Origin of the sequence: Mesorhizobium sp. C268A, assembly GCF_040324475.1 — a bacterium.
Classification (GTDB): domain Bacteria; phylum Pseudomonadota; class Alphaproteobacteria; order Rhizobiales; family Rhizobiaceae; genus Mesorhizobium.
Genome location: NZ_JAMYVX010000001.1, coordinates 4,644,751 through 4,700,747, shown reverse-complemented (window position 1 = coordinate 4,700,747; position 55,997 = coordinate 4,644,751). Strand labels below are relative to the sequence as shown.

The 55,997-nt window shown below is 62.4% G+C and carries 57 protein-coding genes, 2 tRNA genes and 1 pseudogene (2 of these 60 only partly in view); 36 read left to right on the top strand and 24 right to left on the bottom strand.

Annotated elements, in window-relative coordinates; all coding sequences use genetic code 11:
* Positions 1-199, top strand: partial view of a pyridoxal phosphate-dependent aminotransferase gene (locus tag NKL06_RS22955; protein ID WP_023691749.1) — the end only. 986 nt of this gene lie to the left of the window's left edge; 199 of the gene's 1,185 nt are visible here — the last part of the coding sequence; its start codon lies off the left edge, out of view; the stop codon is at positions 197-199.
* Between the two features lie 12 nt (positions 200-211).
* Here NKL06_RS22955 and NKL06_RS22950 read toward each other — a convergent pair whose 3' ends face one another.
* On the bottom strand, positions 212-973 hold the full coding sequence (locus NKL06_RS22950; RefSeq protein WP_023683264.1) for an SDR family oxidoreductase: 762 nt from the start codon (positions 971-973) through the stop codon (positions 212-214).
* A 332-nt stretch (positions 974-1,305) separates the two neighbouring features.
* Positions 1,306-2,043 carry a tellurite resistance TerB family protein gene (locus NKL06_RS22945; RefSeq protein ID WP_023671935.1) on the bottom strand — a complete coding sequence of 246 codons (738 nt, stop codon included), beginning with the start codon at positions 2,041-2,043 and terminating at the stop codon, positions 1,306-1,308.
* Between the two features lie 203 nt (positions 2,044-2,246).
* On the opposite strand from NKL06_RS22945, the gene NKL06_RS22940 reads away from it, so the two are divergent.
* Positions 2,247-2,609, top strand: coding sequence for a YybH family protein (locus NKL06_RS22940; protein WP_023671936.1), 363 nt, complete (start codon positions 2,247-2,249; stop codon positions 2,607-2,609).
* Between the two features lie 23 nt (positions 2,610-2,632).
* Here NKL06_RS22940 and trhO read toward each other — a convergent pair whose 3' ends face one another.
* The gene (gene trhO, locus NKL06_RS22935) at positions 2,633-3,559 is read right to left on the bottom strand and encodes an oxygen-dependent tRNA uridine(34) hydroxylase TrhO (protein ID WP_023686394.1); all 927 of its coding nucleotides are present in this window, start codon (positions 3,557-3,559) and stop codon (positions 2,633-2,635) included.
* A 174-nt stretch (positions 3,560-3,733) separates the two neighbouring features.
* On the opposite strand from trhO, the gene NKL06_RS22930 reads away from it, so the two are divergent.
* Positions 3,734-4,372 (top strand): 2-dehydro-3-deoxy-phosphogluconate aldolase, encoded by a 639-nt coding sequence (locus tag NKL06_RS22930; RefSeq protein WP_023691750.1) that lies wholly within the window; start codon positions 3,734-3,736, stop codon positions 4,370-4,372.
* 138 nt (positions 4,373-4,510) lie between these two features.
* Here the strand turns inward: NKL06_RS22930 and NKL06_RS22925 are convergent.
* From NKL06_RS22925 to NKL06_RS22915, 3 genes are all read right to left on the bottom strand, one after another.
* Positions 4,511-4,584: transfer RNA gene (locus tag NKL06_RS22925), tRNA-Gln, on the bottom strand.
* 120 nt (positions 4,585-4,704) lie between these two features.
* On the bottom strand, positions 4,705-6,531 hold the full coding sequence (gene mepK, locus NKL06_RS22920; protein ID WP_023691751.1) for a peptidoglycan L,D-endopeptidase MepK: 1,827 nt from the start codon (positions 6,529-6,531) through the stop codon (positions 4,705-4,707).
* A gap of 391 nt (positions 6,532-6,922) precedes the next feature.
* Positions 6,923-8,461 (bottom strand): sigma-54-dependent transcriptional regulator, encoded by a 1,539-nt coding sequence (locus NKL06_RS22915; RefSeq protein ID WP_023691752.1) that lies wholly within the window; start codon positions 8,459-8,461, stop codon positions 6,923-6,925.
* Positions 8,462-8,606: 145 nt separating this feature from the next.
* Here NKL06_RS22915 and NKL06_RS22910 point away from each other — a divergent pair, with 145 nt between their 5' ends.
* The 13 genes from NKL06_RS22910 (at position 8,607) to NKL06_RS22850 (ending at position 22,908) form a co-directional block, all read left to right on the top strand.
* Positions 8,607-10,445: a M3 family oligoendopeptidase gene (locus NKL06_RS22910; RefSeq protein WP_023691753.1), complete on the top strand. Its 1,839-nt coding sequence runs from the start codon at positions 8,607-8,609 to the stop codon at positions 10,443-10,445.
* A gap of 412 nt (positions 10,446-10,857) precedes the next feature.
* On the top strand, positions 10,858-11,574 hold the full coding sequence (locus NKL06_RS22905; RefSeq protein WP_023691754.1) for a helix-hairpin-helix domain-containing protein: 717 nt from the start codon (positions 10,858-10,860) through the stop codon (positions 11,572-11,574).
* Positions 11,575-11,737: 163 nt separating this feature from the next.
* The gene (locus NKL06_RS22900) at positions 11,738-12,883 is read left to right on the top strand and encodes an aminodeoxychorismate synthase component I (RefSeq protein WP_023691755.1); all 1,146 of its coding nucleotides are present in this window, start codon (positions 11,738-11,740) and stop codon (positions 12,881-12,883) included.
* Entirely contained in the window at positions 12,832-13,494 is a 663-nt protein-coding gene (locus NKL06_RS22895; RefSeq protein ID WP_031207849.1) for an aminotransferase class IV family protein, read from the top strand. The genes NKL06_RS22900 and NKL06_RS22895 overlap by 52 nt, the downstream gene beginning before the upstream one ends.
* A gap of 52 nt (positions 13,495-13,546) precedes the next feature.
* Complete coding sequence (locus tag NKL06_RS22890) at positions 13,547-14,470, top strand: heme-dependent oxidative N-demethylase family protein (RefSeq protein ID WP_023691757.1); 924 nt, start codon at positions 13,547-13,549, stop codon at positions 14,468-14,470.
* A 2-nt stretch (positions 14,471-14,472) separates the two neighbouring features.
* Positions 14,473-14,850, top strand: coding sequence for a hypothetical protein (locus NKL06_RS22885; protein WP_352580945.1), 378 nt, complete (start codon positions 14,473-14,475; stop codon positions 14,848-14,850).
* A 77-nt stretch (positions 14,851-14,927) separates the two neighbouring features.
* Complete coding sequence (locus NKL06_RS22880; protein ID WP_352580943.1) at positions 14,928-15,710, top strand: hypothetical protein; 783 nt, start codon at positions 14,928-14,930, stop codon at positions 15,708-15,710.
* Positions 15,711-15,839: 129 nt separating this feature from the next.
* Positions 15,840-17,285, top strand: coding sequence for a homospermidine synthase (locus tag NKL06_RS22875; protein WP_023691759.1), 1,446 nt, complete (start codon positions 15,840-15,842; stop codon positions 17,283-17,285).
* A gap of 188 nt (positions 17,286-17,473) precedes the next feature.
* Positions 17,474-17,851, top strand: a complete 378-nt coding sequence (locus tag NKL06_RS22870; RefSeq protein ID WP_023671949.1) for an Omp10 family outer membrane lipoprotein — start codon at positions 17,474-17,476, stop codon at positions 17,849-17,851.
* A gap of 197 nt (positions 17,852-18,048) precedes the next feature.
* The gene (locus NKL06_RS22865) at positions 18,049-20,076 is read left to right on the top strand and encodes a bifunctional metallophosphatase/5'-nucleotidase (RefSeq protein WP_023691760.1); all 2,028 of its coding nucleotides are present in this window, start codon (positions 18,049-18,051) and stop codon (positions 20,074-20,076) included.
* Positions 20,077-20,232: 156 nt separating this feature from the next.
* Positions 20,233-21,297, top strand: a complete 1,065-nt coding sequence (gene hemH, locus NKL06_RS22860; protein WP_023683248.1) for a ferrochelatase — start codon at positions 20,233-20,235, stop codon at positions 21,295-21,297.
* Between the two features lie 158 nt (positions 21,298-21,455).
* Positions 21,456-22,406 (top strand): SPFH domain-containing protein, encoded by a 951-nt coding sequence (locus NKL06_RS22855; protein ID WP_023691761.1) that lies wholly within the window; start codon positions 21,456-21,458, stop codon positions 22,404-22,406.
* Positions 22,407-22,443: 37 nt separating this feature from the next.
* The gene (locus tag NKL06_RS22850) at positions 22,444-22,908 is read left to right on the top strand and encodes an NfeD family protein (protein ID WP_023671953.1); all 465 of its coding nucleotides are present in this window, start codon (positions 22,444-22,446) and stop codon (positions 22,906-22,908) included.
* Between the two features lie 88 nt (positions 22,909-22,996).
* Here NKL06_RS22850 and NKL06_RS22845 read toward each other — a convergent pair whose 3' ends face one another.
* On the bottom strand, positions 22,997-23,992 hold the full coding sequence (locus NKL06_RS22845) for a KpsF/GutQ family sugar-phosphate isomerase (protein WP_023686410.1): 996 nt from the start codon (positions 23,990-23,992) through the stop codon (positions 22,997-22,999).
* A 150-nt stretch (positions 23,993-24,142) separates the two neighbouring features.
* On the opposite strand from NKL06_RS22845, the gene NKL06_RS22840 reads away from it, so the two are divergent.
* Positions 24,143-25,918, top strand: a complete 1,776-nt coding sequence (locus NKL06_RS22840; protein ID WP_031207847.1) for an outer membrane beta-barrel protein — start codon at positions 24,143-24,145, stop codon at positions 25,916-25,918.
* Here NKL06_RS22840 and galU read toward each other — a convergent pair whose 3' ends face one another.
* Positions 25,919-26,824, bottom strand: a complete 906-nt coding sequence (galU, locus tag NKL06_RS22835; protein ID WP_023671956.1) for a UTP--glucose-1-phosphate uridylyltransferase GalU — start codon at positions 26,822-26,824, stop codon at positions 25,919-25,921.
* A gap of 207 nt (positions 26,825-27,031) precedes the next feature.
* Here galU and NKL06_RS22830 point away from each other — a divergent pair, with 207 nt between their 5' ends.
* Positions 27,032-28,255, top strand: coding sequence for a lytic murein transglycosylase (locus NKL06_RS22830; protein WP_023691763.1), 1,224 nt, complete (start codon positions 27,032-27,034; stop codon positions 28,253-28,255).
* A gap of 104 nt (positions 28,256-28,359) precedes the next feature.
* Positions 28,360-29,564: pseudogene (locus NKL06_RS22825) on the top strand (SGNH/GDSL hydrolase family protein).
* Here NKL06_RS22825 and NKL06_RS22820 read toward each other — a convergent pair.
* Together NKL06_RS22820 and gltB are read right to left on the bottom strand one after the other, a co-directional pair.
* The gene (locus NKL06_RS22820; protein ID WP_023671207.1) at positions 29,561-31,015 is read right to left on the bottom strand and encodes a glutamate synthase subunit beta; all 1,455 of its coding nucleotides are present in this window, start codon (positions 31,013-31,015) and stop codon (positions 29,561-29,563) included. The pseudogene NKL06_RS22825 and the gene NKL06_RS22820 overlap by 4 nt on opposite strands.
* 140 nt (positions 31,016-31,155) lie before the next feature.
* Positions 31,156-35,907 (bottom strand): glutamate synthase large subunit, encoded by a 4,752-nt coding sequence (gene gltB, locus NKL06_RS22815; RefSeq protein ID WP_023691765.1) that lies wholly within the window; start codon positions 35,905-35,907, stop codon positions 31,156-31,158.
* Positions 35,908-36,415: 508 nt separating this feature from the next.
* Between gltB and NKL06_RS22810 the strand changes: the two genes are divergently transcribed.
* Together NKL06_RS22810 and NKL06_RS22805 are read left to right on the top strand one after the other, a co-directional pair.
* Complete coding sequence (locus NKL06_RS22810; RefSeq protein WP_023691766.1) at positions 36,416-37,465, top strand: threonine aldolase family protein; 1,050 nt, start codon at positions 36,416-36,418, stop codon at positions 37,463-37,465.
* Between the two features lie 18 nt (positions 37,466-37,483).
* On the top strand, positions 37,484-38,380 hold the full coding sequence (locus tag NKL06_RS22805) for an MBL fold metallo-hydrolase (protein ID WP_023691767.1): 897 nt from the start codon (positions 37,484-37,486) through the stop codon (positions 38,378-38,380).
* Here the strand turns inward: NKL06_RS22805 and NKL06_RS22800 are convergent.
* Both NKL06_RS22800 and NKL06_RS22795 read right to left on the bottom strand, forming a co-directional pair.
* A complete protein-coding gene (locus NKL06_RS22800) occupies positions 38,377-39,141 on the bottom strand; it encodes a sulfite exporter TauE/SafE family protein (RefSeq protein ID WP_023691768.1) in 765 nt (254 codons plus the stop codon). The two genes, NKL06_RS22805 and NKL06_RS22800, sit on opposite strands and share 4 nt — an antisense overlap.
* Before the next feature lie 156 nt (positions 39,142-39,297).
* A complete protein-coding gene (locus NKL06_RS22795; RefSeq protein ID WP_023671202.1) occupies positions 39,298-39,765 on the bottom strand; it encodes an Hsp20 family protein in 468 nt (155 codons plus the stop codon).
* A 458-nt stretch (positions 39,766-40,223) separates the two neighbouring features.
* Between NKL06_RS22795 and NKL06_RS22790 the strand changes: the two genes are divergently transcribed.
* From NKL06_RS22790 to NKL06_RS22775, 4 genes are all read left to right on the top strand, one after another.
* Entirely contained in the window at positions 40,224-41,183 is a 960-nt protein-coding gene (locus NKL06_RS22790) for an alpha/beta fold hydrolase (protein WP_023691769.1), read from the top strand.
* A gap of 161 nt (positions 41,184-41,344) precedes the next feature.
* A complete protein-coding gene (locus NKL06_RS22785; RefSeq protein ID WP_023683236.1) occupies positions 41,345-41,515 on the top strand; it encodes a hypothetical protein in 171 nt (56 codons plus the stop codon).
* Between the two features lie 3 nt (positions 41,516-41,518).
* Positions 41,519-41,758, top strand: coding sequence for a DUF1127 domain-containing protein (locus NKL06_RS22780; protein WP_023686421.1), 240 nt, complete (start codon positions 41,519-41,521; stop codon positions 41,756-41,758).
* A gap of 126 nt (positions 41,759-41,884) precedes the next feature.
* Positions 41,885-42,715, top strand: a complete 831-nt coding sequence (locus NKL06_RS22775; RefSeq protein ID WP_023691770.1) for a helix-turn-helix transcriptional regulator — start codon at positions 41,885-41,887, stop codon at positions 42,713-42,715.
* 12 nt (positions 42,716-42,727) lie between these two features.
* Here NKL06_RS22775 and hisN read toward each other — a convergent pair whose 3' ends face one another.
* Positions 42,728-43,501, bottom strand: coding sequence for a histidinol-phosphatase (gene hisN, locus NKL06_RS22770; RefSeq protein ID WP_023691771.1), 774 nt, complete (start codon positions 43,499-43,501; stop codon positions 42,728-42,730).
* Positions 43,502-43,838: 337 nt separating this feature from the next.
* Positions 43,839-44,780, bottom strand: a complete 942-nt coding sequence (locus NKL06_RS22765; RefSeq protein WP_023691772.1) for an N-formylglutamate amidohydrolase — start codon at positions 44,778-44,780, stop codon at positions 43,839-43,841.
* A gap of 164 nt (positions 44,781-44,944) precedes the next feature.
* On the opposite strand from NKL06_RS22765, the gene cpdR reads away from it, so the two are divergent.
* Together cpdR and NKL06_RS22755 are read left to right on the top strand one after the other, a co-directional pair.
* The gene (gene cpdR, locus NKL06_RS22760; RefSeq protein ID WP_023671195.1) at positions 44,945-45,307 is read left to right on the top strand and encodes a cell cycle two-component system response regulator CpdR; all 363 of its coding nucleotides are present in this window, start codon (positions 44,945-44,947) and stop codon (positions 45,305-45,307) included.
* Between the two features lie 116 nt (positions 45,308-45,423).
* Positions 45,424-45,498, top strand: a tRNA-Val gene (locus NKL06_RS22755).
* 61 nt (positions 45,499-45,559) lie between these two features.
* On the opposite strand, the gene NKL06_RS22750 is transcribed toward NKL06_RS22755, so the two are convergent.
* The 6 genes from NKL06_RS22750 to NKL06_RS22725 form a co-directional block, all read right to left on the bottom strand.
* Positions 45,560-45,823 (bottom strand): hypothetical protein, encoded by a 264-nt coding sequence (locus NKL06_RS22750; protein ID WP_156939130.1) that lies wholly within the window; start codon positions 45,821-45,823, stop codon positions 45,560-45,562.
* A 76-nt stretch (positions 45,824-45,899) separates the two neighbouring features.
* Entirely contained in the window at positions 45,900-47,072 is a 1,173-nt protein-coding gene (locus NKL06_RS22745; RefSeq protein ID WP_156939131.1) for a tyrosine-type recombinase/integrase, read from the bottom strand.
* A gap of 181 nt (positions 47,073-47,253) precedes the next feature.
* Positions 47,254-47,508, bottom strand: a complete 255-nt coding sequence (locus NKL06_RS22740) for a hypothetical protein (RefSeq protein WP_023691774.1) — start codon at positions 47,506-47,508, stop codon at positions 47,254-47,256.
* On the bottom strand, positions 47,505-47,864 hold the full coding sequence (locus NKL06_RS22735; RefSeq protein ID WP_023691775.1) for a hypothetical protein: 360 nt from the start codon (positions 47,862-47,864) through the stop codon (positions 47,505-47,507). The genes NKL06_RS22740 and NKL06_RS22735 overlap by 4 nt, the downstream gene beginning before the upstream one ends.
* Positions 47,861-48,280: a hypothetical protein gene (locus NKL06_RS22730; protein ID WP_156939132.1), complete on the bottom strand. Its 420-nt coding sequence runs from the start codon at positions 48,278-48,280 to the stop codon at positions 47,861-47,863. The genes NKL06_RS22735 and NKL06_RS22730 overlap by 4 nt, the downstream gene beginning before the upstream one ends.
* 67 nt (positions 48,281-48,347) lie before the next feature.
* A complete protein-coding gene (locus NKL06_RS22725; RefSeq protein WP_198027039.1) occupies positions 48,348-48,521 on the bottom strand; it encodes an Arc family DNA-binding protein in 174 nt (57 codons plus the stop codon).
* 43 nt (positions 48,522-48,564) lie between these two features.
* On the opposite strand from NKL06_RS22725, the gene NKL06_RS22720 reads away from it, so the two are divergent.
* Positions 48,565-49,275: an Arc family DNA-binding protein gene (locus tag NKL06_RS22720; RefSeq protein WP_245267084.1), complete on the top strand. Its 711-nt coding sequence runs from the start codon at positions 48,565-48,567 to the stop codon at positions 49,273-49,275.
* 8 nt (positions 49,276-49,283) lie between these two features.
* Here the strand turns inward: NKL06_RS22720 and NKL06_RS22715 are convergent, their stop codons facing one another.
* The 3 genes from NKL06_RS22715 to NKL06_RS22705 all read right to left on the bottom strand — a co-directional run bounded on the left by NKL06_RS22715 (position 49,284) and on the right by NKL06_RS22705 (position 50,642).
* Positions 49,284-49,604, bottom strand: coding sequence for a hypothetical protein (locus NKL06_RS22715; RefSeq protein ID WP_023691778.1), 321 nt, complete (start codon positions 49,602-49,604; stop codon positions 49,284-49,286).
* Positions 49,604-49,954 (bottom strand): hypothetical protein, encoded by a 351-nt coding sequence (locus NKL06_RS22710; protein ID WP_156939133.1) that lies wholly within the window; start codon positions 49,952-49,954, stop codon positions 49,604-49,606. The genes NKL06_RS22715 and NKL06_RS22710 overlap by 1 nt, the downstream gene beginning before the upstream one ends.
* 70 nt (positions 49,955-50,024) lie before the next feature.
* A complete protein-coding gene (locus NKL06_RS22705) occupies positions 50,025-50,642 on the bottom strand; it encodes a S24 family peptidase (RefSeq protein ID WP_196814875.1) in 618 nt (205 codons plus the stop codon).
* Positions 50,643-50,810: 168 nt separating this feature from the next.
* Between NKL06_RS22705 and NKL06_RS22700 the strand changes: the two genes are divergently transcribed.
* A complete protein-coding gene (locus tag NKL06_RS22700) occupies positions 50,811-51,125 on the top strand; it encodes a hypothetical protein (protein ID WP_050587020.1) in 315 nt (104 codons plus the stop codon).
* A gap of 194 nt (positions 51,126-51,319) precedes the next feature.
* Here NKL06_RS22700 and NKL06_RS22695 read toward each other — a convergent pair whose 3' ends face one another.
* A complete protein-coding gene (locus tag NKL06_RS22695; RefSeq protein ID WP_210164279.1) occupies positions 51,320-51,625 on the bottom strand; it encodes a hypothetical protein in 306 nt (101 codons plus the stop codon).
* A gap of 69 nt (positions 51,626-51,694) precedes the next feature.
* Between NKL06_RS22695 and NKL06_RS22690 the strand changes: the two genes are divergently transcribed.
* The 7 genes in view from NKL06_RS22690 to NKL06_RS22660 are tightly spaced (each overlapping or abutting the next) and all read left to right on the top strand, a layout consistent with a single transcriptional unit that may run on beyond the window.
* Positions 51,695-52,003, top strand: a complete 309-nt coding sequence (locus tag NKL06_RS22690; RefSeq protein WP_210164280.1) for a hypothetical protein — start codon at positions 51,695-51,697, stop codon at positions 52,001-52,003.
* Positions 51,996-52,349 carry a hypothetical protein gene (locus tag NKL06_RS22685; protein ID WP_023691783.1) on the top strand — a complete coding sequence of 118 codons (354 nt, stop codon included), beginning with the start codon at positions 51,996-51,998 and terminating at the stop codon, positions 52,347-52,349. Before NKL06_RS22690 ends, NKL06_RS22685 begins: the two co-directional genes overlap by 8 nt.
* Positions 52,346-53,932, top strand: a complete 1,587-nt coding sequence (locus tag NKL06_RS22680) for a DEAD/DEAH box helicase (protein WP_084567694.1) — start codon at positions 52,346-52,348, stop codon at positions 53,930-53,932. Before NKL06_RS22685 ends, NKL06_RS22680 begins: the two co-directional genes overlap by 4 nt.
* A complete protein-coding gene (locus NKL06_RS22675; RefSeq protein ID WP_023691785.1) occupies positions 53,929-54,858 on the top strand; it encodes a primase/helicase family protein in 930 nt (309 codons plus the stop codon). The genes NKL06_RS22680 and NKL06_RS22675 overlap by 4 nt, the downstream gene beginning before the upstream one ends.
* On the top strand, positions 54,855-55,448 hold the full coding sequence (locus tag NKL06_RS22670; protein ID WP_023691786.1) for a hypothetical protein: 594 nt from the start codon (positions 54,855-54,857) through the stop codon (positions 55,446-55,448). The genes NKL06_RS22675 and NKL06_RS22670 overlap by 4 nt, the downstream gene beginning before the upstream one ends.
* Positions 55,448-55,732, top strand: coding sequence for a hypothetical protein (locus NKL06_RS22665; protein ID WP_023691787.1), 285 nt, complete (start codon positions 55,448-55,450; stop codon positions 55,730-55,732). Before NKL06_RS22670 ends, NKL06_RS22665 begins: the two co-directional genes overlap by 1 nt.
* A protein-coding gene (locus NKL06_RS22660; RefSeq protein WP_245267085.1) for a DUF6456 domain-containing protein crosses the window boundary here: on the top strand, positions 55,699-55,997 show its beginning. Its footprint extends 334 nt past the window's final position; 299 of the gene's 633 nt are visible here — the first part of the coding sequence; the start codon lies at positions 55,699-55,701; its stop codon lies off the right edge, out of view. Before NKL06_RS22665 ends, NKL06_RS22660 begins: the two co-directional genes overlap by 34 nt.

Genomic DNA, 55,997 nt, shown 5'->3' with positions numbered 1-55,997 from the left:
TGCCTTCCCGAATGTTTCGAAGACCGGCTGGAAGGCCAAGAAGCTCGCCTCGGCACTGCTCGAGGAGGCCGGCGTGGCGCTGATCGGCGGCCCCGATTTCGGCATTCTCGGCGAAGGCTACATCAGGCTTTCCTACGCCAATTCCGAAGAGAACATCTTGCACGCGCTGGAGCGGATCGAGGCGTTTTTGAAGAAGTAGGCCTTCGGCTGTTCACCCACGCCCCACGAACGGCATCTTGGTCGCCATCACCGTCATGAACAGCACGTTGGCGTCGAGCGGCAGGCTGGCCATGTGGACGACGGCGTCGGCGACGCGCTGGACGTCCATCACCGCTTCGGCGGCGATGGTGCCATTGGCCTGCGGCACGCCGACCGTCATGGCATGCGCCATATCGGTCAGCGCGTTGCCTATGTCGATCTGGCCGCAGGCGATATCATAGGGCCGGCCGTCGAGCGCCAGCGTCTTGGTCAGCCCCGATATGGCGTGCTTGGTCGCGGTATAGGGCACCGAGCCCGGCCGCGGCGCATAGGCCGAGACCGAACCGTTGTTGATGATGCGGCCGCCCATCGGCTTTTGCTTGCGCATGACGCCGAAGGCGGCGCGGGCGCACAGGAACGATCCGGTGAGATTGACGCCGACAATATCGTTCCAAACCTCGACTGGTATCTCGTCGATCGGCGTCGACTTGTAGCTCATACCGGCATTGTTGAAGAGCAGGTCGACGCGCCCGAAGGCTGCGGCCACCGTCTCGAACAGATCATCGACTTCGCCGGCCTTGCTGATGTCGCAGGCAACCGCCAGCGCCTTGGCGTCCGTTTTCCCGGCCTCGGTAATGGCGGCATCGAGCACCGCTTTGCGGCGGCCGCAAAACACCGTGTTCCAGCCGGCCTTGAGCAGCGCCGTGGCGACGCTCTTGCCGATGCCGGTGCCGGCGCCGGTGACGATGGCGGTTTTCTCTGTGAGGACTGTCATGATTTTGCTCCTGCGCGCCGCGCATCCCCGGCACAGATCGGGGTGCATCCGAATGCACCGACCCATCGCAAATGAGGGCGATCATGGCAAGCCGGACACTAATGCATGTCGCTCAAAAGTGGCCCCGGTTCTGAGAGAACGACATGCATCCGGACAAAAACATGAAGCGCCACGCGCTTTATGTGATCGGTCCGACAAAAAGGGCGGTCATTGGCGACCGCCCCCTGATCTGAACCGGGCTTGGGAGGAGGAAAAGCCGATCCGACTAACTAAAATCATGCGCTTCCTCGGTAAACGAGAAGTTAACGCTTTTCCCGCCGCGGCTGCGTTGTCTACCAGCGCGGGTTCGGCGCCGTGCCTGACGGAACCGGCACCTTGGCCGCCGACACCGTCGCCTCGACATGATCGACGAGCGCATCCGGCAGGCCGAGCCGGCCGGCGAGCAGGTCGAGATAGCCGCGTTCGGCGCGCGTATCGGGGTCGATCGTCAGTCGGGACGCCGTGTAGAGCTCGAGCCTCTGCTCATCGGTCTTGGCGCCTGCGACCAGCGTATCGAGGTCGAGCGGGCTGTCCAGCTCGGCCATCAGAAACTTTTCCGCTTCCGTGCCGATGCCGGCCAGACTGAGCTTGCCGGCGATCTTTTGGCGTTCCGCGTCATCGACATGGCCATCGGCCTTGGCCGCCGAGATCATCGCCCGCACCAGGGTCAGCGTGAACTCGTCCTCCCCCTGTGGCGCCTGTGAAGGATGAAAGCCGGTGTCGGCGGGCGGCGGCAGCAATTCCGGCTGGCCGGCCGCCGGCGCCTGCTCGGGTGCATTGCCGGCCTTGTAATTCTGGTAGGCCTTGTAGGCGAGACCGCCGATCGCAGCCAGTCCGCCGAGCTTCACGGCCGTGCCGGTGACCTGCCGTCCCGTGCCGGTTCCAAGCAGCACCGCGGCCAGCGCACCGGCGGCCAGCGGATTGTCCTTGGCCATCTGCACAGCCTGCCCGGCCTTGTCGCGAACGGTGCCGGTTGTGCCGGGAACTTGCGAGCCGAGCAGATCGTCGAGAAGCTTCTTGGGGTCGAACATGGTGCCTCCAGAAAAGGGCCCGCGCCAACGTGGACGGGCAGGTTTTGGACGTTGCAGACGTAGGTCCCGATTGTTGACATTACAATGACGGACCGGCGCTTTGCTATCGGCGCCGGCAATGCCGCAAATCAAATTCGATGTGTCGAAACCCGCCTCGGCTTCGGTTAGTGTCGCCGCAACGTCGGCGAGGGAGGAGTTTTGCCGTGACCGATCAGCCAGACCGCGACCAAGCACGAGATCCCCAGGATCTGGAGCGCCTGCTAATTGATCGGCAATGGGCGGGAGACATTGAGGGCATGGTAGCGCTGTTCGAACCCGATGCCGTCATCGACACCGGAGCAGCCGAATTGACGCGTGGCCATGAGGCGATCCGCGCTTTGTTCGAAGCCTTTGCCGCGAGCTGGCGAAAATTCCAGCGCGGCGAGCAGCGCCCGGCGGCCATTAACGGCGACCTCGCGTTGACGTCGACCAGGCTTGCCGACGGCTCGATAACCTCAGAGGTCGCGCGCCGGCAGGCCGACGGCACATGGCTGTGGGTGATCGACCGCTATTCTGTCGTGTGGTGATCCAGTCAGGGCGTCGGCGGCACTTAACTGCCGATATGTCCCCTGCCCTGCGCCTGCGCAAGTTCGACCTGGCGCTGGCGCTCGGCATAGCGGGTGCGATCCTCATCCGAGCGTGCCTCGTAGCAATGCGGGCATGACACGCCGGTGGAAAAATGCGGCGACAGCCGGTTCTCCGGCGTCAGCGGATGCCGGCAGGCGCGGCAGAGTTCGGCCTCGCCTTCGGTCAACCCATGCGACACCGAGACCCGCTCGTCGAAGACGAAACACTCGCCCTGCCACAGGCTGTCTTCGGCCGGCACCTCTTCAAGATATCTGAGGATGCCGCCCTTGAGATGGAACACATCCTCGAAGCCGAGCGACTTCACATAGGCCGTCGCCTTTTCGCAGCGGATGCCGCCGGTGCAGAACATCGCAACCTTGCGGCCGTCGAGTTGGTCGCGGTGTTTTTCCACCCAGGCCGGGAATTCGCGAAAGCTCGACGTGCGCGGGTCCACCGCGCCCTCGAACGTCCCGATCGACACTTCGTACGCGTTGCGTGTGTCGATGACGATGGTGCCGGGGTCCGAGATCAGCGCGTTCCAGTCGGCCGGCGCGACATAGGTCCCCGCACCCGTCGCCGGGTCGAGGTCTTCGACGCCCATGGTGACGATCTCGCGCTTCAGCCGCACCTTCATGCGATGGAACGGCATTTCGGCGGCAGTGCTGTATTTGACCTCGAGATCGGCAAGACCCTCGATGGCCTCGAGATAAGCGATCAGGTCGGCTATGTCGGCTTCGCTGCCGGCGACCGTGCCGTTAATGCCCTCCTGCGCCAGAAGCAGCGTGCCCTTGATGCCGCGCCCGCAGCAGAAGGCGGCAAGCGGCGTGCGCAAGACCCGCAGCGCGTCGAAGTCGCCCAGCCTCGCAAATTTGTAGAGCGCGGCGACGCGCACGGGTTCATGGTTGGTCATCGCCAAGCCACTAGACCGTGGTCAAAGCGGATTCAAGGCAGAGCTAAAGACACTTCGTCGGTATTCGCCCGCAGGCTCGTTGGCCGACATGTGACATCGCGGCAGGCCGGGTTTCGTGGACTCGGAATCGGCCTTCTGCTAATCGGTTGAAATCACCTAGGGAGAGACAAGCCAATGCTCAGCAAGACCGAAACGCTCCTGTCGCTGCTCAATGGCCAGCCGGTCATTCCGGTGCTGAAGATCGCCAATGTCGCGGACGCCGTCCCGCTCGCCCGGGCGCTGGCCGCCGGCGGCCTGCCGGCAATCGAGATCACGTTGAGAACCGCCGATGCGCTGGAAGCGATCCGCCGCGTCGCCGGTGAGGTCGAGGGCGCCATTGTCGGCGCCGGAACAATTCTCGATGCCAAGCAGTTCGACGAGGCAGCGGCCGCTGGCTCGAAATTCATCGTCAGCCCCGGCATCACGCGAGAGTTGCTGGCGGCGGCCAAGGACAGCGACGTTCCCTTGCTGCCCGGCGCTATCACGCCCGGCGAGATCATGGCTGCCCGCGAGGCCGGCCTGCGGTTCCTGAAATTCTTCCCGGCCGAACAATCCGGCGGCATCGCCTCGCTCAAGGCCTTTGCCTCGCCGCTGGCCGACGTGAAATTCTGCCCGACCGGCGGCATCTCGGCCAAGAACGCCGCCGACTATCTCAGCCTGGCCAATGTCGTCTGCGTGGGCGGCTCGTGGGTGGCGCCGGACGAGTTGGTCAAGGCCGGCAAGTGGGATGAGATCGAGGCGCTCGCGAAGGCCGCGAGCAAGCTCGGAAAATAACCTCCGCTACTTTGTCTTTGCGCAATTCCCAAGGGAAGCGCTCCGCGCTTTCCCGGGAAAATCACAGTGTTCCCGGAATTGCACTCGGCACAAAAACCCGCCAGCTGCGCCGACCGGGTTTGCTACGCGTTGAGATTTTGGTTCCCGCTCATGGGCTCGAACCACGATTCACGCCTTCAAAGGGCGCTGTCCTACCATTAGACGAAGCGGGAATGCAGTTTGGTGGTTAGCATTCTGTGGCGATGGAAGCCAGTGCTCGATATCTCGCTAGAAGCAAAAGCCGCACGGCTTGCCCAGCGCGGCTTCGATTTCGATATTGACCGGGTCACGCCCTACTTCGTCTGGAAGCGGGCGACCGAAAGGAATTTTACGGCATTGCCGGTGAAGCGGTTGGCATCGGCCATCTGGTTGTCCGCCTGGAAGCCTGCGGTGTAGACCTCGCTCGGCGGCGTATGCACGATGTTGTAGGCATAGCGCGGCGCAGTCGTCGGGCTGGAAACGGTGGCGATGTTGTCGCCGCTGCTCAGCGCCCAGCGGGCCGCCTGCGGTTCGGCCGCCACCACCACTGCCTTCGGTCCTGGCTTCAGGTCGCGAGCCGAAGCCCTTGCTTCCTTGCGTGTCGTCTTGACGCCGGCGCCGATCACCGAGGCTGGATCGGTACCGGCGGGACGGGCAGCAATAGCACCGCGCGGCGATGCGGCATCGACACCTGACGGATCGTTGAACGCCGAGCGAGGCTCGAGCGACGCAACCTGATAGTCGTCGGTAGCACCGGCTGTATCGGCGGCGCTGGCCTGTTCGAGAACCGCCTTGACCTCGTCCGGACGCTGCGACGGCAGCACCGAGAACGCGTCGGTTGCGGTCTGCTTGTGGGCAGCCGTATCGGCCAGCGCCAGCAGAACGCCCTTGTCCTGCGGCGCAAGCTCAGCCGGCGGCGAAGAGCGGTCGGGACGCCAGGTCGGCAACGGGACGTTGACCGCGACCTGCGCCGGAGCGGCAGCTTGATCGGCTCCCTGGTCGGCATTGCTCGCATCGGCCGTGCCGAACGGCACATTGGCCGGCGCCTGCGCCGTCGCCACCGTCTGTTCGGTGGTGGCATCGGCCACGCCGAACGGCACGGTCTCAGGTTGTTGCGCGCCGACATCGGCCTTCGGCCGCGGTGCGAAAGCGGGCAGCGGCACTTCCTTGGCGGGCAGCGCGGCGATGATCGTCTCCGGCGTGTCCTGCGGCTCCGAATCGTCAGCGCTGTCGTCGGCAAGCTGCGGAATGTTGGCGCGCTTGGCGTTCTGCGGCGACACGATCGCGATGCCAGGCAGATTGCTGTTGTTGTTGCTCGAGGCAGCCAGCACCGGCTTCACGCTTCTCGGCGGCGGCGCGGCGGTAGCGACATCGGCGCTGTCGTCGGCTTCGTCTTCACCGCCACCGCCAAAGAACGCGGACAGGAAGCCACCGGATTTCTTGGTGCTGCCGCCTGCGCTGGCCATCATGATGGCAGGAGAACCGGCGCCCTTGCGCGCCTTGTAGGAGGCGAGCGCCTGGTCATAACCCGGCAACGGCCTGCCGTCGCTCGGCACATGCAGCGTCTTGCCATTGGGGAACAGGCTGACCAGTTCCTGGCGGCTGATGCCTGGCCAATGCCGCACATTGCCGACGTCCATGTGGACGAAGGGCGAACCCGACGACGGATAGTAGCCGACGCCGCCGCCCTGCATCTTCAGGCCGATGTTGCGCAGCTTTTTCAGCGGCACACCCGGAATGTAGAAGTCCATCGCCTTGCCCAGCATATGCTGGCTTTCCTTGGCGACACCGCGGCTGCGGCTGCGCAGCATCGAATTGGTCGACGGCGAGCGATAGCCGCAGACGACCTGGATATAGTCGGTGGCGCCGGCCTGCCGGTAAGCTTCCCACACCAGATCGAGCAGGCGCGGATCCATCTTGGTCGGTTCGTTGCGACGCCAGTCGCGCAGGATGATGTTGATCTTCCTGAGGCCTGCCGGATCGTAGCGGCCATTGCGCTTGTAGACGATCTCGGCCTTTTCGTGCGTGTGGAGGTGATAGAGCTTGAGCGAGCGCGTTTCAGCGCTGGCGCCGGCAGCAGTTGCGGCGAGGAAAGCGAACGCAACGATCAACGCTGCCAGCCATCTCGGCCAGACGCCCATGTGATCGCGCCGCCCGTTTCTGTGTCGTTCGACTTTGTTCAAATCAAAAGGCCTTGCAGGCTGCCGTTTGTCCCCGGATTTGTCCAAACGGATGCGTGGTTCTCACATCCGAATATCGATCCTAATGGTTAATCATCGCTTATTGAAGCCGAAATGCGGTAACACCGTGGCGATATCCCGTCAAAAATAATACACAGGATTTCTTGGTAAACTGCTGGTTTAGATCAAGATTCAGCCTTTTCGCGCTACACGATCTGTTACCGCTGGCCTTAATGCGTGAACAACGCTGTCCGCGTCAGCCATATTCCCGCCCCAACCCCCTTATGCAGCGCCGGATATGGCATGGCAAGCTGGTCCCGGCCTTGCGTTGGCAAGCTGTGGAATTCGGCGTTCAGGAGGCAAGGCGGTCGAGGCGACCGGTTTCCGGGTCGATGCCGTGTTCCTTGAGCTTGCGGTAGAGCGTCGAGCGGCCGATGCCGAGACGCCGTGCGACCTCGCTCATCTGGCCGTTATAATGGTCGATGGCGAGCTTGATCATTTCGAGTTCGACATCGGCCAGCGCACGCACATTGCCACGCTCGTCCAGCGCCCGCAGCGTGCCGAAACGCTGAAGCAGCCTCGCCGGAGGGGCGGGCTCGGCAGCTGCAGTACCGGCGTCGTCAGTCTGCGCGCCATCGCCTTGCGATCCGGTGCTCAAGGCCATGACGGGGTCCGACAAGGACGCATCGGCGTCGAGATTGACGGTGCCGTCGACCTGCGCCCGGATCTGCGGAAATTCGTCAGTCGTGAGCACATCGCCTTCGGCAAGCACCGAGGCCCTGAACACGGCGTTTTCCAGCTGCCTGATGTTTCCCGGCCAATCATAGGCCTGCAGCATGGCCAGTGCGGCATCCGAGATGCCGTGCAGGCGATTGCCCGCCGGCGCCACCTTGTCCATGAAATGCTTGACCAGATAGGGGATGTCGTCGCGGCGGTCGCGCAGCGGCGGCACGACGATCGGGTAAACGTTGAGCCGGTAGAACAGGTCCTCGCGAAACTTGCCGTCCTTGACCTGCTGCAGAAGGTTGCGGTGGGTGGCCGAGATCAGCCTGATGTCGACCCTGACGGTGGAACGGCCGCCGACCGGATCGACCTCGCCATCCTGCACGGCGCGCAACAGCTTGACCTGCACGTCGAGCGGCAGGTCGCCGATCTCGTCCAGGAACAGCGTGCCCGAATGCGCCTCGACGAACTTGCCGGTGTGCTTTTCGGTGGCGCCGGTGAACGAGCCTTTTTCGTGACCGAACAGGATCGATTCGACCAGATTGTCGGGGATGGCGCCGCAATTCACTGTGACGAACGGTTTTGTGCGGCGTTCGCCGCTGCCCTGGATGGCGCGCGCCACCAATTCCTTGCCGACGCCCGATTCGCCCTCGATCAGGATCGGGATGTTGGAGGCCGCAGCCTTCTGGCCGAGGCGGATCACCCGGTCCATCGCCGGGCTATGCGTGATCATGTCCTTGAATGTCAGGTGGCCGCCGCGACGCCGCGACGTGCGCTTGACCTCGTCCTCGACCGCCTCGACCTTGAGCGCGTTGCCGATCGCGGTCTGCAGCCGGTCGGGAGACGCCGGCTTGACGACAAAATCGAAGGCGCCGTGGCGCATCGCCGAGACCACCGTTTCGATGCCGCCCTGCGCAGTCTGCACGATGACGGGAACAGTGATGCCGCGCTCGCGCATCACCTTCAGCACGCCGATGCCGTCGAGGCCCGGCATGACAAGGTCGAGGATGACTGCCGAAATATCCCTCGCATTGGGTCCGTCAAGCGCGCTCAGACCGGCCTCGCCACCATCGGCAACGATGGCGCTGTGGCCGAATTTCGTCACCGCCGCCTCGAGCAGCCGGCGCTGCACGGGATCGTCATCGACTATAAGAATGGAACCTGTCATGACTGATTTGAGTTGCCCGCCTGGGAAATTCCCATGGATCATCTTGGCACAGGGTTCTAAACAAGGTTTCAAAAAACCCGGTGAACGAATTCCTTAGGATTTGACCGGCTTGTCCTTTCCCCTTGATTCCAGAAGGTAATTGTTGATGAGCAGGATTCTCGGTCGGCAGCTTGCGGCGGTAGCGTCCGGTCAGGGCGCGGCGGAACTCGGCGACCTGCCGGAATGGAATCTCGCCGATCTTTATTCCGGCATGGAGGCGCCCGAACTGAAGCGCGACCTTGCCAAGGCGGCGGCCGATGCCGTCGCCTTCGAGAACCGCTGGAAGGGCACGCTGGCTGCGGAGGCCGGGCGCGGCAGCGCCGGCAGGCTTGGCGAGGCGCTGACAGCCTATGAGGCGCTGGAGGAACTGATCGGCCGCATCGTCTCCTATGCCGGCCTGATCTATGCCGGCAACACCGCCGATCCGCAGCGCGCAAAGCTCTATGGCGACATCCAGGAGAAGATGACCGACGCCAGCGCGCATCTTTTGTTCTTCGCGCTGGAGCTGAACCTGATCGACGACAAGGCGCTCGAAGCAGCCCTCGCCGCCGACGCCGGCTTTGCCCATTACCGCCCCTGGGTGCTCGACCTCAGAATGGACAAGCCCTACCAGCTCGAGGACCGGGTCGAGCAGCTGTTCCATGAGAAATCGATCACCGGACGCGGTGCCTGGAACCGGCTGTTCGACGAGACGATGACCGATCTGCGCTTCGACATAGACGGCGAGGAACTGACGCTGGAGCCGGCGCTGAACCGCCTCCAGGACGCCGATGGGGAGGTCCGCCGCCGCGCCTCCGAAGCGCTGGCCGCAACCTTCCGCAAGAGCCTGCGCACCTTCACGCTGATCACCAACACGCTGGCCAAGGACAAGGAGATTTCCGACCGCTGGCGCGGCTTCGAGGACATCGCCGATTCACGCCATCTCGCCAACCGCGTCGAGCGCAGCGTGGTCGATGCGCTGGCGTCGGCCGTGCGCGAGGCCTATCCGCGCCTGTCTCATCGCTACTACGCGCTGAAGGCGCGCTGGCTCGGCATGGAGGTGATGAACCACTGGGACCGCAACGCCCCCTTGCCCGAAACGCCGCAGGCCGTGATCCCTTGGGACGACGCCAGGAACACCGTGCTGTCGGCCTATCAGCGCTTTTCCCCCGATATGGCGGAGATCGCCCGCGTCTTCTTCGACCGCAACTGGATCGACGCGCCGGTCAGGCCCGGCAAGTCGCCCGGCGCCTTCGCCCATCCGACCGTGCCTTCGGCGCACCCTTACGTGCTGCTCAACTACATGGGCAAGCCGCGCGATGTGATGACGCTGGCGCATGAACTCGGCCACGGCGTGCATCAGGTGCTGGCCGGCGGCCAGGGCGCCCTGATGGCTTCGACGCCGCTGACTTTGGCCGAGACGGCCTCAGTATTCGGCGAGATGCTGACCTTCCGTTCGCTGCTCGACCAGACCACCGACAAGCGCGAGCGCAAGGCGATGCTCGCCCAGAAGGTCGAGGACATGATCAACACGGTCGTGCGCCAGATCGCCTTCTACGAGTTCGAGCGCAAAGTGCATGCAGAGCGCAAGAACGGCGAACTGACCTCCGACAAGCTCGGCCAGTTCTGGCTCGAGGTGCAGGCAGAAAGCCTGGGGCCGGCGATCAAGCTGCGCGAGGGCTATGAGGTCTTCTGGACCTACATCCCGCACTTCGTCCACTCCCCCTTCTACGTCTACGCCTATGCCTTTGGCGACTGCCTGGTGAACTCGCTCTACGCGGTCTACCAGAACGCTGAGCATGGCTTCCAGGATAAGTATTTCGAGATGTTGCGCGCCGGCGGCACCAAGCATCACTCGGAGCTTCTCGCGCCCTTCGGCCTCGACGCCACCGACCCCGCCTTCTGGCAGATCGGGCTTGGCGTGATCGGCGGCCTGATCGACGAGTTGGAAGCGCTCGACAGTTAATGCGCGCACCCATTGGACCGATGGCGCAGAGTGGCAGGTTCAGCAGCGGCCTCGACTTTGCAGAATCGCAGAACAGTTTAGCCGGAATGCATGTGACGGCAGCTCTGTTCTTGTTCTAAATATCTGTTCTTGAATAACTCTCCGGCGAAAATTCCGTTAGCTTTCCCGAAGCCGTATGATAGCTTTCCGACTGAAGCTCAGCCGGGCGCGCGGCTTAAGGCCGGACAGCATCCCGGCCCATGGCAGCGGCCTGGCGGATGCGACAGCGACGGTTGGCAATGGGCGGAAAGCCGAACGCCGACACTCGACGACAGACCGGCTGTTCCCTGAGCCGCCGAACCACATTGGATGATCCGATCTGCCAAGGTCATGACTTGGGACGGCGGCGGACGGATCCGACTGGAGAGAGACGATGACCTTCTTTTACATTGTCCTGGCGTTCCTTGTAGGTGTGTTGGTTGGCTGGTTTATCTGGGGCCGGCTGCGCGGCGAACTCGACAGCCTGCGCGGCGATCTCGACCGCACCCGCAGCGAGCGTGACAGACTGCGTGCCGACGCCAATCGTCTGACTGGCGAACTCGACGCCTGCGGCAAGACCCGCGCCGATCTCGAACGCCGGCTGCGTGAAACATCGGCTCCATCCGCCAAGCCTTCTAGTTCGGCGCCGGCCGCGCTGGTGTCGACAGCGGCAACGGCCAAGTCCGCCCCGGCCGCGAAACCTGCCCCCGCCAAACCCGCCGCGGCCAAACCAGCTGCGGCCAAATTCGCGGCCGCAAAACCAGCGGCCAGCAAACCTGCCGCCGCCAAGGCCGCGCCCAAAGCCGCGGCTTCAAAGCCCGCCGCCGTCCCGAAGAAGACCGCCCCGGCAGCTGGGAAGGCCGACAATCTGCGTCGCCTGATCGGTATCGGCCCGGTCAACGACAAACTGCTCAAAGGCCTTGGCGTCACGACCTACGCGCAGATCGCCGGCTGGACCGCGACCGATGTCAAGCGCATCGAGGACACGCTGAATTTCGACGGCCGCATCGCCCGCGAAAAGTGGGTCGAGCAGGCCAAGCTGCTTGCCGCCGGCGACGAAAAGGAGTTCGCACGCCAATTCCCGAGCGCCGGGACCGCCAACAACAGCTGATCTGTCATCGGCAACATAACCAGAAGGCGGCGCTCTCGGGCGCCGTCTTTGTTTTTGCATTCGCCACTGTCTTTGCGCCCTGCGACGCCGCTCCCTCGATTGCACGCCGCCCGGCCTCCATATAGAGCGGTTCTGGCGTCATCGACCGCAGCACCCGAGCCCCATGCCCCTGCCCTCTGCCATTTTCCGCAACGATGAAAGCGGCCGTCAGTTGGTCTTCGACCACCCGGCCGACATCATCATTGCCTATGATGCCAAGGAATTTCTGCCGGCGCTGGTGGCCGCGCAGGCGGCGAGCGATGCCGGCAAATGGCTGGCCGGCTATTTCTCCTACGAAGCGGGCTATCTGCTCGAAGCGAAACTGGTGCCGCTGCTGCCTGAAGGCCGGCGCGCGCCACTGGTTTGTCTGGGTGTCTTCGATGCTCCGGTCGAAGAGGCCGTGCCGCGCAACGATGCGCCGGCCACCAATGGCCCCATCTTCGACGCCAGGGCCAGTTGGTCCGCTCAGGATTACGCCAGACGCTTCGCGCGCCTCCACGACCACATCCGTAAGGGCGATTGCTACCAAGGCAACCTGACCTTTCCGGTCCGTGCCCAATGGTCGGGCGATTCGCTTGGTGCCTTCGACGCACTGACAGGGCGCCAACCGGTCAAGTATGGTGCGCTGATTTCGCTCGGCGATCCCATCGTCTTGTCGCGTTCGCCCGAGCTGTTCTTCGAGATCAATGCCGAAGGCATGATCGAAACCCATCCGATGAAGGGTACCGCACCGCGCGGCGCGACCAAGGCCGAGGACGCGCGGTTGAAGTCCTTCTTGCGCAGGGACGAAAAGAACCAGGCCGAGAACCGGATGATCGTCGATCTCCTGCGCAACGACATCTCCCTGATCAGCGAGATCGGCACGCTGGAAGTGCCGGAACTGTTCCGCATCGAGAGCTACCCGACCGTCCATCAGATGGTGAGCCGTGTGCGGGCGAAGCTTCTGCCTGATCTCGGCATCCGCCAAATCTTTGGCGCGCTGTTTCCCTGTGGCTCGATTACCGGCGCACCGAAAATCCGCGCCATGGAAATCCTGCACGAGCTGGAAGAGACACCGCGCGACGTCTATTGCGGCGCCATCGGCTGGATCGCGCCTGGCGGCATGATGCGCTTTTCGGTGGCGATCCGCACCATATCGCTCTTTTCCAGTGGCGAGGCCGTTTACAATGTCGGCGGCGGCGTCGTCTTCGATTCGACGGCGCAAGAGGAGTATCAGGAGTGTCTGCTGAAGGCGCGCTTCGCGACGGGGACACCGCCGATTTCGAGCTGATCGAGACCATGCGCTGGGAGCCCGGCCAGGGCTTTCTGCGCTTCGAACGCCATCTCGCGCGCCTTTACGGCTCGGCGGAAGAACTCGGCTTTGCCTGCGATCCGCAGCGGATCGGCGAGGTGCTGGCGAATACTATCGGGGCGCAGCAGACGGCGCTGCGCACCCGGCTCGTCCTGCAGCGCAATGGCGAAGTGACCGCCTCGGTCCAGCCCTATGAGCCGTTCGCCGCCGACAAGGTCTGGCGGCTGCAGCTGGCACGGGTGCGGCTCTCCTCCACCGACACGCTGCTGCGCCACAAGACCGGCCGGCGACAGATCTACACCCACGCCCGCTCCGAATATCTGATCACCCAGGCCGACGAAGTGTTGCTCGCAAATGAGCGCAGCGAAATCTGCGAAGGCACCATCACCAACGTCTTCGCCGATTTCGGTGATGGCATGCTGATGACACCCAGGCTCGACTGCGGCCTGCTGCCTGGCGTATTGCGCGCCGAGCTGCTGGACGAAGGCCGCGCCCAGGAGGCGATCTACAGCTATGACGAGTTGAAATCCGCCAAAACACTGTTCGTCGGCAATTCTCTGCGCGGCTTGATCCCGGCAACATTGGCCTGATACGAAGCGGCTGCGAGAATAACAGCCGGCATTGGACACTTTCTAGCGAAGCATGAATTCTCGTCAGCCCACGCACACCCCCTATGATGGCTCCTCAAAGCTCTTCACCATCGGGCTGAAGCCGCTCGAGCTCGACAAGTGGATCGAGGTCGACCGGTATCTCTTCGATCATCTCGCCGAAAAGCGCCGGCTCTATGCCGAAATTCCCGACAAGGTGTTTGTCGAGGAAGACGGCACGCGCGACGCCCAGCGCGAAGTGCGCGGCCTCATCGAAGCACATCTGCTGTCGACATTTCCCGGGATGTACCGGCGCACCAATGCCGGGGTTGAGGTCATTGGCGCCAAAGCCGACTCTGACGCCACCTTCCCCGATGCCCCGCTGGCCGCAGCGTCGCTGCTCGTCCAGGAAGACCTGATCCTGATGCGCCGTGACGACACGGGCTGGCGACTCGCCGCCGGCTCGCTGTGCTTCCCGTCATCCTGGTCGCTGGTCGAGAAATTCGGCCGGCCGCTGCAGCAGATCCACGCACCGGTGCCCGGCTTCGGTCCGGGCACCAGGCCGGCCGAGCTCATCAACCGCATGTTCGACGGCCTGCAGGGTCAGGCTGTCGAACGCTTCAACTGGTCGATCCAGGCCGGCGACGCGCTCTATCATCCGCTCTCCAATGTCGAGCGCATCGACCGTGCCACCAACCGCCCCTCGCGATTTCCCGACGGCGACGTCAACGCCCACGCCTTCATCCGCGTCGAGCGCCAGACGCTGCGCAAACTGCCTCTGTCGCGCGACATCCTGTTCACCATCCGCATCCATCTCGACCCGCTGAAAGTGCTGGCGCGGCATCCCGACCGGGCAACGCTTGCCGCCTCTTTCGCGGCGCAATTGCAGGCGCTGGATGAGGCTCAACTCGACTATAAGGGGATGACATCAGACCGTGACCGGCTGGTGCAACGCCTGCAAACCATGGCTCAGGAGTGACGATGATCCGACATGTTCTGAAGCTAGCCGTCCTGCTCGGTGCATTGCTGGCGTTGCCGGCAACAGCGCATGCGGAACCGGTGACCTATGCGGGGAAGCTCGGCAACATCGACATCGTCGTCGAGTTTACCGGTGATCCGGCGACGGCTGGAGAGGCACTGGCGGGCCGCTATTTCTACCGCTCCAAGGGCGTCGATATTCCTCTGCAGGCGAAGTCGAGCAAGGGCGCCACCTTTCAATTGGCCGAGGAAGAAGCCTGCGATGCCAAGAAGTGCGGCGACGGCCAGGCTCCACCCATCGGCGCCGTCTGGCGATTGAGTTCCGCCGACAATGGCAAGACGCTGGAAGGCACCTGGACGGCCAAAAGACCCTGCCGCTGAAGCTGACAAGGATCGCCAGCCGTGCCCAGACGGAGACGCCGGCGACGACGCCACGCGATCTTTATGATTTCACCGACATGACATTCTCGGGTGACGATGCGCCGATCACCATGGCGGCATCGCCCTACGACTATCTCAAGCTGGATTTCGCGCCCGAGGCAGACGCCAAGGAAGGTTGGCCGGATGCAGCCTACAACTATGTCACCGATCCACGCACCAAATTCGCCAGGCCGCGCATCGTCGATCTCGCCGGCGGCGCGCCGATCGAAGCCGCCAATGCCTTGCTGCAGAACCGCCATTGGCATGACAGCCTCAGCGCCTTGACCTGCGCGGCGCTGCAATACGCCGGCTTCCACGATGGACCACCGATGGAGGGCATGGATGACGATTCGCTTGGCGGCTACGAAGACACGACGTCCAAAGTGACGTCATTGACGCCGAAGCTGATGAGCTGGTCGGAATCCGGCAGCCTCTATTGCGGCGGTGCGCATCCGAACAACTATTCCGACGCCTATGTCATGGACGTGCGCCGTGGCGCCTTGCTTACCCTTCAGGACATGTTTTCCGATACGGGCGACGGCAAGCCAGGCCCCTCGCTGGCCGCCTTCGTCAGGGAAAACCGCAAGAAGCCAAGCGACCAGACCGAGGTGGATTACGAGGCCGAATGCGGCATCGACGATTTGATCAGCGACTATCTAGGCGCCAGCCTGAAGCGCGATGGCGACAGGCAGGTTCTGGTCTTCGGGCTGCAAGGTTTGCCCAACGTCATCCAGGCTTGCGGCGACGATCTCGTTGAAATGCCGGTCTCCGAAGCACAAGCGCTGTTCACACCGGAATTCGCGAAACTGCTCGAACCGTAGGCGCGCATCTGCGCCGTCGGGAACTAACCTTATCCCTGCTTTTCGCTTTATTGTGACAATGATCTATGGTTTGTCGCGCGGCGGTCGAACGGCCGTTTTGGCGCGTTGCTTGAAGGAGTGCTCGATAAAATGGCGAATGAAAACTGGCCCGTTTACGGTGAAATCACCGGCCCTGTCGTGATGATCGGCTTTGGTTCGATCGGACGGGGAACGCTGCCTCTGATCGAGCGCCATTTCAAATTCGACAAGTCGCGCATGACGGTCATCGACCCGCTCGACACCGACCGCAAGCTGCTCGACGAGCGCGGCATCGCCTTCGTGCAGGAGCACGTGACCGAGAAAAACTACAAGAAACTGCTGACGCCGCTTTTGACCAATGGTGGCGGCCAGGGCTTTTGCATCAATCTGTCGGTCGATACCGGCTCGGTCGACCTGATGCGGCTCTGCCGCAAGCTCGGCGTGCTCTACATCGACACCGTCGTCGAGCCGTGGCTCGGCTTCTATTTCGACGCCAAGGCCGACAATGCCAGCCGCACCAACTACGCGCTGCGCGAAGCCTTGATCAAGGAGAAGCACGACAAGCCCGGCGGCGCTACCGCGGTTTCGACCTGTGGCGCCAATCCGGGCATGGTCTCGTGGTTCGTCAAGCAGGCGCTGCTGAACCTTGCCGGCGACCTCGGCCTCGAGTTTTCCGAACCCGCGCAGGACGACCGTGACGGCTGGGCGAAGCTGATGAAGAAGGCCGGCGTCAAGGGCATCCACATCGCCGAGCGCGACACCCAGCGCACCAAGAAGCCGAAGCCGATGAACGTGTTCTGGAACACCTGGTCGGTCGAAGGTTTCATCTCGGAAGGGCTGCAGCCGGCCGAGCTCGGCTGGGGCACGCATGAGAGATGGATGCCGAAGAACGGCAAGGAGCACAAGCATGGCTCCAAGGCTGCGATCTATCTCGAACAGCCCGGCGCCAACACCCGCGTGCGCTCCTGGTGCCCGACGCCGGGCGCGCAATACGGTTTCCTGGTGACGCATAATGAGGCGATCTCGATCGCCGACTTCTTCACCGTGCGCGGTAAGAAGGGCAAGGTCCAATACCGCCCGACCTGCCACTATGCCTATCACCCCTGCAACGACGCCGTGTTGTCACTCCACGAAATGTTCGGCGCTGCCGGCAAGCCGCAGCCGGTCCACCATGTGCTCGACGAAAACGAGCTGGTCGACGGCGTCGACGAGCTTGGCGTGCTGCTCTACGGCCATGCCAAGAACGCCTACTGGTACGGTTCGCAGCTGTCGCTGGCCGAAGCCCGCAAGCTGGCGCCCTACCAGAACGCTACCGGCATGCAGGTCACCTCGGCCGTGCTCGCCGGCATGGTCTGGGCGCTGGAAAACCCGGAAGCCGGCATCGTCGAGGCCGACGAGATGGACTACAAGCGCTGCCTGGAAGTGCAGTCCCAGTATCTCGGACCGGTCAAGGGCTACTACACCGACTGGACGCCGCTCGATAACCGTCCGGGCCTGTTTCCCGAAGACCTCGACAAAAGCGACCCGTGGCAATTCCGCAACATCCTCGTTCGATAGCGGTTCCATACCCCTGCCTCACTGCCTTGCAATCGCCCGGAAATCGGGCGATTGAAGGGATGCGGACGAGAGCAGTGTGCATCCATTTGGACGCACGAGGGACGGCTCTGGAAACTTGAGGCCACGCACATCGTGTTCCCCAAAACGTCGTTTGACGATTGGGCCGATGCGTCAGGAGAGGATTTGATATGACGATTGCGCGCAAAATTCTTTCTGCGGGCGCGGCGGGCGTTCTTGCGACGATGCTTGCCGCCTGCACCACCGGCGGCTCCGACGGGCCACCGATCTCATCGCAGGCGCGAGGCGTCGAAGGCTCATGGCTGAACGCCGAAGGCAAGGCGGTCTCGACATTGAACGGCGGCGTCTTCACCACCGTTTCGGCGGAGACCGGTGAGAAATTCGCTGACGGCAGCTACACCAAGACCGGCGCCACCTCGGTCGAGATCAACGGAACCTCGCTGATCCGGCAGCAGCCAATCGCTTTCAACTGCCTGCTGGTGTCCATAAACCAGCTGAATTGCACCAGCTCCGCCGGGCAGAACTTCGTGCTGACCAGGCGCGGCTGAACCTTTCCCATGCGGCTTTGCGGATGGCGGCGCCGCGATGCCGCCGCCTCTTTTATGCCGGCAAACCGATGCCGGTTATCCGCCCTGATTCTTCTTGCATCGCCACAACCGCGATGTGAACATACCCGAAATGCTGGCTGTTATCCTGCAGTCGGGCAAGAGCGTTAAACGCCTTTGATCATATCCGGGAGACGAAGATGAAGAAGCTCGCCGCCATTGCCGCCCTCTCTGCCTCGACACTCGGCCTGTCGGCCGCACCATCCTTTGCCGACTACACGTTGAACATCCTGCATTTCAACGATTGGCACAGCCGCATCGAAGGCAACAACAAATACGAGTCGACCTGCTCGGCCGAGGAAGAGACCAAGGGTGAGTGCATCGGCGGCGCCGGCCGGCTGGTCACCGCGATCGCACAGGAGCGCAAGAAGCTCGAAGGCCAGAACGTGCTGCTGCTCAATGCCGGCGACAGCTTTCAGGGATCGCTGTTCTACATCACCTACAAGGGCACGGCGGAGGAGGAATTCCTCAATCAGATCAAGCCCGACGCGGTGACGCTCGGCAACCACGAATTCGACGATGGCGAGAGCGCGCTGGTGCCTTATCTCGACAAGGCGAAGTTCCCGATCGTCAGCGCCAATGTCGTGCCCAACGACAAGTCCGGCGCCGCAGGCAAGATCAAGCCGTCGATTGTGCTTGAGGTCGGCGGCCAGAAGATCGGCATTGTCGGCGCCGTGACCAACGACACGCCGGAACTCGCCTCTCCCGGCCCCAACATCACCATCGCCGACGACGTCAAGTCGATCACCGCCGAGGTCGAGAAGCTGAAGGCGCAAGGCGTCAACAAGATCATTGCCGTCACCCATATCGGCTACAGGCGCGAGCGCGATGTCATCGCCAAGATCCCGGGCATCGATGTGGTGGTCGGCGGCCACAGCCATTCGCTTCTGTCCAACACCGACCCGAAGGCTGAAGGCCCCTACCCGACGATGGTCGACAACCCCGACGGCTCCAAGGTGCCTGTGGTGCAGGCCGCGTCCTATTCGAAATATCTCGGCGAATTCAAGGTCGTGTTCGACGACAATGGCAACGTCAAGGAAGCCAGCGGCGACCCGATCTTCCTCGACAAGTCGATCACTCCCGATCCGGCCGTTCTTGCCCGCATCAAGGAGCTTGGCGCGCCGATCGAGGCGCTGAAGAACAAGGAAGTGGCCGAGACCACCGAGGCCATCGACGGCAGCCGCGAAAGCTGCCGCACCAAGGAATGCGCGATGGGCAACCTCGTCTCCGACGCCATCCTCGACCGCGTCAAGGGACAGGGCGTCGAGATCGTCGTCTCGAATGGCGGCGGCCTGCGTGCTTCGATCGACAAGGGCACCGTCACCATGGGCGAGGTGCTGACCGTGCTGCCGTTCCAGAACACGCTGGCGACCTTCCAGATTTCCGGCAAGGATCTGGTTGCCGGGCTGGAAAACGGCGTCAGCCAGGTCGAGGACGGCGGCGGCCGCTTCCCGCAGGTGGCAGGTCTCAAATACTCCTTCGACAAGTCGGTCGCGCCCAATGCCGGCCGAGTCAAGTCGGTCGAGGTGATGCAGAACGGTGCCTGGGCGCCGATCAATCCGGACAAGGACTATCTGGTCGCCACCAACAATTACGTCCGCCAGGGCGGCGACGGCTACAAGGTCTTCGCCGAGAAGGCCAAGAACGCCTATGATTACGGCCCGGGCCTCGAACAGGTGGTCGCCGACTATCTCGCCGCGCACCGGCCCTATACGCCCAAGCTCGACGGCCGCATCACCGAGGTTGCCGCAACCGTAGCGGCTGCCCCGGCCGCCGAGCCGGCAAAACCAGCCGAACCGGCACCTGCTCCAGCGGAACCGGCAAAACCGGCCGAGGCTGCACCGGCGGAGCCGGCGATGCCCGCATTGCCGGCAGGCTCCGGCGACATCACCACCACGCCGCCGACTGTCCCGGCGGAAACCGCCCCGGCAACGCCGGCTCCGGCCGAACCGGCAAAACCGGCCGAAGCCGCACCTGCTCCGGCAAAGCCGGCTGACGCCGCCCCGGCCGAAGCCAGCCATGTCATCGTCGCTGGCGATACCTATTGGGATCTCGCCAAAAAGGCCTATGGCGACGGCGCCAAGTGGAAGGTGATCTCCGAGGCCAACAAAGGCTACGAACCACGCCGGCTTCCTGTCGGCGCGACCTTGACCATTCCGGCGAAGTAACCTCGCTTCGCACTTGCGACCAGCAAAACGCGTCCGGGTAACCGGACGGGTTTTTGGCTTTCAAGGTAAGGTGCGGCCAGACGCAGCATTGAAAACTCGCGCCGCATCGCTAGTTTCGCCCGACATCGTCGGTTTTCGCGGTGTCGGGAGACCTTCATGACGCTTTCCACGCCTGTCGACCCCAAAGCCGCGAAAGCGCTCGACCCGCTACCGGCCGGACATCCGCCGGTAAAGGCAGGCAAGATCGGCGTCATGTTGGTCAATCTCGGCACGCCGGACGGCACCGATTTCAAGCCGATGTGGCGCTATCTCCGCGAATTCCTGTCCGATCCGCGGGTCATCGAGCTCAACAAGGCGATCTGGTATCCGATCCTCTACGGCTTGGTGCTGACCACGAGACCGAACAAGTCCGGCGCCAATTACGCCAGGATATGGAACCGCGAGAGGAACGAGTCGCCGCTGCGCACCTACACCCGGGCGCAGGGCGAAAAGCTGGCCGCAGCGCTCATCGACCTACCCGATGTCGTGGTCGACTGGGCGATGCGCTACGGCAACCCCTCGACCGCGAGCGTCGCGCAAAGGCTGGTCGAGCAAGGCTGCGACCGCATCCTGTCGTTCCCACTCTACCCGCAATACTCCGCGACCACCACCGCGACCGCCAACGACCAGCTGTTTCGCGCCTTGATGAAGATGCGCCGCGCGCCTGCCGTGCGCAGTGTTCCGCCCTACTATGACGAGCCGGTCTACATCGAGGCGCTCGCCCATTCGATCGAACGGCATCTGGCAACGCTAGACTTCGAGCCCGAGGTGGTCATCACCTCCTATCACGGCATCCCGAAGCCCTATTTCGAGAAGGGCGATCCCTATCACTGCCACTGCCAGAAGACGACACGGCTGTTGCGTGAACGACTGGGGTGGGATGAAAAGAAGCTGATCATCACCTTCCAGTCGCGCTTCGGCGCCCAGGAATGGCTGCAGCCCTACACCGACAAGACGGTCGAGAAACTGGCGAAGGACGGCGTGAAATCGATCGCCATCGTCAACCCAGGCTTTTCCGTCGACTGCATCGAGACGCTGGACGAAATCGGCCGCGAGGCGGCCGAGACCTTCCATCACGCCGGCGGCGAGAAATTCGCCCACATCCCGTGCCTCAACGACAGTGCAGAAGGCATGGCGGTGATCGAGGCGATGGTGCGGCGCGAGCTGTCGGGCTGGGTCTGAGGCCGCCACGTTGCGGCGATCGATCGCCGCAGTTGCGCTATTCCATGCACTAATAATCAACGATCACCTGATTGTAACATTATTGAAACACACCTAAGTGTTTGGTGAAGTCGGTTGCATGGAATCAACGCCATGGCCGGCATCTGAGGGAGATTCAAATGGACTTCAGTGGTTTCGGTATTGCGATTGGTGCGCTTGCCTTTCTGGTATTGGTGCTTCTTATCAAAGGCATCCGGACAATCCCGCAAGGCTATAATTATACGGTGGAGCGCTTTGGTCGTTACACCAAAACACTAAGCCCCGGCCTCAACCTCATCGTGCCGTTCGTCGACCGAATCGGCGCCAAGATGAACATGATGGAGCAGGTGCTCGACGTTCCGAGCCAGGAAATCATCACGCGCGACAACGCCATTGTCGGCGTCGACGGCATCGCCTTCTACCAGATCCTCAATGCGGCGCAGGCCGCCTACCAGGTCGCCGGCCTGGAGAACGCCATTCTCAATTTGACGATGACCAACATCCGTACCGTCATGGGCTCGATGGACCTCGACGAATTGCTGTCGAACCGCGACGCCATCAACGAGCGCCTGCTGCGCGTCGTCGACGAAGCGGCGCATCCGTGGGGCATCAAGATCACCCGCGTCGAGATCAAGGACATCAATCCGCCGGCCAACCTCATCGAATCGATGGGTCGTCAGATGACGGCTGAACGTAACAAGCGTGCGCAGATCCTCGCCGCCGAAGGCCTCAAGCAGTCGCAGATCCTTGAGGCCGAAGGCCGCAAGGAAGCCGCCTTCCGCGACGCCGAGGCACGCGAACGCTCGGCCGAGGCCGAAGCGCGAGCCACCCAGGTTGTATCGGAAGCCATCTCCAAGGGCGACGTGCAGGCACTCAACTACTTCGTGGCGCTCAAATACACCGAAGCGATGGGCAAGATCGGTACCGCCAACAACAGCAAGGTCGTGCTGATGCCGATGGAAGCCTCGGCGCTGATCGGCACGCTCGGCGGCATAAGCGAGATCGCCAGGGAGGTGTTCCGCAGCGAAGGCACCGCCGGCCCCGCCAGGCAGGCCGCCCGCCCTCCGGTGGTTCGCCCAGGCGAGAATTGAGGCTAGCTGAGAACTGAGATCATAGGAGCGCACTCCCATGTTCGACCGCATCATTTCCGAACTTGGTCCGTGGAACTGGATGGTTCTGGGCTTCGTCCTCCTGGTGATGGAGGTCATCGCGCCAGGAATATTCATGCTGTGGATCGGCATCGCCGCATTGGTGATCGGTGTGATTTCCCTGCTCGTCTGGGACGCAAGCTTCTGGGCCTGGGAAGTCCAGGTCCTCGCCTTCCTGGCCCTGTCGCTGGTCTCGGCCTTTGCCGGAAAGAAGCTGGTTGGTGGGCGTAATACCCCTAGCGACCAGCCGCTGCTCAACCGGCGCGGCGCGCAGTTGGTCGGCAGGATGGCAACGCTGGCCGAGCCGATCAAGGACGGTCGCGGCCGCATCAAACTCGGCGACACACTGTGGCGCGTCTCCGGTCCCGACCTGCCGGCCGGCACGCAGGTGCGCGTCGTCAGTTCGGCCGACACCGATCTGGAACTGACCGTCGAGGCAGTTTGACATTTCGAAAGCGCATGGCGCTTTCGATCCGGAAAAATCAGGCCGCGTCGCCTAGGGCTTCCCGAACGCGACGCGTCCTTTGATTTTTTCAGGCGGCGCCGATGCGCAGCAGGTCGTGCAGATGAACCAGTCCCACGAGCCGCCTGCCTTCGACCACCATCAGGCTCGTAATGGCCGAATTGTTGATAATCTGCAGCGCCGTCGCCACCAGCGTGTCCGGTGTGGCCGTCTTCGGCTTTTTCGTCATCACCTGATCGACGCTCATTTCCATGAGATTGCTGCCGATGTGACGCCTGATGTCGCCATCGGTGATGATGCCCACCAACGCGCCATCCGCCGTCGCGATCGCCACGCAGCCGAAGCCCTTGTTCGACAATTCGAGGATCGCCTCGCGCATGCCCGTGCCGGAAGACACCAGCGGCAGCCTGTCGCCGACATGCATGATCTCGTGGATCTGCGTGAGGTTGGCGCCGAGCTGGCCGCCGGGGTGGAACGTGCGGAAATGGTCGGGCGTGAAGCCGCGCGCTTCGAGCAGCGCTATGGCCAGCGCATCGCCGACCACCAGTTGCAGCAGGGTCGATGTCGTCGGCGCCAGACCGTGCGGGCAGGCTTCCGGCGCGGACGGCAGGAGCACCACCACGTCGGCCGCGCGCGCCAGCGCCGAGGCCGCGCCCGCGGTAATCGCAATCAGCGGGATCGAGAAGCGCCTGGAATAGGCGACGATGCCCATCAACTCTTTGCTCTCGCCGGACCATGACATGGCAATGATGGCATCGTCTCTGGCGATCATGCCAAGGTCGCCATGATTGGCCTCCGCCGGATGGACGAAGAAGGCAGGCGTGCCGGTCGAAGCCAGACTAGCCGCGATCTTAGTGCCGATATGGCCGCTTTTGCCGACGCCGGTGACTATGACGCGGCCATTGATGCGCGACACCATGTCGACGGCGCGGGCGAAAGGTTCGGCCAGTTCGTTCTCCAGCGCGGCGGCCAATGCCGCCACGCCGGCCTGTTCCGTGGCTACCGTTCTCAGCGCCGAGGCGACCGAAGCCTCCAAAGGCTTCTTTTCTGGGGATCCCGCATGCATGGCTGATGCGATTAGCGCTTTGCCGTTCGCCTGTCCAACAGAATTGCCGTCCAGCCATGTCGTACAGGCACACCTTCAACCCTCCGTTAACCATCCCCGTTTACGGTTCGGTAAGTATGGCGCGCTTGCGCCGCGCAAGCAGTGGTGACGATGTCGCGGGCCCAGCCTCAAGAGAAAAAAGGTCGAACGGGCAGAGCCTTTTGCGCTCTGCTTCTGGCGACGAGCGTGCTCGCTTTGCTGCGGCCAACTGCGCTTCATGCCCAGGAGACCGAGCTGCGCGGCGAGGTTTCGGAATCGGCGATCCTGTCCGACCAGCAGCGCCGGGCCAGGCAATTGAGCAAGGCCAACACGCAGGTCAAGCCCGCCCCTGCCGACACCGCCCCCACGGGAAACACGCCAACCGCTTATGTGCCGGCCAGCGATGGCGCCTTGCCTGACGACACCGACCCGTCACAGGCCGGCGCAAACAGCATTTTCGACCCGCCGGCGACCATCGACGATTCGTTCGCCGACAAGCCGCCAACTGTCCAGCCACGCCGTCCGTCGACGGCAAAGCAACGCGCCGCCGCGGATGCAGACAAGGCCAAGGACAAAACCAAGGCCGCCGACAAGAAGAAGCCTGGCAAAGCCACGGACCAGACCACCACCGCCGCGACTCCGGACGGCACTGCGGCAGGCGACGGCGATCAGGACACAGCCAACCGCCGTGTCCTCACCGTCGACGGCGTCGACCGACACCCTGGAGCCGAACGCACCGACGCCATCGAGGGCCAGAAGAAGAAGCTCGAGGACGACCCGTACGCGGCAACCGGCATCAAGGTCGGCTCGTTCCTGCTGCGGCCGACGCTCGAGCAGGGCGTTGCCGTCACGTCGAACGCCGATTCCAGCGCTGGCGGCAAGTCGGCGGTGCTGTCCGAAACGGCGCTGCGTTTCTCCGCCGCCTCCGATTGGCGCGAGAATTCGGCGGTCATCGACGGCTACGGCAATTTCCGCAACACCATTTCGGGCCAGAAGATCAATGAGGCACGCGGCCGTATCCAAGGCACGTACAATGTCGACCTCGACAACGAACTGCGCGCCATCGCCAAGCTCGGCTACGAGATTGCGCCGGAATCGGCCTCCGCGCCCGACGCCATTGCCGGCGTCAAATCGCAGCCGATCCGCCAGACGGTCGACGGCAGCCTCGGCGTCGAGAAGGACGTCGGCAAGATGCGCTTTGCGCTGACCGGCGCCGTCTCCCACGACATCTATGGCGATGCCGAACTTACCGATGGCACCTCGTTGTCGCAGAAGGACCAGGACAACACGCTCTACACCGCAACGTTGCGGACCGGCTATGAAATTTCCCCGGCTCTGACGCCCTTTGCCGAGATTGAGCTCGGCCGCCGGGTATATGACCAACGGATCGACAACAAGGGCTTCGAGCGCTCCTCGACCCGGCTTGGCGCACGCGCCGGTATCGAAGTCGACATGGGCGAGAAGCTCAAGGGTGAGTTCTCGGCCGGCTGGCTGAGGGAGGCGATCGACGACAAGAACCTGGAGGCGATTTCGGGAGCCACCATCAATGCCGACCTCAAATGGTCGCCCGAGCGCGGTACCATCATCGGCCTCACCGGGCAAACCACGGTCGAAGGCACAACGAATGCCGGTGAGAGCGGCGACATCCTCTATTCCGGCCGCCTCACCGGCGAGCGGCAGATCCGCGCCGACCTGACCGGCAACGCAGCCCTTGGGCTCGACTGGCGCAATTACACCGGCTCCGACGGCCATGACATGACGCTAAGTGCAGAGGCCGGGCTGACCTGGTGGCTGAACCGTTACGTCGGTCTCACCAGCCGCGCCCGCACCGAAAAGCTGACCAGCAATCTGCCCGGGCGCAACTACACCGCCAACAGCATCTATTTGGGGCTGAAGCTGCAGCGGTAGCTAAAAAGCAGCGCCGCGACGCTCGGACGGCTTCATCTCATCGAGCAGCGTGCGGATGACGCCGGCCATGTTCTCGTTCATGTCGCTGCGCCACAGCGCGAAGGCGACATTGGCCTCGACGAAGCCTTCCGGCGAGCCGCAATCGAAGGTGCGGCCCTGAAAGTGGTAGCCAAAGAAGGGCTGCTGCTTTTCCAGCTTCAGCATCGCGTCGGTGAGCTGGATCTCGTTGCCGGCGCCCTTTTCCTGGCTTTCGAGGATCTTGAAAATCTCGGGCTGCAGGATGTAGCGGCCGTTGATGTAGAGATTGGACGGCGCGGTGCCGGTCTTCGGCTTTTCGACCATCTCGGTGATGCGGAAGCCGTGATGCGTGTCCTCGCCGCGGCCGACAATGCCATATTTGTGGGTCTCGGCCGGATCGCATTCCTGTACGGCGATGATGTTGTTGCCCGTCTCCTCGTAGAGCTCGACCATGGCCTTCGTGCAGCTCTTCTCCGACTGCATGATCATGTCGGGCAGCAACAGCGCGAAGGGTTCATCGCCGACCAGTTCGCGGGCGCACCAGACGGCGTGGCCGAGCCCCATCGGCACCTGCTGGCGGGTGAACGAGGTCTGCCCCGGCGCCGGCTGCAGCCGCTGCAAGCGGGCCAGCTGATCGTCCTTGCCGCGCTGTGCCAGCGTATCATAGAGCTCGAACTGGATATCGAAATGGTCTTCTATGACCGCCTTGTTGCGGCCGGTGACGAAGATGAAATGTTCGATGCCGGCCTCGCGCGCCTCATCGACGACATACTGGATGACCGGCCGGTCGACGACGGTCAGCATCTCCTTGGGAATGGCCTTGGTGGCCGGGAGAAACCGTGTGCCGAGACCGGCGACCGGGAAAACTGCCTTGCGAACTCGCTTCATGCGTCAATTATCCGTTTGAGGGCGTGCCCGGCAATCCCGCCTCGCGACATTTTCGCGCCGGAATTGTGGATTATCGGGCCATTGAGGGAAACATCAACCGGTAAAGCATCCAGGTGTCTTTTCGTTCCAGGCGCCGCCTATGGTAAACCAATTGCTAACCCGGTTCGGCGATGAATGGTCTTTCCTGAGATAGAGAAAGGGGAAAATATGTCCGTTCGCAGTGCCGCAAAACTCTTTACCAGCGTGCTGACGGCGGCCAGCCTCTCGCTCGCCTTGCTGATGCCGGCCGGACCGGCCTTCGCCGATGCCGGTTTTCGGCAATGGGTCGCCGGCTTCCGCGCCACGGCCGTGGCGGGCGGCGTTTCCGGCGGGGTCTACGACCGAGCGTTCCGGGGCATCAATGAGCCCGACCCGGTGGTGCTGGAAAAGGCACGCACCCAGCCCGAATTCACCGCACCTGCCTGGGACTATTTCGACAACCGCGTCCACGACCAGTCCGTTGCCGTCGGCCAGCAGATGGCCAAAAAATGGAAGCCGTGGCTGGAACGGATCGAGGCGAGGTTCGGCGTCGACCGCTACATCCTGCTCGCCATCTGGTCGATGGAATCGAATTATGGCGAGATCCTCAAGCGCGACGACATCATGCGCAATGTCATCCGCTCGCTGGCAACCCTCGCCTATGGCGACCCGAAGCGTTCGAAATTCGCCCGCACCCAATTGGTCGCCGCGCTGAAAATCCTGCAGACCGGCGACATCGACGAAAGCCACCTGATGGGCTCCTGGGCCGGCGCCATGGGCCAGACCCAGTTCATCCCGACCAGCTACCAGCATTATGCCGTCGACATGGACGGCAACGGCAAGCGCGACATCTGGAATTCGATCCCCGATGCGTTGGCGACATCAGCCAATCTGCTGAAGAAGAATGGCTGGCAGGGCGGCAAGACCTGGGGCTACGAGGTCACCATTCCGGCGGGCAAACTGCCGGCCGGCTCGAAGACATTGGCGCAGTGGCAGGCGCTCGGCGTCGCCAGGGCCAATGGCAAGCCGTTCAAGAACGCAACCGACAAGGCGACGCTGAAAGTGCCGGACGGCCGCGGCGGACCGGCCTTCCTGATGATCAAGAACTTCTCCGTCATCAAGGCCTACAACAACGCCGACAAATATGCCCTGGCCGTCGGCCTTCTTGCCGACGAAATCGCCGGCTCTAATGGTCTGGTGCAGGACTGGAAGCGGCCTTTCACCAAACTGTCCTTCGAGGAAAGGCAGGAGTTGCAGAAGCGGCTTTCGCAGCACGGACTTTACGACGGCAAGTTCGACGGCAAGATCGGTGACGGCACAAAAACCGCCATCATGACCTATCAGGCAACGGTCGGCTTGACCCAGGACGGGTATCCGAGCATGGAAGTGCTCAAATGGCTCAGAAAGAAATAGAGCCGGCGACGGCAGCGCGCATCTGTGACGCGCAAGGGATGCCGTAGCATCGGTCTGTGCATGATCCCCTGCGAGGGCCATGCACCAAGGGATGGAGAGGGTGCTTGGTTTCGGCAACGCGTATCCGTGTGATCGTTTCCGCTTGCCGATCCTCGTTCTGGCCATCGTTGTCCTGGCGACGGGACTCGCCGGCAGTTTCCACACACCGGCTTTGGCGCAGGAACAACCGCAGAACCGCGGCTGGTCGCTGCGCGACCTTCTGTTCCCGCGCCGCAGCGAACGCATCGAGCCGCCGCTCGACGTCCGCAAGGCAAAGCCGAAGGTCAAGAAGAAGCCCCGTGCACCCATTGAACCTTCCGCTCCGATTGTCGAGAAGACACCGGATGCCCGCGTCGTTCTGGTGATCGGCGATTTCATGGCCAACGGCCTGGCCGAGGGCCTCGAAACAGCCTTTGCCGACAATGCCAACGTCAGGATCGTCGAGCGCGCCAACGGTTCTTCGGGTTTCGTGCGCGATGATGTCTACAATTGGCCCGAACAGGTCAAATCGCTGGTCGAGACCGAAAAACCCTCCGTGGTCGTCGTCATGCTCGGCTCCAACGACCGCCAGCAGATGCGCGTCAACGATGTGCGCGAGCAGCCGCGCTCCGAGAACTGGACCAAGGAATACGAACGCCGGACCGAAGCCTTGGGAAAGGCACTGGCGGCGACCAAGGTGCCTTATCTGTGGGTCGGCATGCCAGCCTTCAAGACGCCGAAGATGACCTCCGACATGCTGGCATTCAACGACATCTACCACTCGGCAGCCGAGAAGAACGGCGGCGAATTCGTCGATGTCTGGGATGGGTTCGTCGACGAGAACGGCGCCTTTGTCTCGACCGGCCCCGACATTAACGGCCAGGCCGTGCGGCTGCGCTCCGACGACGGCATCAACGTCTCGAAAGCCGGCAAGCGAAAGCTCGCCTTCTACACCGAAAAGCCGCTGGCCAAGATCCTCGGCCTGGCAGCGCCGGGAAGCGTGGTGACGGCTGCCGCGCCGGCCGGCGCCCCGGTCGAGGCGCCGTCGCTGCCCGCCGCCCCGATCGTGGTCGACCGCACCGTTCCAATGCTGCTCAACGATCCGGCGCTCGACGGCGGGACCGAGCTTCTCGGTGCGGCGGCGGCGCCGAAAGCCAATCCGGATCTGCCCGGCGAAAAACTAATCCTCGAAGGCAAGGCGCCCGAGGCCTCGCCCGGCCGCGCCGACGACTTCTCCTGGCCGCCCAAGGCCGCTGCCGCGACGGATACGACGACGGCGATCAACCGTTAACGGGGGAGTACCGTCGACCCCATCAGCGCTTCATCGATCGAGCGCGCGGCCTGGCGGCCTTCGCGGATCGCCCACACAACCAGCGACTGGCCGCGGCGCACATCTCCTGCGGCGTAGAGCTTGTCGACGCTGGTCTTGTAGTCGCGATCGTTGGCTTCGACATTGCGGGAACGGCGGCTGTCGGTGGTGATTTTCATCTCACCGTCCAGCTCTTTCGCGACGCCGGCGGCAGCCGGTCCGGCAAAGCCGATGGCGATGAAGGCGAGGTCTGCACGGATGACGAATTCGGTGCCGGCGATCGGCTTGCGCTTCTCGTCGACTTCGCAGCATTTGACGCCGGTCAGTTGGCCGTCCTCGCCGATGAATTCGAGCGTCGCCACCTGGAATTCGCGCTCCGCACCTTCGGCCTGTGAGGACGAGGTGCGCATCTTGGTCGCCCAGTAAGGCCAGACCGAAAGCTTGTCTTCCTTCTCCGGCGGCTGCGGGCGGATGTCGAGCTGGGTGACGCGCACCGCGCCCTGGCGGAAGGCGGTGCCGACGCAGTCGGACGCGGTATCGCCGCCGCCGACGACGACGACATGCTGGCCGCCGGCGATGATCGGATGCGACGGCCAGGCCACCGACTGGATCGGCTCGCCGCCGACGCGACGGTTCTGCTGCACCAGATAGGGCATGGCGTCATAGACGCCGCCGAGATCGTCGCCCGGAATGTTGGCCGGACGCGGCGATTCCGAACCGCCGCAATAGAGCACCGCATCGTATCCGGCGAGCAACTCTGCCACCGGCTTGTCGACGCCGACATTGACGCCGCAATGGAAGGTCACGCCCTCGCCCTGCATCTGCTCGATGCGGCGGTCGATATAGTGCTTCTCGATCTTGAAGTCGGGAATGCCGTAGCGCATCAGCCCGCCGGGACGGCTCTCACGCTCATAAACGCTGACCTCGTGGCCGGCGCGGCCAAGCTGCTGCGCCGCCGCCATCCCTGCCGGGCCGGAGCCGATGACAGCGACCCGCTTGCCCGTCTTCTTCTCTGGCGGATAAGGCCGGATATGGCCGGTTTCATAAGCCTTGTCGGCGATTGCCTGTTCGACAGTCTTGATGGCAACCGGAATGTCCTCGAGGTTCAGCGTGCAGGCTTCCTCGCAGGGCGCGGGGCAGATGCGGCCGGTGAACTCGGGGAAATTGTTGGTCGAATGCAGGTTGCGGATCGCATTGTCCCAGTCGCCATTGTAGACGAGGTCGTTCCAGTCCGGGATCTGGTTGTGGATCGGGCAACCGGTCGGCCCGTGGCAGAACGGGATGCCGCAATCCATGCAGCGCGCCGCCTGTTTCTCGACCTCCTTGTCCGACATCGGCAGCGTGAATTCACGAAAATGCCGGATGCGGTCGGAGGCCGGCTGGTACTTGTGCACCTGCCGGTCGATTTCGAGAAAGCCTGTTACCTTGCCCATAGTCCAGTTCCTGCTGTCCAGATGGTGCGGTTTTCGCACCCGTTAACCCCTTGAGGCAGCCGTGGCAACCTTGCATCCGAGGTCAAACTGTCGCTGAAAGTTCCGCCGGGAAGCCTGCGCCTCCCGGCAAGTCGAAAAACCTATTCCGCCGCCACGCCCATGCGCATGCGTTCCATCTCGATCAGCGCGCGGCGGTATTCGACCGGCATGATCTTGCGGAATTTCGGCCGGAAGGTCGTCCAGTCGTCGAGTATCTCGCGGCCGCGTACCGAACCGGTGAAATGGACGTGGTTCGAGATAAGCTGGTAAAGCCGTTCCTCGTCATGGGTGGTCATGTCGCCCGAGACGTCGACGCGACCCTTGTGGTCGAGGTCACCGCCATGATGCAGCAGCCTTTCCATCAGATCGTCTTCTTCCGGAACCGGCTCCAGCTCGACCATCGCCATGTTGCAGCGCGCGGCGAAATCGCCGGCCTCATCCAGAACATAGGCCACGCCGCCCGACATGCCGGCAGCGAAGTTGCGACCGGTCTGGCCGATGACGACGACGATGCCGCCGGTCATGTATTCGCAGCCATGATCGCCGACGCCTTCAACGACGGCGGCGACGCCCGAATTGCGCACCGCGAAGCGCTCGCCGGCGACACCTGCGAAATAGGCCTCGCCCTCGGTCGCGCCATAGAGGACGGTGTTGCCGACGATGATCGATTCCGCCGCGACGATCCTGGACTCCTCCGGCGGCCGGATGACGATGCGTCCGCCCGACAGGCCCTTGCCGACATAGTCGTTGGCCGCACCGACGAGATCGAACGAGATGCCGCGCGCCAGGAAGGCGCCGAACGACTGGCCGGCGGTGCCGGTCAGCTTCACCTGGATCGTGTCCTCGCGCAGGCCCTTGTGCCTGAAGCGCTTGGCGACTTCGCCCGACAGCATGGCGCCCGTGGAGCGATCGACATTGCGGATGTCGACCTCGATCTTGACCGGCTGCTTGCTTTCGAGCGCGGGCTTCGCCAGTTCGATTAGCTTGCGATCGAGTACATCGTCGATCGGGTGTTTCTGCCGTTCGGTCCAGTGCACCGCCACATGCGGCGCGTCCGGCTTGAAGAACATCTTGCCGAAATCGAGCCCACGCGCCTTCCAATGCTGGATCATCTCGCGCTTTTCCAGCAGGTCGCTGTCGCCGATGATCTGGTCGATATGGGTGTAGCCCATCTCGGCCAGCAGCCCCCTCACCTCTTCCGCAACATAGAAGAAGAAGTTGATGACATGCTCGGGCGTGCCCTTGAAACGCTTGCGCAGAACCGGGTCCTGCGTCGCGACGCCGACCGGGCAGGTGTTCAAGTGGCACTTGCGCATCATGATGCAGCCGGCCGCGATCAGCGGCGCGGTCGAGAAGCCGAACTCGTCGGCGCCGAGCAGCGCACCGATGATGACGTCGCGCCCCGTGCGCAAGCCGCCATCGACCTGCAGTGCAACGCGCGAGCGCAGCCCGTTCAGCACCAGCGTCTGGTGCGTCTCGGCAAGGCCCATTTCCCATGGACTGCCGGCATGCTTGAGCGAGGTCAGCGGCGACGCGCCGGTGCCGCCATCATAGCCGGAGATGGTGATGTGGTCGGCGCGCGCCTTGGCGACGCCCGCCGCGACCGTGCCGACACCGACTTCCGACACCAGCTTTACCGAGACATCGGCCGCCGGGTTGACGTTCTTCAGATCGTAGATCAGCTGCGCCAGATCCTCGATCGAATAGATGTCGTGATGCGGCGGCGGCGAGATCAGGCCGACGCCAGGCGTCGAGTGCCGGACCTTGGCGATGGTGGCGTCGACCTTGTGGCCGGGCAGCTGGCCGCCCTCACCGGGCTTGGCGCCCTGCGCGACCTTGATCTGCATGACATCGGAATTGACGAGATACTCGGCGGTGACGCCAAACCGCCCCGAGGCGACCTGCTTGATCGCCGAACGTTCGGGGTTCTTGCTGCCGCCGGGCAGCGGCAGATAGCGGTCGGCCTCTTCGCCGCCCTCGCCGGTGTTCGACTTGCCGCCGATCTGGTTCATGGCGCGCGCCAGCGTCGTGTGTGCCTCGCGCGAGATCGAGCCGAACGACATCGCCCCGGTCGAGAAGCGCTTGACGATATCGGCCGCCGACATCACGTCCTCTATCGCCACCTTCTTGCGGCCGGTCTCTTCCGCAAGCTTGATCCTGAACAGGCCGCGTATGGTCTGGGCACGGGCCGTCTCGCTGTTGATCTGCGCGGAATACTCCTTGAACGTCTCCCACGAGCCCTGACGCACGGCGTGCTGCAAGGTGGCGACGGCGTCGGGCGACCACATATGGGCTTCGCCGCGCATGCGGTACATGTACTCGCCGCCGACCTCGAGGCTGTTGCGCAGCACCGGATCGTTGCCGAAACCGTCGGTGTGGCGGCTGAGCGTCTCGGCCGCGACCTCGTCCAGGCCGACACCTTCGATCAGCGTCGCTGTGCCGGTGAAGTACTTCTCGACGAAATCCGACTTCAGCCCGATGGCGTCGAATATCTGCGCGCCGCAATAGGACTGATAGGTGGAGATGCCCATCTTCGACATCACCTTGAGGATGCCCTTGCCGATCGACTTGATGTAGCGCGAGACCACCTCGTAGGCGTCAACCTCAGCCGGCAGTTCGCCACGCTTGTGCATGTCGAGCAGCGTATCGAAGGCAAGGTAGGGGTTGATCGCCTCGGCGCCGTAGCCGGCGAGACAGCAGAAATGATGCACTTCGCGCGGCTCGCCGGATTCCACGACCAGGCCGACCGCGGTGCGCAGACCCTTGCGGATCAGATGGTGGTGCACGGCAGCCGTCGCCAGCAGTGCCGGAATGGCGATACGGTCGGGACCGACCTGGCGGTCGGACAGGATGATGATGTTATAGCCGCCGGCGACAGCGGCTTCCGCCCGCTCGCACAGACGTTCGACCGCGCCCTGCATGCCGGCAGCGCCCTCGCTCGACCCGTAGGTGACGTCGATGGTCTTGGTGTCGAAACGGTCCTCGGTGTGGCCGATCGAGCGGATCTTTTCCAGATCGCCATTGGTCAGGATCGGCTGGCGCACTTCGAGCCGCTTGCGGCGCGAATTGCCGACCAGGTCGAAGATGTTCGGCCGCGGCCCGATGAACGACACCAGGCTCATCACCAGCTCCTCGCGGATCGGGTCGATCGGCGGGTTGGTGACCTGGGCGAAATTCTGTTTGAAATAGGTGTAGAGCAGCTTCGACTTGTCCGACATCGCCGAGATCGGCGTGTCGGTGCCCATCGAACCCACGGCTTCCTGGCCGGTGGTCGCCATCGGCGACATCAACAGCTTGGTGTCTTCCTGCGTGTAGCCGAAAGCCTGCTGGCGATCGAGCAGGCTGACATCCTTGCGCAGCGCGCGCGGCTCGACCGGCTTCAGATCCTCGAGGATCAGCTGCGTGTTGTTGAGCCAAGTCTTGTAGGGATGCCTGGTGGCGATCTCCGACTTGATCTCCTCGTCGGAAATGATGCGGCCCTTGGCGAGGTCGATCAAAAGCATGCGGCCGGGCTGCAGCCGCCACTTCTTGACGATCCTCTCCTCCGGCACCGGCAGCACGCCGGCCTCTGACGCCATGATGACGCGGTCGTCGTCGGTGACGATGTAGCGCGCCGGCCGCAGCCCGTTGCGGTCGAGCGTGGCGCCGATCTGGCGGCCGTCGGTGAAGGCGACCGCGGCCGGCCCGTCCCACGGCTCCATAAGCGCTGCATGGTATTCGTAGAAAGCCTTGCGATCGGCATCCATCAGCTTGTTGCCGGCCCAGGCTTCCGGGATCAGCATCATCATGGCGTGGCTGAGGCTGTAGCCGCCCTGGAACAGGAATTCGAGCGCATTGTCGAAGCACGCCGTGTCGGACTGGCCGTCATAGGAGATCGGCCACAGCTTGGAGATGTTGTTGCCGAACAGTTCGGAATCGACCGAGGCCTGGCGCGCCGCCATCCAGTTGTTGTTGCCGCGCACCGTGTTGATCTCGCCATTATGCGCGACCATGCGGTAGGGGTGCGCGAGCTTCCATGACGGGAAGGTGTTGGTCGAGAAGCGCTGGTGGACGAGGATCAGCGCGGTCTCGAAACGCGGATCCGACAAATCCTTGTAATAGGCGCCGACCTGGTAGGCCAGGAACATGCCCTTGTAGACGATGGTACGCGCCGATAGCGACACACAGTAGGCGCCGATATCCTTGTTGTTGTTCTCGGCGTAGATGCGGCCGGAAATCACCTTGCGCAGCAGGTACAGCCTGGCCTCGTATTCCTCGTCATCTGGAATGTCCGATGTGCGGCCGATGAAGACCTGGCGATGGAACGGTTCGGAGGCCGCAATATCGGGCGCCTTCGACAGCGATGAATTGTCGACCGGCACGTCGCGAAAGCCGAGCAGCGGCAGCCCTTCTGACTGCGCCGATTCGGCGATGATCTCTTCGATATGGGCGCGCAGTGCCGCATCCTGCGGCATGAACCAGTGGCCGACGCCGTATTGGCCTGCCGCCGGCAGTTCGACGCCCTGGGCCGCCATCTCTTCGCGGAAGAAATGATCGGGAATCTGCACCAGCACGCCGGCGCCGTCGCCCATCAGCGGATCGGCGCCGACAGCGCCGCGATGCGTCAGGTTTTCGAGCACGAAGAGCCCGTCCTTGACGATCTGGTGCGACTTCACGTTCTTCATGTTGACGATGAAGCCGACGCCGCACGCGTCATGCTCGTTGCGCGGATCGTAGAGACCCTGCGCGGCCATGCCATTGGTGGTCAGGCCGTTGGTGGTCTGGCCTTCTTTGGTCAGAACGGTATTTTTAACGGCTGCCGCTTTCGTCTGCGCGGCCTGGCCGATAATCGCAGATGGCGTCAGTTCCGTCATCGTCCTGTCCTCCGTTCCGGCCCCTTGCACGTCTAGCATTTGGGGCGCTGGTCTACCTTGGGAAGCGACTGGCTTCCGCTCTCATCTTGCGGCACGTCTTTTCGAAATCCTTGGCGGACCGTGCGGTGCACCGCCGGTTCGTATCCGGTATCGTACAGGCCACAGCCGAGCCGTCTACCCGTCGCTCGCGGCAACGGCCGGAGTGGCCCAAATGATACGCCAATCCAGCCTGACTTGTGCGACAAAATAAGACAGCACTACTGTCCTAAATTTTTATGTCAGAAATCCTGGGCGTACACAAGACCGATTCACCAAATTCTTGGACGTTTGGCGACAGAAAATTACGTCGGGCGCTGTCGAAACGAAATTTCGGTCCCGGCACTCCTTCGTGATCGCCTTTGGCTTTACCGCTTTTTCAGCCCTTGGCCCTTGCGCGTCAAACCCCGAAACGGCCATGGTCGCGCTCTTGTCGCAACCAGACTTTCTCAACCAGACAGGGACTTTCCTGATGTTCTTTGCATCCGACAACTGGGCGGGCGTCCATTCCAACATTGCCGCCGGGCTGTCAGCCAACGCCGGCGGCTTTTCGACCGCCTATGGCGATGGCGATCTCGACCGCGCCGTCTACCAGCGTTTCAGCGAGATCTTCGAACGCGAGGTCGCGGTGTTCTTCGTCGCTACCGGCACGGCGGCCAACTCGCTGTCCCTGGCCGCTTACAACAAGCCCGGCGGCATTTCCTTTGCGCACCGCGAATCGCACATCATCGAGGACGAATGCGGCGCGCCGGAATATTTCAGCGGCGGCTCGCGTCTCCATGCTGTCGACGGCGCCCTGGGCAAGATCGACCCGCACAATCTTGAACGGGCCGTCGCCCGTTTCGCACCCGAAATCGTCCATTGGGGACGCCCGACGGCCGTCTCGATCACCCAATCGACCGAAGTCGGCACAGTGTACGGGCTCGACGACGTTTCCACCATTTCGGAGATCGCCAAACGCTTTTACCTGCCGCTGCATATGGACGGCGCCCGTTTTGCCAACGCATTGGTCGCGCTTGAGACGACGCCGGCCGAAATGACCTGGAAGCGCGGCGTCGATATCGTCTCGTTCGGCGGCACCAAGAACGGCTGCTGGTGCGCCGAAGCGGTGGTGCTGTTCGATCTAGACCGCGCCAAGGAGCTGTCCTTCCTGCGCAAGCGCGCCGCACAGCTGTTCTCCAAGTCGCGCTTCATCGCAGCGCAGTTCGACGCCTACTTCACGGACGGCCGGTGGCTGGACATGGCCCGTCATGCCAATGCCATGGCCGCGCGCCTGGCGGCTGCGATCGAGGATTCGGCAACGGCTAAGCTCGCCTGGTTGCCGCAGGCCAACGAGGTGTTCGCGGTGATGAAAAAGGCGGAAGCCGAAAGGCTGCAATCCCTCGGCGCCGCCTTTTACGACTGGCACAGGCCGCACGGCTTCGACGGCCATGTCGGCGACGACGAGTTGCTCTATCGCTTCGTCACGAGCTTTGCCACGACTTCAGATGAGGTCGATCGCTTCGGGCAGATGATCGCCTGAACCCGCGAGACCGCGCCAATGACAAAGCCACCTCTCGGCTCAACCATGCGGCTGGTTCGCCCGGCGCCAAACGTGCTCGGCTTCTATGATGGCCGCGTTGACGGCGTTCGCGCCTGGTCGGACGAGCCGAACTGGCTGGACGACGGCGCCTATGCCCTCGGCATCTGCACCTATGCGATCGTCGATGGCTCGCAGGCGCTTGTCTACGACACGCATATTTCGCTGCCTCACGCGCGCTTCATCAGGCAGACGCTCGAAGACATGGGCGCAACATCGATCCGAGTCGTGCTCAGCCACTGGCATGACGATCATATTGCCGGCAATGAGGTGTTTCAGGATTGCGAGATTATCGCCAACACGCTCACCGCCTCGGCGCTCGCGAACAACCGGGCGGAGATCGAAAGCAGTGTTCCACCGATCAAGCCTCTCGTGCTGCCGAACAGGACCTTCGAAGGCGGTCTTGACCTCACCGTTGGATCGATCGCCGTCGAGCTGCGTCAGGTCGAAATCCACAGCCATGACGGCACGGTGCTGTTCATGCCTGGGAACGGCCTGCTGCTGGCGGGCGACACGCTCGAGGATCCAATCACCTATGTCAGCGAGGCGGATCGGCTGGCGCAACATCTGGTCGATCTCGAACGCATGAGCGGGTGGCCGATAGACCGCATCTTGCCCAATCACGGCTCGCTCGAAGCGATTGAGCGAGGCGGCTACGACAAAGGCCTCATCGCCGCCACGCAAGCCTACGTTCAAAAACTGCTTCGCTGCCGGCATGAGCCTGATCTTGCGAAGCAGGATCTGAAAACCTTCGGCGCCGACATGTTCGCCACGGGCGCGGTCGAGTACTTCGCGCTGTACGAGCCCGTCCACCGGCAAAACGTCGAGGCCGTTCTCGCAACCGGCACCGGTCGCTAAGCAAGGAAAGGCCGCGCCAAAAGCTCGAGGCCAAGCAAGATCAGGAAAATAAGAAACCAGCGCCGGAAGGTCGCCGGGCTGATCCGCTGCCGGAGCAACTGTCCGAGCCACATGCCGAGCAAGGCCGGCGCAACCGCCAGCGACGACATGGCGACATGCCCGACCTGGAACGCGCCGTGGGAGGCAAGGCCGACAGCGAGCGCGATCGTCGACACGGTGAAGGACAGGCCGAGCGCCTGGATCAGATCGTCACGGCTCAAGCCCAGCGCCTGAATGTAAGGTACAGCGGGCACGACGAACACGCCGGTGCCGCCGGTGACGAGGCCGGTAAGGAAACCGACGATGGGCGACGACCATCGCTCGGCTGACGCGGGAACCGTCAACTGCCGCGCCAGCAGCGTATAGACGGCATAGACGATCAGCGCCGCCCCGAGGCCGGCCGTCGTCCATTTGACATTGTCGCTGGCCAGCAGCCATGAGCCGGCCAGCGTGCCGGCGACGATGCCGACCATCATCAGCCACAGCCGCCTGAGGATCCAGCCGAAGCTCGGGCCGGCAAACAGCTGCCAGATGTTGGTGACGAAGGACGGCACGATCAGCAGCGAAGCCGCGGCGACCGGCGGCATGATTGTGCCCAGCAGCCCCATCGCCAACGTCGGCAGTCCCATACCGGTAAAGCCCTTGACGATGCCGGCCAGCAGGAAGGTCACCGCAATGGTTGCCGTTAGGGCCAGGGAAAAATCAGCCGAGAGATCAGACATTGCCCTTCATGGGAAGGCGGCGCCCGCCGCAAAAGAGCCAGAACTCTTCGGTTGGGGTGACAGAGGCTGCGGCGAAAAAAGCGGCGCCTCGCGGCGCCGCTTTCGTCTCGGGAGGAGACGCTTTTAACCTTGGGCGTTGTGACGCCGCCGTCTTGATCACGCGGCGTTCTTGGCCTCGATCTGCTTGGCGTTGGCCGAAGAGGCGGTAATCGCGATCTTGCGCGGCTTCAGCTCCTCGGGGATGTTGCGCTTAAGGTCGACGAAAAGCAGGCCGTTCTTCAGCGTGGCGCCGACGACCTCGACATGGTCGGCAAGCTGGAAGCGGCGCTCGAACGAACGCGAAGCAATGCCGCGGTAGAGCAACTCGGAGCCTTCGCCATTGCCTTCTTCCTTGCGCTCACCCTTGACGGTCAGCACGTTGCGGTGGGCTTCGATCGAAATCTCTTCGTCCGAGAAGCCGGCAACCGCCATCGAGATGCGATAGGCGTCCTCGCCGGTGCGCTCGATGTTGTAGGGCGGATAGGTCTGCGCGCCATCAGGCTGGGCCAGCGAGTCGAGCATGGTGAACAGTCGGTCGAAGCCGACGGTCGAGCGATAGAGCGGGGAAAAATCAACGTGACGCATGAGGTGTTCTCCTGTTGAGCAACATGTTTGCGTGTGGCCGGTGCGAAACCCTGGAAAGGCGTTTCGGGTGGACCAGCAGCCCCGACATCGGCGGCTGCATCCGACATTTGGGGAGCGCAAAAGTGCATTTCAAGGATTTTTGAAGAGCACCAATCGAGGCGTCGATGAACGGCAGATGAACCGCCGCTTCGGCGCCCGTTCAGCCGGCCGGCGCTAGAGTGCCCCCAGGATAAAGAACCAGGCGGCGCCGGATGAAAGCGCCGCGACGAGGCCGACCGGGTGTAACGTCCCTTCCTCCCGGATCGACAGAGGCCGGAAGCACGCCGCCGCAGGCTGCTTCCGGCCTTGCTTGTTGTTAGTCCGCCCCCTTGGCGTCCTCCCTTTGCTTTTCATCCATTGGCGTCTATCACCATGCCGACGCCCTGCCGGGTGAGACACCACGAAGACGCAAGCGCCTAATGACGGATCTCTTCCATCCCACGCCAGGCAATCCGCCGCCGCAAAATGTCGCCGGCGGCTTTTTCACCACGCGCGACGGCAAGAAGATCCGCTACGGCCTGTTTGCCGCGGTCACCCGGCCGCTGAAAGGCACCGTCGTGCTGCTGCCCGGCCGCAACGAGTGCATCGAGAAATATTTCGAAACCATCCGCAACCTGACCGACCGCGGCCTCGGCGTCGCCACGCTCGACTGGCGCGGCCAGGGCGATTCCGACCGGCTGATCGCCGACCCGCAACGCGGCTATGTCCGCTCCTTCTACGATTACACCGGCGACCTCGAACAGTTCTTCGAGGACATCGTGCTGCCCGACTGCCGCGGCCCGTATTACATCCTCGCCCATTCGATGGGCGCCGTGATCGCGCTGCTCGCGGCGCCGTCGATGGTCAACCGGGTGCGTCGCATGGTGCTGATTGCGCCTTTCCTGACGGTGCCTGACTCGCCCGTGTCGGCAAAAACGGCGCGCCGCGTCTGCTCGATATTGTGCTTTCTCGGCCTCGGCCGGCTCTACGCCGCCTGGGGTCCGCGTCCCAGGGAAACCCTGCCCTTCGCCCTCAACAAGGTGACATCGGACCCCGGGCGCTATCAGCGCAACACGAAAATCTACGAGCACTATCCGCAACTGGCGCTCGGCGGGCCGACGATCCGCTGGCTGCAGGCGGCAATCAAGGCAGGCGAAGCCATCAGTGAGCCCGACTTCATGGCCAGGATCCAGGTGCCGCTGCTGATGATCGCCGCCGGCGCCGATCAGGTCGTCTCGACCAAGGCCGTGGAAGCCTATGCCAGGCGTCTGCGCCTCGGCTCGCTGCTGATGATCGATGGCTCGAAACACGAGATCCTGCAGGAGGCCGATGTCTATCGCGAGCAGTTGCTCGCCGCCTTCGACGCCTTCATACCCGGCAACGACGACCCGACAGCCTGATGCCGCCGGCGCTGCATGTTGCGGCGCCTTGAGCTTGCGCCTGCTGACAGCCTTCTGTCAGGAGCAGCGCCGGCAGCACCCAAAGAGCTAAAGATTCTGACAGCCGGTGCCGCCCCGGAATGCTCATCTCTCCGCATACTGAACGCCAAGGGGATGACGTCATGACCGAGAAAACCTGCGCTGCCTGCGATTGCCAGCTGGACGCCAACCCGATCCGCGTCAAGGTCGGCGGCAAGACCGTCGAGGTCTGCTGCGAGGAATGCGCGATTGCGCTGAACGAAGCCGGCGCCTCAGTGGCCGGCGCATCAGTGGCCGGCAACGGGGAAGCCTGAGCGATGCGCCCCGATCATGCAGCGGCGGCGCAATGCCTCGCACATCAGCCGACAACTCAAACCGCGACGTTCCGGCGGTCCTTGCGGACACAAGGCATCGCGGCGGCCAACTGGATCGGCCGTCAACTGGAAAGGCGCCGAAGCCGCCTTGCCTTGCTCGAAATGACCGACGAACAGCTCAAGGACATCGGTCTGTCGCGCAGCGACGCTCACTGCGAATACATGCGCCGTTTGTGGGACTGAGCCATGGCCGTTACAAAGGGCCCGACAGGTGAAGTCTCCTGACAGGTTTGGACAGGCCAATCGCCTAATGTGCCGGAGCAGCTTTCGGTGCAAGGGTAGAATGCCACGGCCATGTCTCAGCTCACCATGTCGCAGTTCACGGTACAGACACTTCTGGACACCGGCACCGTCATGGTGAGGGATGTCCTCTGCAGCGGCGAATGCCGGCACAAGAGCGAAGAAGAGTGCACCGCTGCCACGCATCTTGTGTTTCCCTATCGCGGCGTCTTCGTGCGCCATGTCGGCCGCAACGATGCGGTCGCCGAAGCCAACCAGTTGTTGTTCTTCAACAACGCCGAAGGCTACCGGATCAGCCATCCCGTCGAGGGTGGCGATTCCTGCCTCGATCTCGTTGTCGAGGAGGCGCAACTGCAGGAGCTGACGCCGAAGGAGCAGTTGCGCTCGGGCAGCGCCGTGGCGTTTCGTCGTCAGCGCCGCCGCATCGACCCGCGGGCTCAGGCGCTGGTGGCGGTGCTGCGCCACAGCCTGAGCCGCAACATTGCCGAAACGCTGGAGGCCGAAACCCTGGCGCTGACGCTGGTGCGGCGCTCCCTCGGCGAGGGCACCTCGCATGCCGCCGGCGCCAGCGCTGGCCGGCAGAAGCTGGTCGATCGCGCCAAGCTCGTCCTGTCCTCGGATCTTTCGCGGCGCTGGACGCTGGCCGAGATCGCCACTGAAGTCGGGGTATCACCGGTTTATCTCACGCAGGTTTTCCAGCAGGTCGAGGCGATGCCGCTCTATCGCTACCATCTGCGCCTGCGGCTGGCGCGCGCGCTCGACCTGCTTGGCTGCTACGACAATCTGACCACGCTCGGCCTGGACCTCGGCTTCTCCAGCCACAGTCATTTCAGCTCAGCGTTCAGGCAGGTCTACGGGCGAACGCCGGCGGAATTCCAGCGCTCGATCAAGCCGCGCTGATCGGGTCGACTATCAGCCGCGCAAGGCTGCCATTGCAGCCGCGTGAAGCTCCGGCGTTGCGGCGGCCAGGATGTCGCCGCCCTTTTCCGCCGGACCGCCCTCGAATGTGGTGACGACGCCGCCGGCCTTTTCGATGATCGGGATCAGCGCCACGATGTCGTAGGGTTTCAATCCGGGATCGGCGACGATGTCGACGCTGCCGGATGCGATCATGGCAAAGGCGTAGCAATCGGCTCCGTAGCGGGCGAGCTGGATCTGTTTCTCGAACGCGTCGTAGCGGGTGCGCGCCTCGCCCTTGAAAAGCGCCGGCGTGGTGGTGAACAAGGTCGCCTCGTCAAGCTTCGTCCTCTTGCGGGTCGACAGCTTCCGCAGCCCACCGGGGCCTTCGTAGTGGGAGCCGGAAGCGTTGGCGTAGAACAGCTCGCCGGTGAACGGCTGCGCCATCATGCCGGCGACGGCGTCACCGTCGACCGTCAACCCGACCAGCGTTCCCCACACCGGCAGGCCTGAGATGAAGGCGCGGGTACCATCGATCGGATCGATCACCCAGACATGCCTTGAGGAGATGTTTTCGCTGCCATGTTCTTCGCCAAGGATACCGTGATCGGGATACTCAGCCGAGATCAGCGCCCGAATGGCGCGCTCGGCCTCGCGGTCGGCCTCGGTGACCGGGTCGAAACTGCCTTTTTCCTTGTTGGCCACGGCGCCCTGTGCGCGGAAACGCGGCAAGGTTTCAGCCGCCGCCGCTTGCGCGATCCGGCGCATGAAATCGATGCTGATGTCCACGTGATTCTCCCGCATTACAGAGTTCCAACCCGGTCTGCCGGCACTTTCCCGCCAAAACAAGCCGGTTTATCGATTTATCAGAGACATCAGCGTTGCCGAAATGTCACACATCGGGACCATCGAAACGCATTTTCACATCAGAGTGAATTAAAAAAGCGTGGGATCGATTGACATTTGTGCATCGCACAATAAATTTGTTCTCGGACAGGTTTTCCTGTCCATGCCCTCCTTGGGCGTTTCCTCCCTAGACTTCGACCGTGTCGTGCAAACGATGCGGTCTTTTTTTACGCTGCGGGATGGCCAGCGCGGGATTGCATGAACAGCCGCCGCTCCGGCGTCATTCGGCGGCCAGTGGCAGGTTGACGAAGTGGTGGTCGGGCATCGCCATCAGGTCGGCCGAAAAGCGCGCCATATCGTCGGCCAGCGCATCGAAGCCGGCCGATTTCTGGAACGTCCGCTCATTCATGTAGAGGCCGCGATTGACCTCGATCTGCAGCGCATGCAGGTGGCGCGCCGGCCGGCCGTAATGCTCGGTGATGAAACCGCCTGCATAGGGTTTGTTGTGGGCGACGGTGTAGCCCATGCCGATGAGCAGGCCGATCGCCGTTTCGGTCAGGGCCGCCGTGGCCGAGATGCCGAAACGGTCGCCGACGATGAAATCCGGCCGCAGGCCGCTGTCGCCCACCCTGATGCTCGCCGGCATCGAATGGCAGTCGATCAGCACGGCATAGCCGAACCTGGCATGGGTTCTGGTCAAAAGCCGCTTCAGCGTCTCGTGATAGGGTTTGTAGACCGCCTCTATGCGCTGGACGGCCTCCGCCAGCGGCAGACGGCCGGAATAGATGTCGAGCCCCTCACCCACCAGCTTGGGCACGGTGCCGAGCCCGCCGGCAACGCGCGCCGAGCGGATGTTGCAGAAGGACGGCACCGGCTCGGCGAACATGCGCGGGTCGAGTTCCCAGGGCTCGCGGTTGACGTCGAGGTAGGCGCGCGGAAAATTCGCCGCCAGTATCGGCGCGCCCAGCGCCACCGCGCCGCCGAACAGCTCGTCGACATAGCAGTCCTCGGAGCGGCGGATGGCGTTCCGGTCGAGCCGCGCCATGGCCAGGAAGCGGTCTGGATAATAGCGGCCGCTATGCGGTGAGTTGAAGACGAAGGGAACGCGCTGCTCGGCGCCCGATCGGATTTCGAAGGGTGGAACGACCGAAAAATCTTCGGCTGCCGTCGTCAATTTGAACGAACCCGGAAACAGCAATGCATCATGATGGGAAACTGCCACCTCATCGGCCGCATGTCCAGCATTTCGGCATGTCAGGAACCCCGTCAAATCAGGATTAATGCAGCCAACGTTCACTTGATGTTTACCGTCAGCTCCTCATATACAGGATGGTTAACGGGCTTGCCGGACGGCAGGCTCGGCTGGGGTGATTCGGACGGGACAAGATGGCACGCATTCTGCTGGCGGAAGACGACGACGACATGCGCCGGTTCCTGGTCAAGGCACTGGAGCGGGCCGGCTATCACGTCAGCGATTTCGACAATGGCGCCAGCGCCTACGAGCGGCTGCGCGAAGAACCTTTCTCCCTGCTGCTGACCGATATCGTCATGCCGGAGATGGACGGCATCGAACTCGCCCGCCGCGCCACCGAGATCGATCCCGACCTCAAGGTGATGTTCATCACCGGTTTCGCGGCCGTCGCGCTCAACCCCGATTCCAAGGCGCCGAAAGACGCCAAGGTGCTGTCCAAGCCCTTCCACCTGCGCGATCTCGTCAACGAGGTCGAAAAAATGCTGCAGGCCGCCTGAAGCGCGCGCACTGTGTGATCTCGCCGGTTCTTCGGCGGCGCGACAAAACGAGCCTTTCTTTCCCCGTCCTGCTATTGACGCGCTGGACCAAAAATGGTGTATGCGCGGCTTCGGATGGGCGTGTAGCTCAGCGGGAGAGCACTGCATTGACATTGCAGGGGTCACAGGTTCAATCCCTGTCACGCCCACCATCCTTTCAATAACTTAGCTGCGACCCGGCTTCGTTTGGCACAGAAACGGCACAGAAACTCCTCATTTCACGGCCTGTTGAGCGCCTAGACACTCAAGTTGGTTGGCGTCGCGAAAATTGGTGATCGCCACGTCTTGACCCTGGGCGTCCGCATATCTCGGAACGCTATAAGCTTGGAGCGTCATCTGGCGTAAATCTCGCACGACATCTGGCGAGAAATGCCTCTCCTGCGAATCAAGCAATTCTTGGATTGCCGCCCCGCTCTGCCGACTTCTCATCACAGCTTCAGCCAGCTTGCCCATCTGCACGCATACCTTGTCGAGCATGCTTTGATCGGCGGCTGCGGGCCGGGCGAGCGACAACGTGAATGCCGTCATAGCTATGAGAAGCGACGACCTTATCTCAAACCTCGGCCGCGTTCTTCTGGAAGTCGACGTGGTGGTGGCCGTAGACCTTGTCCAGAGTTTTGGCCGACATGCCGAGCGCTCCGGCAGCTTCCCAGATATCGATGCCGGCGAACATCATCCAAGTTGCGCGCGTATGGCGCAGAACGTGCGGTGTGATCGGAGGCTGACCGGTGACGGCGGGATCAAGCCAGGCGTTGTCGATCGCCATTTCCCAAGCCGTGCGCACTGACGCGACGCCCCGGCCCATGTAACTGATGACATGCAGATAGGTCGAAACCGGCTCGCCAGCCTCCTGTGAGGCAGCGTCCCTTGCCGCGTCGTCTATCCTTTTCCACCGTCCTAGATGAGCACTGATGCGCCGTCCGAGCCGCACCGGCGGCTGACGCTTGTTGGTCTCTGCCACGCCCTCGCCCCGGCGATGCATCACGCCGCGCTGCGCGTCAATCCAGCCGCCGGCCGTGTTCGGCATCCATTGGACATTGCAGATCGCCGCGCGCCGGGATCCTGTGTAGAGCCCGAGCAAAATGAAGCGGGCGAGATGGCGATTGATGGCAAAGCGATTCCGGCGCCAGCGGAAGTGTTCGCGCCTGGTCGAAACGTCACACCACATTTCGCGGTAGAAACCGAGTGCGCCGGCCAGATGCATCGCAGCCTCGGTGCGCGTTAGCCACCGGTCGCGCGGCGGTGAGATGTCTGGCATGGTCACTTCCGGCACTGACGCCAGCGGGCCGTGTTCCTTGTGCCAATGGTTGATTGCCTTCGACAGTGCAGCGAGCTCTCTCCTGATCGTGCCAGCCTGGACGGTCGCGCCTCGCGCTTTGGCATAGGCTCGACACGTCTCGCCGCGCACGTCGGCCAGTGTCCTCGATCCCCAAAACGGCAGTAAGGCCGCGATGGCGTAGCCGCTGCGCTCGGCTGATTTCTTGTGCGGCGCATACTCGCGCCCGTAGGCGGTCAGGACTTCGGCGACCGAGAGGCGAGCGAGATCACTTTCGCGGGAGACTGGTTTGAATTTTTCCGCGATGTACTCGCCGAGCCGTTTTTCAGCTCCTGGGCGATCTGCTTCGCTGCAGCCTGTGCGCTCGAAGACCATGCCGACATCTCGGATGACCCATTCTTTTCGTTTCGGGTCGAGGTAGAGCCGGGCGCCTTTGGCTGGTCTTGGCATTTCGTCATCATCTCCCTCATCGCCTGGGGGGTCACGAAGTCAGCCCGCCCTACCCTCATGATCGATAGCCTGCCACGCCTGGACTCAGCCCGCAACGTGGCCGGTGTGATCCGGCCGCGGAAGAAGACCTGACATGCCTCCTTTAAGGTAAGCGGCGCGTCGTCGCCTTCGGTCGCGACATTCACTGCAACGATCCTCCTCGCTTGCGAGCACGCGCTTCTTGAAGGACGCGCTGGTGGCAAAGGTCAGCCTCGGTTCTCAGCATGTCAGCCATGTCACGCGCGATCCACGATAGGGCGATGGAGCGATCAAGCAACTTATTCGGCCCATCGAACCGGGGGGTGTCGAGCAAAGTCTCGACGATGATGTCCATGACTTCCGACAGGTGCGCAATGTCGCTCTGCAGATCGTCCAGATTGTCAGTCGGGACCTTCATTTGGCACCGCCTTTCCACTCGACGTCAGCCATAATCCTCGCTAGTTCCCGTATCGTGGTCGAGGGGCTTTCGCTTTGGTCGACCCACATGCGAGCCAAGAGCGCAAACTTAATGTCCCGATCGTTCGTGCTGACCACCGGCAGCTTTGAAGCGATGTCACGGATCGTCTCTTGCTCAAAACCGATGTTTGTCCTGAAATCATCCAGGATTTCGCCCGCCACGTTCCCAAAGCGTGGTTGCTCCTGCAGGCCGGACAGGACATTTGAGGCGGTCTGCAATGCGTCATCGAGCGCGATCAGCTGCGCCAGCGTCAGCTTCTCGGTCTTGAAGCCAAGGGGATGAGCGGGGCGGGTCATACCGCACCGCCTTCCAGGTTGCCCTTCGTCTTGACCACGGCGACCATCGTGGCCATTGCGTAGCGGTTGACCTCGCCCAAGAAACCGAGTTCGACGCCGGTCAGGTGATTGCGGGACGGCATGCGCAATTCCTGCCGGAGGCGCACCATGTCGTTGACGATGCAGCCGAGAAGCGTAGCGGCTCCATTGGTTGGATGGCGGCCGATGAAGTCGAGATATTCGCGGGCCAATTCGTGGCCCTTGTCGCAGTCCTTGCCGAAATGGCCGCTGGACTCGACGTTCCAGTAGGATATTCCGCTGCCGGCCGGCATCTTGCGATGCATGAAAGACAGGGTGTCGGCCTCGTGCGGCACCTTGGCCGACGCGCCACGGGTTTGAACTTTCACGTCTACCGTGCTATTTGCTGTCTTAGTCATCTTCGCTTTCCTGAGCTTGGGTGATCGGGGAGCCGCCTTGCCGGGCGGTTTCATTTCGGAACGGCGATCAGTTTGAGCTTGCCGGCTCGCTGGTTGCCGTTTTCGTTTCGGGCATAAAAGCCCGGTCGATGTAGTGAAGAATTTCTGCGTTCATCGTCCGTCGATTGGCCTCTGCGTTGGTGCGGATTTGATCTCGCATTCCATAGGGTAGGCGGATCACAAATTTCTCTTCCTGCTGCACGCTCACACCTCCTTAGCTATGGCTAATAGCCACAAAATTAACCATGGCTAAAAGCCAGCCTTGCGTCAAGCGCTATCTGATGGCTAATAGCCTCATGTCGAAAAAACCTGTGCAAGAACCGATCCAGCCGCAAGACAAGTACGTCCTCCGACTGCCTGACGGGATGCGCCACCGGATAAAGAAATCGGCGGAAGCGAACAAGCGGTCGATGAATGCTGAGATCGTGCAGGCTCTTGAACAGTTGTTCCCGCCGGAGCCTGATATCTTCGATGTGATCGACAAGGTGCATCATGCGATTGCAAGCGCGCAAACCGCCAACAGTTTCCCATACAGAAGCCAGCTTCTTGACGCGCTCGACAAGCTGTCCGACCGGCTGACTTCGGGAATTGAGTTCGACCAATACTCCCCGAAAACTCTTCCTCCCGGCGCCGAACGGCTCGACGGCTTTATGGACCGACTTCACAGATGGCGAAGGGTCAGCGCAACCGGCGTGGAAACCTCGGATCTGCAGCGCGAATTGGGCCGTGGGTTGCTTGACAAATTCAGTCGCGACGCGGTGCGCTCGGCCCTCGATCGTTTCAAGGAAGGCCGCGCCGAACACGCCTTCAAGATACTGCGATTGGCCGATGTGCGGTTTGCTGAGCCCGAAGAGGCCGTAAAGCTCATTGTCGGCCGACTTCGCGATTTCTACTCCGAAAATTGGGGCGATCCTGACGAGAAATACGAGCCATGGGCGGATCGCGACGATGATTGAGACTGCGCTCACGCGGCGCAGTCCTTCAACAGAAACGACATCACCGTGTGGGCGGCGCGCTCGCCGGGATAGTCGCTGTCGGCCCCTTCATACCCGCCGGGCTTCAGCGATAAATACATCCAGCCCCACACCATTGCGTGAACCTTGACCCCTTCCAGCGTCGCCGGCACGATCTGGCCAATGATCTCCGCCTGCTCTTTGCAGGCATCGTGCGCCGCCTGGATGGCTGGGTCTTTGTCGAAGTCTTCGCCGGACGCCACGAAGGCCGCGCGCTCGGTTGCCCAAGCTGCGCGGAATTTAACGCCAAGAGCAATTAGATCAGCGTCCATCACAACGCACCGGCCGAAGGTGCGAACGACCGTAAAAGGCGGCGGGTAAGATCACCGTCGCCGTCGCTGTATTCAGCGAGGTAGTCAATCAGGCTCGACCGGTTCCCGATCGCGCCGTTGAGCATGTACTCGACCTTGGCCGCGACATCGGCGGGCGAGGAGCAAGGCGCGTCGACCATCGACTTGAAGGCCTCCGCCTCGGCCGCCTCTGTGTCGAGCACTGCGACAGCATCCAAGCAGTTGCCATCCGCGTCGAACATGGCTTCGTCAGCCATGACTGCAGCCTTGTGAGTGATGATCGCGGCGGTGACGCCAAGCACAGTCCATGTTTCGGGAAGAAGGGCGTTCATTATGAGCTCCATCAGTTGACGAAGCCAGATTAGGGGGTAATTTCCCCTTAAGTCAATAGGCTATTTCCCCTTATGCGCTCTTGAGACGCAAATTGCCTTGGATGCCACCCTGCTTGGCTACGCGGTGCAGCGACTTTGGCGGGAACACGGTGAAGATTTCTCCTACCCATGCCAAGTGGACGTTCTCTATCGGTTGCGCGTTCCATGACATGAGGTTGACGCGGTCTTTCTGGTTGCCGCGGAAAATCGTCTTGATGAACCGGCGGCCGTCACTCGTTCGAACGGCAGCTTCCTCGCCATAGAAGCTTTCCAGCGATCTCCGCTGCTCGCGAAATACGATTAGAACAGCTCCGTCTCGAAACTGCGGCAGCATTGAATTCCCGCGCACCTCAAACGCGATCATGTCGCCAGGCAAAGCAAAGGGAACAGGAATCTGGTCTAGCCCTTCGTCTGGAACCTGTTCAAAGTCCGGCTCTACCTCAGCGCCGGCGCCTATATAGCCCATAAGGGGCACCTGGCGAGCGCCACCGTCAGAACCCGCGCTGTCCTCCCCCATGATGTCGGCGACTGTCGTTCCAAGGATCGCGACGAGGCGCGAGAACTTGTCGAGACTCGGCCGACGTTTTCTCTGGAGCATGTCGCGAACGAACGATTCATTGAGACCGGCAGCCAAGGAGAGCGACTTCATTGTGTGGCCTTGGACGGCCATCCGTTCCCGAAATCTTGCTTCCCACTCGTTATCCACGGTTTTTTCCCCTTGAATTCAAAAGTATGCGGGGTTGTAGCCTATTGCCCCTTGACCGTCACTAAGGTTCTAGCCTATTGGTTAATGGGAAATTTCCCCTTGAGGCTAAATATGGACACCAGGACGGAACTGATTTCGGAAATCGCTGCTTTCCAGTCGAAAGTGAAAGTGAGGGATTCGAATATAGGGCTGATCGCTCTGAACGATCCCAAGTTCGTTACGCGCTTGCGTGAGGGCCGACGTTGCTGGCCGGAGACGGCCAAGAAGGTCCGCGACTTCATGTCCGCGGCTTACACGCACATTACGACGGCCGACGGTACGGTGATCATCCGCGACATTGCATCGGGCGCCACGGCGTCCGGACCGTCGCTGGCAGAAGCTTACGCTGAACTGCGCCGCCTGCTCGCGGTGAGAGAACCAGCATGATGACCCGCAAGAACGCGAAGGCCGCCGTCGCAGCTGACCGGCCATTGACGGAGCGAGAAGCGGTGGCGCTTAAGGGGCGCATCCGCAAAGCAGTCGATAGTGCTTGGGCGCTGCTCCTGGAGGCTCAAGAGCGAGAGGCATGGAAAGCCCTGAAATACGCAAGCTGGGAAGCTTACGTCAGGGCCGAATTCAGTCTAAGCCGCAGCCGATCCTATCAGCTTCTCGATCAGGGACGCGTCATAGCCGCGATCGCAGAGGCCACCGGTGAAGATGTCCAACGCGTTGGACAGATCAGTGCTCGTGACGCCGCTGCGATCAAGGGCGATTTGCCGGCTGTGAAGGCCGACATAGTCGCACGCGTCGATAAGGGCGCCGAGCCTGCAAAGGCCGCCACCGATGTCATAGCGGAGAAACGCGCCGCGAAGGAAAAGGCGAGAGCCGAACACGACCGCCAGCGCGACAAATCCCGCGCCGCGCTCCCCGACGCGGTCAAGCAGCATGTTACCGCTCGCGATGACGCCGTCGCCAAGGCCAAAGCCGACCGCTCGAATGTCGAGACTGTAGACCGCGTGTCTGAACTGGAAGACCTGGTGCGCGGTCTGGAAGCGGACAACGCGGCGCTCAAGGCTGAAAACGCAAAGTTCGCCGACATGTGGGTGCAGTATCAGCAAGGCGGCTTCGAAGCTGTGATCGCTGGCAAGGACGAAGAAATTCGCACCCTCAACGCCCGGCTGATCCAGGAGAGCGAAGACAAGGCCGGATGGATGAAGCGGGCAAAGGGGTGGCAGAAGCGCGCCACTGATCTCGGCTGGTCCGGCGACGTGGTCATTCCCCTTGATCCGCAATCTTCGGACGATGAGGTCATTTCCCTTGGCTGACGTGGCCGATCTCTTCAACAGGGTGCGGTCGTTTGGCGCAAACATTGTGCTGGACGGCAACTCCCTGCGGATCGTGAACCCGAAGAAGCTGCCTGCATCCGCGAAAACGTACATCACCAAGAACAGTCTGGCCGTCGCCGAATATCTGCGCTCGGACGAGAACATCGAATTCGAAGAGCGTGCCGCGATCGTTGAGTTTGAAGGTGGCACGCCTCGCGAATGGGCTGAACAGTTCGCCGGCTATCTGTCCCTGACCAAGCCGGCCGGGGTCTCGGAAATGGATTGGTCGTGGTTCCTGACGACATGCGGCCGGATGATTGACGAAGCGCCGGGAGCATCGGCATGAGCGCTCTCCCGCCTGCCCATCAACAGATATCGCTTCGTCCTCACCAAGTCAGGACAGAAGAGCTTTTGCGGCAGCGTATCCGCGAAGGCGCGCGTAGGATCATTCTGGTGGCGCCGACGGCGTTCGGAAAAACAGAGACCGCAATCGATCTTGTCACCAAGAACCAAGCCAAAAATTCTCGAGCCTGGTTCATCGTGGATCGCGTCACGCTGATCGACCAGACCAGCGAGCGTTTCGCAAAATACGGCATCGACCACGGCATTATCCAGGCCGATCACTGGCTGACCGATCCGACGAAGCCCGTGCAGGTGGCATCGGCGCAAACGATAGGGCGGCGCAAATATCTGGATAGCGAGCTGCCGAAGCTCATCATCGTCGATGAGGCTCATTGCGAATACCAATCAAATCTCGAACTGGTCGAGCGCGCGAAAGACTCCATCGTTGTCGGCCTGACCGCGACGCCGTTCACCGACGGTATGGCCGACCACTGGGACGCTCTCGTCAACGGCGCGACGACAAATCAACTCCTCGCCGACGGTTGGCTGACGCCGCTCAAGATCAAGGCGTGCGTCACGCCCGACATGAAGGGCGCGAAGAAGGCGTTTACCGGGGAGTACGATGAAACCGACGCCGGCCAGCGCGGGATAACAATCATCGGCGACGTGATCCATACATGGGTTCAACAGACACAAAAGCATTTCGGGGGTCCGGTGAAGACCCTCGTCTTCTCACCGTCCGTTGCCCACGGTGAAGAGCTTTGCCGGCAGTTCGCAGCGGCTGGGTTTAACTTTCAACAGATCAGCTATCTGGACGCCTCGGACAAAGAGCGGCGCGACAAAATCGAGGAATTCCGCAAGCCTGACAGCGCGATCGACGGTCTCGTTTCCTGCGCGGTGCTGACCAAAGGCTTCGACGTGCCTGACGTGATGTGCGGCATCTCCTGCCGACCCTACAGGAAATCCTTTTCATCCCATATCCAAGAGCTCGGGCGCGTGATGCGCATTTCCGAAGGCAAAGATTTCGGGCTGTGGCTAGATCACTCCGGCAACTGCATCACGTTCGCTGAAGACACTGCCTGGCTGTTCGAACATGGTGTCGACAGCCTGTCGAGCGCGCAAAAGAAGGACGGCGAAGCTCGGGAGCCCAACGAGAAAGTCAAACAGAAATACTTTTGCGGCGAATGCGGGCTTCAAATGGAGCCCCACCACGACAGCTGCCTTTCATGCGGATGGCAGCGGCCGAAGTATGGTGAAATCCAAGTCGTCGAGGGTGAGCTGATCGATGTCGATTTCAGCATCAAGAATGCCTTCGCGCCGCGCAAAGGTCTGCGCGCGAAATGCCTGGAAGATCCGAAGTCGATCTGGAACACGGCGCTCGCCTATTGCCTGTCCAATGGGCGCAAGGGGGAGGAATCGTCTCGCAAGTGGGCCTATGGCGTTTGGCGCGGCATCTACCCCGGCAGCAAGCTGCCCTATGGCCTGTTCGATGCGGCCTGCGAACACAGCCAGGTGAAGGTTGACGAGTGGCAGCTTGTCGAACGCGAAATCAAACGGTTCCGCAACAAGCCGAGGCGCGCCGCATGAGCATCGAAGACGCGATCGACGACGCATGCTCTTCGGTCGGCATCATTCCGCCAAAGGAACGCAGCTACGGCAAGTGGCTTCACACCGACACGCTGTCCGGGAAGAACGGCAAGGGCGACGGGCGCGTCATCATCAACGAAACACACGTCACGGCCTTCAACTGGCAAACCGGCGAGACTGTAACCGTCGGGATGGGTGGGGAGGTCGAGAAACGCGATCGGCAGAAAATCGCAAAGCAAATCGAGTTTTCAAAGCGCAAGAAGCAGGCCGACGCGGCACGCGCTGCCCGACTAGCGTCGGACATGATCGCCACGGCCAAGATCGCCGCGCACCCCTACCTGGCCGCGAAAGGGTTTCGTGACGAAAAGGCCATGGTGATCCGGGTGGAAGATGTGCGTCGGATCGGCGGCGATTACCTCGTGCCCGGTGCCGGCTGTTCTTCCGCGGTGGTCATACCGGCCCGCATCGGCGGCCAAGTGGCGTCTGCACAATTGATCTGGGAAGACGGCACCAAGAAGTTTCTTTTCGGCGGGGCCACATGGGGCGCTGCCCACCGGATCAGCACCGGCGTCGATACCTGGCTCTGTGAAGGCTATGCAACGGGCCTCTCCGTCCGCGCTGCTCTGCAGGGGATGAAAATCAAACCGACCGTCCTCTGCTGCTTCTCGGCGGCCAATATCGTCACTGTAGCTGGCCACAGCGGCGGGCGGGTTTTCATCGCGGCTGAGAATGACAAGCCGCTGAAGCAGTTCGATGGCCTCGGCGCCAGCGAATACTACGCCCGCAAAACGTCGCTGCCCTTTGGCATGCCGCCCGATATCGGGACGGACTTCAACGACCTTCACCAACGATCAAGCATCTTTGCCGTGCAGCGAGCCCTGACAGCCGTCATGGCGAGCGCAGCGCGCAAGAAAGGCACTTCATGAAAAAGGAACTCGACACCTCGAAAGCTTCTTTCAAACTTGACCTCATCGAGACAGCCAACGCGGACCCGGTGATGACTGCTGCCGACTTAAAACTGTTGGCCGCATATACGTCGGTCATGGAATGGCCTTCGGGTAAAGCATGGCTTTCCATCACGCTGGGTTGCGCAAAAACCGGACTGAGCGAACGGCAATATTGGACAAGCCGAACGCGTCTCGCTGGTAAGAATGAAGCCAAAAGGCCGTATATGATCGCTGCCAGCGGCGCCGGCACCGTTGACGCGTTCAAGCTGATCAATCCCTGGCGGGATGAAGCAATCGAGCACGTCGCGGCCATGACGGCTTTCCATCGAGAGCGCTTGAGGCAACAAAAAGCCAAGTCTCGGCTGAAAAAGAAAACGTCGCAAACAAGCGATGTGTCACTGCAGCCATTGCAGGGACATAACCCCGGTTGTCACTGCAAAATTTGCAGTCCTGTCACTGCAACCATTGCAGACAAGTACCCCTCAGATAGTACCCCAAGGAAAGAAGGGGCCGGTAAGAAGAGTCCTGGTTCGAACGTTCTGCCCTTCGGCAAGCGGAAGGCGTCGTGATGCAAACGCTCTCCCAGGCTGAGCTTGATGACGCGTACCATCGCGGAATCTTCGACTGTGATCAGGCGCTGGCCGATTACATCCGCCGGGCATTCAAGCTGCGGCAAGAGCAGATGGCTTGGAAGGGTGTGAGCCCGATCCTGTGGGACACGATCCGCGATGATCTGCATGACATGCTGGCCCAGGCTTTTCACGAATGCGAATTCAAGCACCTCGGACCGGAACGGTACGATCAACTGATGGACAGGCTATGGCAGCGCAACCTGGAGCAACAACCAGTATGACGAAAAGCAGGAACAGCAAGCTGACCGTTCCGAAGATGCGGAAAGGCGAGGCGGAACAGGCGAAGATTCGACGAGACCTCGGCCATGACTTCGCTGTCCAGAAGGACGATCACGGTCGCGACCGGCTCATTGCCGGCACCGCCGACGCAAGGCGCGTCTACGATGTCAGCAATGGCGGCTATATCAGCACGGGTGGCATAGCCCGAGTTCGCAATGTCGATCCCCTCAAGGGCATTTCGAGCCTGACATACAAGCAGCGGGAGGC

Coding starts and splice junctions, on each gene's coding strand:
- NKL06_RS22845 (WP_023686410.1), bottom strand. CDS start 23,992: ATGCATGCGGGATCCCCAGAAAAGAAGCCTTTGGAGGCTTCGGTCGCC.
- NKL06_RS22870 (WP_023671949.1), top strand. CDS start 17,474: ATGACGATTGCGCGCAAAATTCTTTCTGCGGGCGCGGCGGGCGTTCTT.
- NKL06_RS22875 (WP_023691759.1), top strand. CDS start 15,840: ATGGCGAATGAAAACTGGCCCGTTTACGGTGAAATCACCGGCCCTGTC.
- NKL06_RS22950 (WP_023683264.1), bottom strand. CDS start 973: ATGACAGTCCTCACAGAGAAAACCGCCATCGTCACCGGCGCCGGCACC.
- NKL06_RS22945 (WP_023671935.1), bottom strand. CDS start 2,043: ATGTTCGACCCCAAGAAGCTTCTCGACGATCTGCTCGGCTCGCAAGTT.
- trhO (WP_023686394.1), bottom strand. CDS start 3,559: ATGACCAACCATGAACCCGTGCGCGTCGCCGCGCTCTACAAATTTGCG.
- NKL06_RS22750 (WP_156939130.1), bottom strand. CDS start 45,823: ATGCTCGACAAGGTATGCGTGCAGATGGGCAAGCTGGCTGAAGCTGTG.
- NKL06_RS22720 (WP_245267084.1), top strand. CDS start 48,565: ATGGCTAAAAGCCAGCCTTGCGTCAAGCGCTATCTGATGGCTAATAGC.
- NKL06_RS22820 (WP_023671207.1), bottom strand. CDS start 31,015: ATGGGCAAGGTAACAGGCTTTCTCGAAATCGACCGGCAGGTGCACAAG.
- NKL06_RS22865 (WP_023691760.1), top strand. CDS start 18,049: ATGAAGAAGCTCGCCGCCATTGCCGCCCTCTCTGCCTCGACACTCGGC.
- galU (WP_023671956.1), bottom strand. CDS start 26,824: ATGAAGCGAGTTCGCAAGGCAGTTTTCCCGGTCGCCGGTCTCGGCACA.
- NKL06_RS22800 (WP_023691768.1), bottom strand. CDS start 39,141: ATGTCTGATCTCTCGGCTGATTTTTCCCTGGCCCTAACGGCAACCATT.
- NKL06_RS22710 (WP_156939133.1), bottom strand. CDS start 49,954: ATGAACGCCCTTCTTCCCGAAACATGGACTGTGCTTGGCGTCACCGCC.
- NKL06_RS22850 (WP_023671953.1), top strand. CDS start 22,444: ATGTTCGACCGCATCATTTCCGAACTTGGTCCGTGGAACTGGATGGTT.
- NKL06_RS22670 (WP_023691786.1), top strand. CDS start 54,855: ATGAAAAAGGAACTCGACACCTCGAAAGCTTCTTTCAAACTTGACCTC.
- NKL06_RS22910 (WP_023691753.1), top strand. CDS start 8,607: ATGAGCAGGATTCTCGGTCGGCAGCTTGCGGCGGTAGCGTCCGGTCAG.
- NKL06_RS22915 (WP_023691752.1), bottom strand. CDS start 8,461: ATGACAGGTTCCATTCTTATAGTCGATGACGATCCCGTGCAGCGCCGG.
- NKL06_RS22715 (WP_023691778.1), bottom strand. CDS start 49,604: ATGGACGCTGATCTAATTGCTCTTGGCGTTAAATTCCGCGCAGCTTGG.
- NKL06_RS22790 (WP_023691769.1), top strand. CDS start 40,224: ATGACGGATCTCTTCCATCCCACGCCAGGCAATCCGCCGCCGCAAAAT.
- NKL06_RS22735 (WP_023691775.1), bottom strand. CDS start 47,864: ATGACCCGCCCCGCTCATCCCCTTGGCTTCAAGACCGAGAAGCTGACG.
- NKL06_RS22675 (WP_023691785.1), top strand. CDS start 53,929: ATGAGCATCGAAGACGCGATCGACGACGCATGCTCTTCGGTCGGCATC.
- mepK (WP_023691751.1), bottom strand. CDS start 6,531: ATGGGCGTCTGGCCGAGATGGCTGGCAGCGTTGATCGTTGCGTTCGCT.
- NKL06_RS22890 (WP_023691757.1), top strand. CDS start 13,547: ATGAATTCTCGTCAGCCCACGCACACCCCCTATGATGGCTCCTCAAAG.
- NKL06_RS22700 (WP_050587020.1), top strand. CDS start 50,811: ATGGACACCAGGACGGAACTGATTTCGGAAATCGCTGCTTTCCAGTCG.
- NKL06_RS22810 (WP_023691766.1), top strand. CDS start 36,416: ATGTTCTTTGCATCCGACAACTGGGCGGGCGTCCATTCCAACATTGCC.
- NKL06_RS22665 (WP_023691787.1), top strand. CDS start 55,448: ATGCAAACGCTCTCCCAGGCTGAGCTTGATGACGCGTACCATCGCGGA.
- gltB (WP_023691765.1), bottom strand. CDS start 35,907: ATGACGGAACTGACGCCATCTGCGATTATCGGCCAGGCCGCGCAGACG.
- NKL06_RS22785 (WP_023683236.1), top strand. CDS start 41,345: ATGACCGAGAAAACCTGCGCTGCCTGCGATTGCCAGCTGGACGCCAAC.
- NKL06_RS22840 (WP_031207847.1), top strand. CDS start 24,143: ATGTCGCGGGCCCAGCCTCAAGAGAAAAAAGGTCGAACGGGCAGAGCC.
- NKL06_RS22740 (WP_023691774.1), bottom strand. CDS start 47,508: ATGAAGGTCCCGACTGACAATCTGGACGATCTGCAGAGCGACATTGCG.
- NKL06_RS22705 (WP_196814875.1), bottom strand. CDS start 50,642: ATGAAGTCGCTCTCCTTGGCTGCCGGTCTCAATGAATCGTTCGTTCGC.
- NKL06_RS22885 (WP_352580945.1), top strand. CDS start 14,473: ATGATCCGACATGTTCTGAAGCTAGCCGTCCTGCTCGGTGCATTGCTG.
- NKL06_RS22695 (WP_210164279.1), bottom strand. CDS start 51,625: ATGCTGCTTGACCGCGTCGGGGAGCGCGGCGCGGGATTTGTCGCGCTG.
- NKL06_RS22795 (WP_023671202.1), bottom strand. CDS start 39,765: ATGCGTCACGTTGATTTTTCCCCGCTCTATCGCTCGACCGTCGGCTTC.
- NKL06_RS22730 (WP_156939132.1), bottom strand. CDS start 48,280: ATGACTAAGACAGCAAATAGCACGGTAGACGTGAAAGTTCAAACCCGT.
- cpdR (WP_023671195.1), top strand. CDS start 44,945: ATGGCACGCATTCTGCTGGCGGAAGACGACGACGACATGCGCCGGTTC.
- hemH (WP_023683248.1), top strand. CDS start 20,233: ATGACGCTTTCCACGCCTGTCGACCCCAAAGCCGCGAAAGCGCTCGAC.
- NKL06_RS22930 (WP_023691750.1), top strand. CDS start 3,734: ATGCTCAGCAAGACCGAAACGCTCCTGTCGCTGCTCAATGGCCAGCCG.
- NKL06_RS22905 (WP_023691754.1), top strand. CDS start 10,858: ATGACCTTCTTTTACATTGTCCTGGCGTTCCTTGTAGGTGTGTTGGTT.
- NKL06_RS22780 (WP_023686421.1), top strand. CDS start 41,519: ATGCGCCCCGATCATGCAGCGGCGGCGCAATGCCTCGCACATCAGCCG.
- NKL06_RS22880 (WP_352580943.1), top strand. CDS start 14,928: ATGACATTCTCGGGTGACGATGCGCCGATCACCATGGCGGCATCGCCC.
- NKL06_RS22855 (WP_023691761.1), top strand. CDS start 21,456: ATGGACTTCAGTGGTTTCGGTATTGCGATTGGTGCGCTTGCCTTTCTG.
- NKL06_RS22745 (WP_156939131.1), bottom strand. CDS start 47,072: ATGCCAAGACCAGCCAAAGGCGCCCGGCTCTACCTCGACCCGAAACGA.
- NKL06_RS22830 (WP_023691763.1), top strand. CDS start 27,032: ATGTCCGTTCGCAGTGCCGCAAAACTCTTTACCAGCGTGCTGACGGCG.
- NKL06_RS22680 (WP_084567694.1), top strand. CDS start 52,346: ATGAGCGCTCTCCCGCCTGCCCATCAACAGATATCGCTTCGTCCTCAC.
- NKL06_RS22775 (WP_023691770.1), top strand. CDS start 41,885: ATGTCGCAGTTCACGGTACAGACACTTCTGGACACCGGCACCGTCATG.
- NKL06_RS22805 (WP_023691767.1), top strand. CDS start 37,484: ATGACAAAGCCACCTCTCGGCTCAACCATGCGGCTGGTTCGCCCGGCG.
- NKL06_RS22900 (WP_023691755.1), top strand. CDS start 11,738: ATGCCCCTGCCCTCTGCCATTTTCCGCAACGATGAAAGCGGCCGTCAG.